This window comes from Cupriavidus pauculus, from assembly GCF_002858765.1.
In the GTDB taxonomy this organism is placed as follows: Bacteria; Pseudomonadota; Gammaproteobacteria; order Burkholderiales; family Burkholderiaceae; genus Cupriavidus; species Cupriavidus pauculus_B.
Genome location: NZ_PJRP01000018.1, coordinates 76,184 through 133,854, shown reverse-complemented (window position 1 = coordinate 133,854; position 57,671 = coordinate 76,184). Strand labels below are relative to the sequence as shown.

Below are 57,671 nucleotides of genomic sequence, written 5' to 3'. Positions count from 1 at the left end.
TCGCCCGGCATCGCCAGTTCGTCGCCGGTAAAGAACACGGCCACGCGCATGCGGCGAATCACATCGAGCCTGGCCTGCCCCACCGACGCGGCCAGCCCCAGGGCCTGCGGCGACAGTCGTGCGCCCACGGGCAGGATCTGGCTGCCGGCCTCGATGTCCTCGCCCGCGCGGCGAATCCACTCGCCCGACGCCGGCACATGGTTGACGATGACCGCATCGCCGTCGGCCTGGCATTGCTCCTGCATGACCACGGCATCGGCGCCCGGCGGAATCAGGCCGCCCGTGAAAATGCGTGCGGCCGTGCCCGGTGCCAGTTCGGACCCGACGTGACCGGCCGGAATGCGCTGCGACACCGGCAGGCGGGTGCCTTCGGCCGGCACGTCGGCCGCGCGCATCGCGTAGCCGTCCATCGACGTGTTGTCGGCGGGCGGCACACGCAGCGTACTGGTCACGGGCGCCGCCAGCACGCGGCCATTGGCATCGAGCGTATCGACGGATTCCGTTTCGGTGATGGGACGAACGCCGGCCATCAGGGCATCCAGCGCCTGGGCCATCGTCAGCATCGGGGGACGCGCTGCGGGTTGGGTCATGTGGGTCTTCGGGATCTGGGTTGGCCCCAGAAAGCAAAACAGCCCCCGGGAGAAACGCCCGGGGGCCGTGGCAGCGGGGCCCGGCAAACCCGATTGTAGCGAGTTGGCGCGGGATCCACAGGGCGCTGGGGCAATACCCCTTATTACAGACCCGTGTGCTGCACGATGTACGCCTTGACCTGGTCGGCGTTGGCCGGCATGACCTCGAAGCGCTGCGGCAGCTTCTCGATGCCGTCGAACGCGGCCGGACGCTCCGGCTCATGGCCCAGCGCCTCGCGGATCGTGTCGGCGAACTTGGCCGGCAGCGCGGTTTCCAGCACCACCATCGGCACGCCGGCCGACAGGTGCTCGCGCGCCACTTTCACGCCGTCGGCGGTATGGGTGTCGATCGTCACGTCGTAGCGTTGCTTGACGTCGCGGATCGTGGCCAGACGGTCGTCGTGCGTGCTGCGGCCCGAGACAAAGCCGAACTGGCGGATGCGATCGAATTCCGGCGTGCCGGACAGGTCGAACCCACCCTTGGTGTCCACGTCGCGGAACATCGCGGCCAGCTTGTCGCCATCCTGGCCCAGCAGGTCGAAGATGAAGCGCTCGAAGTTCGACGCCTTCGAGATATCCATGCTCGGGCTCGACGTGTGGTACGTCTGCGCCGACGTGCGCACGCGGTAGGTGCCGGTGCGGAAGAACTCGTCCAGCACGTCGTTCTCGTTGGTGGCCACCACCAGCTTGTCGATGGGCAGGCCCATCATGCGCGCGATATGGCCGGCGCAGACGTTGCCGAAGTTGCCCGACGGCACGCAGAACGACACCTTCTGGCCGGGGCCATCGGTGGCCAGCAGCCAGCCCTTGAAGTAGTACACCACCTGGGCCACCACACGCGCCCAGTTGATCGAGTTCACGGTGCCGATGCACTGGCGCGCCTTGAACGCGTGGTCGTTCGACACGGCCTTGACGATGTCCTGCGCGTCGTCGAACACCCCATCGATGGCGATATTGAAGATGTTCGGGTCCTGCAGGCTGAACATCTGCGCGGTCTGGAACGCGCTCATCTTGCGGTGCGGGCTCAGCATGAACACGCGGATGCCTTCCTTGCCGCGCATCGCATACTCGGCCGCGCTGCCGGTGTCGCCCGACGTGGCACCCAGGATGTTGAGCTTCAGCCCGGCACGCTTGAGCGCGTACTCGAACAGGTTGCCCAGCAGCTGCATCGCCATGTCCTTGAAGGCCAGCGTCGGGCCGTTGGACAGGCCCAGCAGTTGCAGCTTCGTGCCACCTTCCTCGCCCAGCGTGCGCAGCGGCGTGATGTCGGCCGTGTTGTAACCGGGGCGCGCGTTGCAGTACACCTCGGCCTTGTAGGTCTTGCGCGTCAGCGCGCGCAGGTCCTCGGACGGGATGTCGTCGCAGAAGCGTGACAGCACCTCGAACGCCAGGTCGGCGTACGGCAGCTTGCGCCATGCTTCGAGTTCATCGGCGGTAATTTGCGGATACTGCTTCGGCAGATACAGCCCGCCGTCCGGGGCCAGGCCTCCGAGCAGGATCTCTGAGAACGATTGCGGCATGTCATGGCCGCGCGTCGACTGGTATTTCATGGCAATTCGTCCAGTTTCGGCGTCTTAGTTCAATTCTTCCATGCGCAGGCGCGTGACCGGCGACAGCACGGTCTGCAGGCCTTCGATGCTGCGGATGGCGGCATTGACGTGCTTTTCGCGCGTCAGGTGCGTCAGGATGATGATGTCGGTCTGCGGCTCGCCCTCGCGCGATTCCTTCTGCAGCATCGCGTCGATGCTGATGCCGGCTTCGGCCAGGATGCGGGTGATTTCGGCCAGCACGCCGGTCTGGTCGGCCACGCGCATGCGCAGGTAGTACGAGCTGGTGACTTCGTCGATCGGCAGCACCGGCACGCTGGACAGTTCGTCCGGCTGGAACGCCAGGTGCGGCACGCGATGGTTCGGATCGGCCGTGTGCAGACGGGTCACGTCCACCAGGTCGGCGATCACGGCCGACGCGGTCGGCTCGGCGCCGGCGCCCTTGCCGTAGTACAGCGTGGCGCCCACGGCGTCGCCCTGCACCAGCACGGCGTTCATCGCGCCTTCCACATTGGCGATCAGGCGCGAGGCCGGCACCAGGGTCGGATGCACGCGCAGTTCCACGCCTTCGTCGCGGCGGCGCGTGATGCCCAGCAGCTTGATGCGGTAGCCCAGTTCCTCGGCGTACTTGATGTCGATGGCGGCCAGCTTGGTGATGCCTTCCACGTGAGCGCGGTCGAACTGCACCGGCATGCCGAACGCGATGGCGCTCATCAGCGTCACCTTGTGCGCGGCGTCGATGCCCTCGATGTCGAAGGTCGGATCAGCCTCGGCGTAGCCCAGCTGCTGCGCTTCCTTGAGCACGGTGTCGAAATCCAGGCCCTTGTCGCGCATCTCGGACAGGATGAAGTTCGTCGTGCCGTTGATGATGCCGGCAATCCACTGGATGCGGTTGGCCGTCAGGCCTTCGCGCAGCGCCTTGATGATCGGGATGCCGCCGGCCACCGCCGCCTCGAACGCCACGATCACGCCCTTCTTGCGGGCGGCCTCGAAGATTTCGTTGCCATGCACGGCCAGCAGCGCCTTGTTGGCGGTGACCACGTGCTTGCCGTTCTCGATGGCCTTCAGCACCAGCTCGCGCGCGATGCCGTAGCCGCCGATCAGTTCGACGACGATGTCGATGTCGGGGCGCGTCACGACGTCATTGGCGTCGCTGACCACGTCCACGGTACCCCCGGTCAGTTCGCGGGCGCGTTCGGTGTTGAGGTCGGCCACCACCGCAATCTCGATGCCGCGGCCTGCACGGCGACGAATTTCCTCCTGATTGCGCTTGAGCACGTTGAACGTGCCGCTACCGACGGTACCGATGCCGAGAAGGCCGACTTTGATGGGATTCATGGACGTCTGACTCTGGGTTGCTTGATACGGAAATGGGGGGCGCCCCGGCGGCTCAGGCCGTGCCGTGACGTTTGCGATAGTTCTCAAGGAAGCGCGCCACGCGGCTGATGGCCTCGCGCAGGTCTTCCTCGTGCGGCAGGAACACGATCCGGAAATGGTCCGGTGCGTCCCAGTTGAAGCCGGTGCCCTGCACCAGCAGCACCTTCGATTCCTGCAGCAGCTCGTAGATGAATTCCTGGTCGTCCTGGATCGGATACATCGACAGGTCGAGCTTCGGGAACAGGTACAGCGCCGCCTTGGGCTTGACGCAGGTAATGCCGGGGATCTGCGAGATCAGTTCGTGGGCCAGGTCGCGCTGCCGGCGCAGGCGGCCGCCTTCGGCCACCAGGTCGTTGATGCTCTGGTAGCCACCCAGCGCGGTCTGGATCGCCCACTGGCCCGGCACGTTGGCGCACAGGCGCATCGACGACAGCATGTTCAGGCCTTCGATATAGTCCTGCGCCGGGCGCTTGTCGCCCGACACCACCATCCAGCCGGCGCGGTAGCCGCACGAGCGGTAGTTCTTCGACAGGCCGTTGAAGGTCACGGTCAGCACGTCGGTGGACAGCGAGCCGATCGACGTATGCTCGTTGCCGTCGTACAGGACCTTGTCGTAGATCTCGTCCGCAAAGATGATCAGCCCGTGCTCGCGCGCGATGGTGACGATGGCCTGCAGCAGTTCGTCCGAATACAGCGCGCCGGTCGGGTTGTTCGGGTTGATGACGACGATGGCCCGCGTGTTGGGCGTGATCTTGCGGCGGATGTCGTCCAGGTCGGGCATCCACTCGTTGGCCTCGTCGCACACATAGTGCACTGGCGTGCCGCCCGAGAGGCTCACCGCGGCCGTCCAGAGCGGATAGTCGGGCGCCGGCACCAGCACTTCGTCACCGCTGTTGAGCAGTGCGTTCATCGACATCACGATCAGCTCGGACGCGCCGTTGCCCACGTAGATGTCGTCCAGCTCCACGCCCTGGATCTTCTTTTCCTGGGTGTAGTGCATGATCGCCTTGCGCGCGGCGAAGATGCCCTTGGAATCGGAATATCCTGCCGAATTCGGCAGGTTGCGCATCATGTCCTGCTGGATTTCCTCCGGCGCATCGAATCCGAACACGGCCAGATTGCCGATGTTCAGCTTGATGATCTTGTGCCCCTCTTCCTCCATCTGCTTGGCCTTTTCCAGCACCGGGCCGCGGATGTCATAGCAAACGTTCTGGAGCTTGTTCGATTTCTGGATGGGTTTCACGGCGGTTTCGGCGATGTCAGGGCAAGCTGCCGGTCTCTTGCGGCAGCGGTCTTGGGAATCTTCTGGATTGTCCTGGACGTCTGGTGGCGCGCGTCGCTGGGCAGCAAATCGAGCGTGGCAGACCGGGAGGGGAGGGTAGGAGAAAGGTCATTACTGACCCCCTCCCCCCTAAGAACCGTACGTGCGAGTTTCCCCGCATACGGCTCAAGCCTCTACAAAGTATATGGACGAATCATACACCGGCTTCACAGCAACTTGGCCGTGGAAATGGACTTGGACATGACAATCGGGGTGCACCAGAACGCGGCTCCCTAGAGCATCCGAGCCCCCGGATACCCGAGGTTCGATGTGATGGTCATCCCATCCTGTCTCTTTGGAAATCTTGCTCTGGCATACCGCACACAAGCCCCGCTGGGACATGAACAGCTTAACCCACTGCCTTCGGTACGACATGCTTTCTGCCATACGTTCCTGCCGCAGCGTCTCGCCATACATTTCCTGCGCTGGGTCGAAGGGATGGTAGTCCCCGCGAACCTTCTTGTGCCTCCGGATAGGCATACTCGGCATCGAATACAGTTCCATCCAGTAGCGTTCACCTGCCCTATTCCACATCGTGGCACCGAACACCCAGTTCCGGCTCCCAACTGAGGCGAAGTATGTCCTTCGCACCCACTCGGTATCCTTCCTTCGGTGTCGCCGCTTTGCCCACCTCCATAGAGACCTAAAGATCAGATGCTCCATGCGGGCAAACATCGCTTTCGCAACCACTGGGCTGTGATACTGCGCCCAGCCCCTCAACATCGGGTTCAACGTCCGAATTAGATCTGCCGTCCGTTTCCCCCTATGTGTCCCGATGACCTCCTTGACCTTGCGATAGAACGCTCGCGCGTTTTTCTTGCTCGGCTTGATGAGCAGCGTTCCCGAGTATTTCCGGAAATTCCACCCTAGAAAGTCAAAGCCGTCAGCGATGTTGACGATTCGTGTTTTCTCCGTGGAGAGCATCAATCCCCGTGTTGCAAGGAACTGTTCTACCCACGGCTTCACTTCGTGCTCCAAAACTTCCGGCGTGTTGCCGGTGATCACAAAGTCATCCGCGTACCGTACGACGTTCACTTTCAGCTTCTTCGTGTTGGCAACGCCCAGTCTCGCCCGCATGGACTCGATCAGTTGTTTCTCCAACCCGTTCAGTGCCACATTTGCCAAAGTCGGGGAAATGATGCCCCCCTGTGGTGTTCCAGCGTCGGTCGCCTGAAACTGGCCCTGAAATACCACGCCAGCTTTCAACCACTTCCGTAGGATTGCGTTATCCATTGGGACATTGCGCTCCAGCCAGTCGTGGCTGATATGGTCAAAGCACCCTTTGATGTCTGCTTCCAGCACCCATTGAGCCGAGGCTTTCTTGGATAGGGAAACAAACAGCTGGGACATGGCATCCGCAGTAGAACGATTGGTCCGAAACCCGTAGGAGTTCGGGTCGCTCGTTCCTTCGGACACCGGTTCCAGCGCCAGCAGATACAGCGCCTGCATGGCCCGGTCGTGCATGGTCGGAATGCCCAGGGGGCGCTCTTTCCCATTTGCCTTGGGGATGTACACCCGCCTTAACGGCAGCGGATGATACCCCCGGCGCTTCAACCTCCCAATGGCTGCCCATCGGGCTTCAGGTGAGTCCCACTCTACGCGGTCGACTCCCGCCGTCCGCGCTCCTTGGTTCATCGCCACTCGCCTTACCGCCGATGCCTTGGCGGAAAACGAGCGGGTCAGGGATCGTTGTAGGGCTTTCACCCTGCGCCAATCCCCTTCCTGTGTTGCCTTCGCAATTCGAATCTGCATTGCCCGAACATTCCGATCGACGCGGCGCCAACTAATGTCGCCCCATCGTTGCGGGATGCCGGAGGGCGCAGATTCATCCTCTCGGATCAATGCTTCCATGCTGCTCTCCTATCTTGAGGACTTCCCCCAAAAAGCAGAGACAACATGCCCCTTGAGGGGCATGTCACCCCTCAAGGGAAGAAAATTAAACAAGCGAGTTCAGTCAGCCGTCTTGCGACGAAAGACCAGTTGGAAGTCTGCCCGCTTTCGCGTGAGGTAATGTTTCAACCCCTATCCGGATCATTACAACCCGGCATTCGCTTTTTCCAACCTCCCCTACCCGCACAGCCAACAGCGTTCCTTGCGGTTCGCCTGCCAGAGCCATACAGCGCTCCGGCAGCCATACGGGCTTACCACGTTCCCTGCGCATTACACGACTGGCTTAGGGCCTGCCTCTTCGCCGGTGATCTATCTAGCGACGTACTCCGACTTTCGAGCGGAGCATCCGATCACGTACCGTTTGGTTAGTGCCTATCAGCAGCTTTGGCACCGCCTTATTTACGACGTTTATCAGCAGTTCATTTACATTACCCATACCAGTCAGCCTGGCTCCTCAACCCCATTGCTGCTCGGAGTCTCTGCGAACCTATCTCACGACAGGGACGCACCTTACAGGGGCTACGTTGTCAGGAGAGCTTCACACCCCACCGTTACCAGTGACGCATGTCTCCCTAGGCTACTGCTAGTCGCATAGCAGGTTCTCTATCGAGGCACCCTCGCGGGTGTACTCGACCGAACCATAACGCGCAGAGCTATCGCTCCGGGAACCTCACTTCATTACTTCAGTGCCTCCGTGCTGGCAGGCGCTTGACAACAGACGGGCTCTTGCGAGCGCCTGTGTCCCAAAGAAGTAGCGCCGACCCTATTGGGCCGGCGCAAATGCTGTGTAGCGAACACGCAGCGGAACTGCTGCTGCATGTCCACTCACCCCTCCGGGGGCGTGCATATTGCAAAGACACCTGCCCAAAGGCAAACGTCCCCGCCTTTGGGCAATGGCTGGATATCCATCCAGCAAATAGCAAGCTGCGAGTTAGCCGATACGCCGGCCCTCCCACAACACATGAACTCGCACCAGCCTTGCGGCCGGGCTTGTCGAAGCAACAAGTGGTTGAGATTGGACGGTTCGGGCCGAAGCCTTCTCCTTGTCTCAACTAAGGTCGATGCTCAGTTAAGAGCCTGCCCGCCTAACAGCGAGCTAACGGACACGAAGTACGTGTCGCACCAAAAGCTATAAGATATCGGATTATGACAGACTTCGGCATGGATTCTTGCATTGCAGCGAGCCTTTTGGCTTGCCGCGCGCACGATCCTGCCACCAACCCGCCGCCCGCCCCTCCCGTGGCCGGCCCGGCCGCCCGTCCCGCCCGTGGGAGCGGCCTCCGGACACCCCGGGCGGCATGAGGCCCCCTCCTTGAAACTCCACGCCGACCAACCCCAGAACCTGAATACCGTGACCGGCTACGGCCCCGGTTTTGTCGAAATCAACGCGGTGCGCCACGACCAGTCGGTGCTGGTCATGCCCGAGGGCGCCGTCGCGCCCTGGCCCGTCAGCCGGTTCGAGGACCTGGAGCCCGCCCACTTCGAGGCGCTGCTGGCCAAGAAGCCCGAAGTCGTGCTGCTGGGCACGGGCAACCGCCTGCGCTTTCCGCATCCGCGGCTGACCGCGGCGCTGGCCCGCCTGCATATCGGCGTCGACGCCATGGACCTTCAGGCTGCATGCCGCACCTACAATATCCTGATGGCCGAGGGCCGCAAGGTCGCGGCGGTGCTGCTGGTGGAGCCCGCTGCACAGGACTGACGCGGCCCGCCCGGTGGATGCGCACGGCTGGCGGGCCCCGCCATGCGCCACTTTTTTGCCGGGTTGAGCCGACGCCACGCTTGAAGTCCGGCCGACTGCCCCAATCTGCACCCGCCATGGCGCAGGTCCAGGCGCATACACCAATAATGGGCCACCGCCGTCACCGATGATGCATCGCCATCCAGGAGAGCCACCAGCATGACCGTCAGTCTGAACAAGGCCGTTCCCGACTTCCAGGCCCCCGCTACCGGCGGGGATTTCCGTCTCGCCGACCACCACGGCAAGACCCTGGTGCTGTACTTCTACCCGAAGGACAACACGCCGGGCTGCACCACCGAGGCCATGAATTTCCGCGACCAGCACGACGCCTTCGAGGCCGCCGGCGTGGCGGTCTTCGGCATTTCGCGCGACAGCCTGAAGTCGCACGAGAACTTCAAGGCCAAGCTGGAACTGCCCTTCGCGTTGATCTCCGACGCGGATGAAGCCATCTGCAACATCTTCGATGTCATCAAGATGAAAAAGATGTATGGCAAGGAAGTGCGCGGCATCGAGCGCAGCACCTTCATCCTCGACGCCAAGGGCGTGCTGCGCCACGAAATGCGTGGCATCAAGGTGCCGAACCACGTGGACGAGGTGCTGGACATCGTCAAGGGGATGTGAACCGGAACATCCTCGGCATGGCAACCCGCACGCCGCATGGCCCGATGACAGTTGCGCAACCGCGACGAGAATCTGACCGATTGCAAAAGCGAAAACCTTCGGGTAGATTGGGCCTCAATGCGTTCCGATCACAGTTGCCACGCTGCAGTAACGTCCCGGCCCGACAGGCACAGTCCCAGGGCTGGTAGCGGAACTGCCGCGTCGCGGGACCGCAGAGAAGCCGCCACCCCTGTATTCCAGGCCTGGCGGCTTTTTTGTTTCCTTTCTGGACGCCCTGCGTCCCGCCACTTCGGTTTTCCCGATTTCTGCCGTTTCACGGTTGTACGCCCGGCTGTACGCCAGCTTTTTCGCCCCCGTTTGCTCCCCTGAAAGGAAAGCCAAGCATGCCGCTGCCTACCATGCCCGCCAAGCCTGCCCAACTGCTGGACCCGAGCGAATTCGCTCCGGTGACACTGCCCAAGGCCAAAGCCGCGCAGGGTAAGAAACCCGTGCCGGTCCTCGAGCGTGTGGCACTGCTCGAGACCGGCGACACCCAGGCGCCCGCCACCCGTGCACGCGCCGGCAGCACAACCCGGGCCAAGACGACTGACGCCCCGGCGCCGGTCGTCACCCCGCCGGCATCGCCGTCCGTCAGCCTGGTGAAGCCGGCCGACGGGCCCACGCGCCGCACGCGCAAGACGGCAGGCCCGAGCAAGCTGTTCGTGCTCGACACCAACGTGCTGATGCACGACCCGAGCTCGCTGTTCCGCTTCGAGGAACACGACATCTATCTGCCGATGATGACGCTCGAGGAACTGGACAACCACAAGAAGGGCATGAGCGAAGTGGCGCGCAACGCGCGCATGGTCAGCCGCACGCTGGACCAGCTCGTGGCCGGCACGGACGGCGTGCTCGACGAAGGGCTGCCGCTGGCCACGCTTGGCAACCGCGATGCCGCCGGCAAGCTGTTCTTCCAGACCCGGCTGAACGACATCAAGCTGCCCGAAGGCCTGCCGCAGGGCAAGGCGGACAACCAGATCCTGGGCGTGGTCAGCGCGCTGCAGCAGCAGTATCCGGAGCGCCAGGTGGTGCTGGTGTCGAAAGACATCAACATGCGCATCAAGGCCCGTGCGCTGGGCCTGCCTGCCGAGGACTACTTCAACGACCAGGTCCTGGAAGACAAGGACCTGCTGTACTCGGGCGTGATGCAGTTGCCCAATGACTTCTGGGCCAAGCACGGCAAGGGCGTGGAAAGCTGGCAGGATCCGAAGTCGGGCACGATGTTCTATCGCCTGACCGGCCCGCTGGTGCCGTCGTTCCTGGTCAACCAGTTTGTCTACCTGGAGCCGATGGACGGCAGCCTGCCGCTGTACGCCCAGGTCAAGGAAATCAACGGCAAGACCGCCCTGCTGCAGACGCTCAGGGACTACGCCCACAACAAGAACAACGTGTGGAGCGTGGTGGCCCGTAACCGCGAGCAGAACTTCGCGCTGAACCTGCTGATGAGCCCCGACGTCGATTTCGTGACGCTGCTGGGCCAGGCCGGCACCGGCAAGACGCTGCTGGCACTGGCGTCGGGCCTGGAGCAGGTGCTGGACCAGAAGCTCTACAACGAGATCATCGTCACGCGCGCCACCGTGCCCGTGGGCGAAGATATCGGCTTCCTGCCGGGCACCGAGGAAGAGAAGATGCAGCCGTGGATGGGTGCGTTCGACGACAACCTCGAAGTCCTGCAGAAGAGCGACGACAGCGCCGGCGAATGGGGCCGCGCGGCCACGCAGGAGCTGATCCGCTCGCGCATCAAGGTCAAGAGCATGAACTTCATGCGCGGCCGTACCTTCGTCAACAAGTTCGTGATCATCGACGAAGCGCAGAATCTGACGCCGAAGCAGATGAAGACGCTGGTCACCCGGGCTGGCCCCGGCACCAAGATTGTCTGCCTGGGCAATATCGCGCAGATCGATACCCCGTACCTAACCGAAGGCTCGTCCGGCCTGACCTATGTGGTGGACCGCTTCAAGGGCTGGAGCCACAGCGGCCACGTGACGCTGGCACGCGGCGAACGCTCGCGCCTGGCCGACCACGCGGCGGACGTACTGTAACGCGGCAGTCACTGCAATCCCGGCAGTTCCACGGGCGGCCTGTTCCATGGCCGCCCGTGGCCGCATCGCGTAGTGTGGCGCAACCCACAGCGTCGGCGTTTGGCCGACAGCCAGCACCGCACGACCCGGCTATGATGGCCGGGTGTTCATGTCGATACGGAGGCGTCGATGAACAGGCAACAGTCTTTCAGCAGATACCTGTCCACCAGAAGGACCCTGTTTTCCCAGAACGCGCGCGCCACCCGGCGCAAGCGCATTGCCGTGGCCGCGCTGATTGGCGCCACGGTAATCGTGGCGGCCGCCCTGCAGCCGGCCAAGGCTGCGGACGCCAGCGCGCCCCCCGCAGGCAACGAGATGGTAATCCGCACCATGGGCCCCGTCAGCTATGTCTGCGGCGGCATTGCGGAGGACGAACGGGCCAGGCTGGCCGAGCAGGAAAAGAACTTCAACATGGGCATCCTGTTCACGCGGGGTGCCGACGGCGAATACCTGGCCGATGTTGATGTAAAACTGACACGCGACGGCCAGAATGTGGCCGATTTCCGCGCGGGTGGCCCGCGCTGCCTCATACGTGCGCCAGAAGGCAGCTACAATATCGAGGCCAGTTACAAGGGTCAGCCAAAGTCCATCAAGATCAGTACCGGTACGCGCAACGCGCAGTTGCGCTGGTAGTTTTATCCGGTCGTTTCACTGGCAGTCCCACCCTGTACGGTGGGGCGGACGCCTGACCCGGCAACCGAACGACAAGAAGGATGCCGCAGCGCCCGCTTTTATTGCCGCCCTCACCGCACCCACCGCGCCCGTCGCTTGTCACGCTGTGCCCGGCTCCGTCCTCGTGGCGTTCGTCCCGGCTCGCCCTGACAGCCTTGTGTGCAAGCGCCCTGCTGCTGGCCGCCTGCGCCGGTGCCCCCCCTGCCCGCCATACGTCTTCGCTGCCCCGCACGCCGGGCAAGCCCATGATCGACCCGAGCGCCGGCCTGGAAGAAATCTCGATCCAGGCGATGTCACTGGTCGGCACGCCCTACCGCTACGGCGGCAACACGCCCGATTCCGGTTTCGACTGCAGCGGCCTGGTCCGTTATGTGGTGCAGCGCGCCGCCAGCGTCAACCTGCCGCGCACCACCGAGCAGATGGGCCAGCGCGGCGTTTCGCTTGACCGTAGCGACGTGGCATCGGGCGACCTGGTGTTCTTCAATACCACCGGACGCGCCAACTCGCATGTCGGCATCTACGTCGGGCAGAACCGCTTCGTCCACGCGCCGGCCACCGGTGGCACGGTCCGGCTCGAAGACATGGGCAAGTCCTACTGGGCCTCGCGCTACAACGGCGCGCGGCGCGTCGTGGCGGCCAGCAACTTGCCGATGACCCCGGCGCCGTCACTGACACCGCCGCCTTCGATCACACCCGCCCCGCCCCAGCCGGTGCCCGCCGCGCCCATGGCGCCGCCGCCCGACGACGATCCCATCGCGGCATTCGCGAACCAATAAGCAAAAAAGCCAGGCGTGATGCCTGGCTTTTTTGTCTGCGATACGTCCGGTAAGGCTTACAGGATCTGCTTGCCGATCCACCAGGCGATCGCCGCCATGAACGCCGAGGCCGGAATCGTCAGGACCCACGCCCACACGATATTGCCCGCCACGCCCCAACGCACGGCCGACATCTTCTGCGCCGAACCGACGCCGACGATGGCGCCGGTAATGGTATGCGTGGTCGACACCGGCACGCCCATCGCCGAGGCAATGAACAGCGTGATCGCGCCGCCCGTTTCCGCGCAGAAGCCACCCACCGGCTTCAGCTTGGTGATCTTCTGGCCCATGGTCCGCACGATTCGCCAGCCGCCGAACAGCGTGCCCATGCCGATGGCCACGTAGCAGCTCACGATGACCCACATCGGCGGCTCCGCGCCGCCCACGGCCACATGACCGCTGGCGATCAGCAGCATCCAGATGATGCCGATGGTCTTCTGCGCGTCATTGCCGCCGTGGCCCAGGCTGTAGAGCGACGCCGATACCAGCTGCAGGCGGCGGAACCAGCGGTCCACGCGCGACGGCGGTGTGCGGAAGAACGTCCAGCCCACGATCACCATCATCAGCGAACCCAGGATGAAGCCCAGCAGCGGCGAGATCAGGATGAACGCCACGGTCTTCAGCAGGCCGTTGCCCACCAGCACGCCCGTGCCGCCCTTGGCCACTGCAGCGCCCACCAGGCCGCCGATCAGCGCGTGCGACGACGACGACGGAATGCCGTACAGCCAGGTAATCACGTTCCAGACGATGGCACCCACCAGCGCGCCAAATATCACGTAGTGATCCACTATATGCACGTCGACCGTGCCCGTGCCCACCGTGGCCGCCACCTTCAGGTGGAAGATGAAGATCGCCACCACGTTGCACATGGCCGCCATGGCCACGGCATGGTGCGGCTTCAGCACGCCCGTGGAGACAACCGTGGCAATCGAATTGGCCGCGTCGTGAAAGCCGTTCATGAAGTCGAACAGCAATGCCAATGCCACCAGCAAGCCGATGACCCACAAGCTCATTTGTACTGTTTGCATGCGAGTGCGAGCCTCAGGCGTTTTCCAGGACGATGCCTTCGATGATGTTCGCCACGTCCTCGCACTTGTCGGTGATGGACTCCAGCTGCTCGTAGATCGCCTTCAGCTTGATCAGGCGCTTGACGTCGGTCTCGTCGCGGAACAGCTTCGACATGGCCGAGCGCATCACGCGGTCGGCTTCCGATTCGAGCTGGTCGATCTGCTGGGCAGTCTTCAGGATGGTGCTGGCGTTGCCCATGTCCTCGAGCAGGCCCACGGCGATCTTGACGGCTTCGCAGCACTGTACGCAGATCGTGGCCAGGCGGCGGGCTTCGTCGGTCAGGTGCGTGACGTCGTACAGCGAGATCGTCTCGGCCACGTCCTCCATCAGGTCCAGGATATCGTCCATGGTCGTGATGAGCTTGTGGATCTCGTCACGGTCCAGCGGCGTGATGAAGGTCTTGTGCAGCAAATCGATTGTGTCGTGCGTGATACGGTCTGCCTTCTTTTCCGTGGCCTGCACGCGGCGGGCATGGCCTTCGGCGTTGGGCAGGTCATTGACCAACGCTTCCAGCTCGTGCGCGGCGGTGACGGCGCAGTCTGCGTGCTGGTTGAAGTACTCGAAGAACTTGCCCTCGGTGGGCATGAAACGGCCGAACATGAAATGTCCTTGTGGCGCGCCTCACGGCAGCGCTCGGTTGTATAGCAAAGGGGGAGACAGCCATTGCACGACAGCCGCCTCGTGGGCGGCTGTCATCAAAGCGCAATATTTTACAGGGTTGCACCGCCCAGCGGTGTAACCCCTGACAATCAGGTGTCGTTGTCGAAGAACGCCGGGCCGCCACTGAAGTTGTCGAACTTCGTGAATTGACCCAGGAACGTGAGCCTAACGGTGCCGATCGGGCCGTTACGCTGCTTGCCGATGATGATTTCGGACGTACCCTTGTCCTGCGAATCGGGGTTGTAGACTTCGTCGCGATAAATGAACAGGATCACGTCAGCATCCTGTTCGATGGCGCCTGACTCACGCAGGTCGGACATCACGGGGCGCTTGTTCGGACGCTGCTCCAGGCTTCGGTTCAGCTGCGACAGCGCGATGACCGGGCAATTGAGTTCCTTGGCCAGGCCTTTCAGCGACCGCGAGATCTCGGAAATTTCCGTGGCCCGGTTCTCACCACTGCCCGAACCCGACATCAGCTGCAGGTAATCGATGATGATCAGGCCCAACTGGCCGCACTGGCGCGCCAGGCGGCGCGAACGGGCCCGCAATTCCATCGGATTCAGCGCCGGCGTCTCGTCGATGAACAGCTGCGCGTCGTTCATGCGCTGGATCGAGTGCGTCAGGCGCGGCCAGTCCTCGTCCAGCAGGCGGCCGGTACGCAGCCGGTGCTGGTCCAGACGACCCACCGAACCCAGCATACGCATGGCCAACTGCACACCGGCCATTTCCATCGAGAACACGGCCACGGGCAGGCCCTGCTCCACGGCCACATGTTCGCCAATATTCAGCGAAAACGCGGTTTTACCCATCGAGGGGCGTCCGGCGACGATAATCAGGTCGCCCGGCTGCATACCGCTGGTCATGCGATCCAGGTCGATGAAGCCGGTCGGCACGCCGGTCACGTCCGTCGTCGAATCACGGTGATAAAGCTCGTCGATCCGCTCCACCACCTGCGTCAGCAGCGGCTGGATCTCCTGGAAGCCCTTCTGGCCACGCGAACCCTCTTCGGCAATCGCAAAAACCTTGGATTCGGCCTCATCGAGCAGTTCGCGCACCTCGCGCCCCTTCGGCGCAAAGGCTGCGGAAGCGATATCGTCGGCAACGGTCACGAGCTTGCGCAGCACCGAGCGTTCGCGAACAATTTCGGCGTAGCGACGGATATTGGCCGCACTCGGCGTGTTCTGCGCCAGCGAATTCAGGTAGGCCAGGCCGCCCACCTCCTCCGCCTTGCCGGCCACTTGAAGCATTTCAAAGACCGTGATCACGTCCGCCGGCTTGGTGGCGGAGATCAGGCGGGCGATGCTCTGGAAGATCACCCGGTGGTCGAATCGATAGAAATCGGCTTCCGACAGGAAGTCGGCAATGCGGTCCCAGGCGGCGTTATCCAGCAGCAACCCGCCAAGCACCGATTGTTCGGCCTCGATCGAGTGCGGAGGAACCTTGAGGTTGTCTAGTTGGGGATCTGCGGCGGGCGCGTTCATGGGGGGGAATTATAACGGCGCCGGGCGCCACGCAAAAAACAAAAAAGGCAGGAGCGTGGCCCCTGCCTTTTTGTGCATCCGACGCGCCGGTCGGACCGGCACATCGCGGACGCGTACCGCTTAGACGTGCTCGCCCAGCACCGAAACGGTGATGTCGACCAGCACGTCGGTGTGCAGCGACACGCCAACGGTGTAGTCGCCAACCAGCTTCAGCGGGCCGTTCGGCAGACGCACTTGCGACTTTTCGACCTTGAAACCTTGGCCTTCCAGCGCGGCAGCGATGTCGGCGTTGGTCACCGAACCGAACAGACGGCCGTCCACGCCCGACTTCTGCGTGATCTGGACGGTCAGGCCGTTCAGCTTCTCGCCTTCGGCTTGCGAAGCAGCCAGCTTCTCGGCGGCGGCCTTTTCCAGCTCGGCGCGCTTCACCTCGAATTCGGCGATGGCGGTTTGCGTGGCACGGCGAGCGCGCTTGGTCGGGATCAGGAAGTTACGTGCGTAACCGTCCTTCACGCGAACGATTTCGCCCAGGTTGCCCAGGTTGATGACTTTTTCCAGCAGAATGACTTGCATCGTGTATTTCTCCTTGCGGTCCCGGGACTATCAGTTCTTGTGCAGGTCGGTGTACGGCATCAGCGCCAGGAAGCGGGCGCGCTTGATAGCCGTATCCAGCTGACGCTGATAGTGCGCCTTGGTACCGGTCAGACGAGCCGGCGTGATCTTGCCGTTGTCGCCGATGAAGTCCTTCAGCGTGTCCAGATCCTTGTAGTCGATCTGTTCGACGCCAGCCACGGTGAAGCGGCAGAAGCGCTTGCGCTTGAACAGCGGGTTCTGTTGCTGGAAGCGCTTCTTGTTCTTGTTGTCACGTTTGACGAATGCCATGATTCAATCCTTTTCGAATGCTTTACATCGAGTGATGTGAAAGATCAGTGTCTTGCTGTTGCGGTGCTTGCGGGCCAGAAAGCCTTCGCAGTCGAGCAGCGTACCGAGCGGCATGCGCTCGAGCCGCTGGCCAATGGGACCAATGCCCATGGCCACCACTGCGAATTCCACCTGCCGGGGCGTTTCCGCCTCTGTCACCTCGCCGGCATGCTGCAAAATGCAGTTGACGACAGGGACACCGGCCGGCGTATAGCGCAGCGTATCTCGCTCGGCAAGCGTGGCGGTTAGCCGGAGCTGGTTCACCGCGACACAGCAGTCCGCACTTAGGCGGCCTGACCTTCCGTGGTCGTTTGCGCGGCCTTGCGGGCTTCTTCGCGCTGCACTTCCTTCATCATCGGCGACGGAGCCGTTTCAGCCTTCTTGGTCTGGACGATCAGGTGACGCAGCACGGCATCGTTGAACTTGAACGCGTGTTCCAGTTCAGCCAGCGTGTCTTTGCCGCATTCGATGTTCAGGCAAACGTAGTGAGCCTTGGCCAGCTTCTGGATCATGTAGGCCATTTGACGACGGCCCCAGTCTTCCACGCGGTGGATCTGGCCATTTTGCGACGTGACGAGCTGCTTGTAACGCTCGATCATCGCCGGCACTTGTTCGCTTTGGTCCGGGTGGACGATAAATACGATTTCGTAATGACGCATTGACGCTCCTTTTGGATGAGCCACCCGGGCGTCACGTCCGGTGCGGCAAGGTTGAATAGCCCGCGAGTATAGCCCGGAACCCCGTAGATCCGCAAGGCTCCGGCGCAGGAACGGATTCAGTACGCCGTGAACAGCGACTGCAGGCGTCCGCCATCCTGCCCCATCACTGGGTCACTTGCCAGCGCCAGCAGAAGCAGCAGCCGCGCCTTGTAGGGATTGTGATCGCCTGCCGACACGAACATCCCCGCCTGCGGCGAAGGCCGCGCCGGGATCGACACATGGCCAGCGCCGGTGCGTGAACTGCGCACCACGGCAACGCCAGCGCTCGCTGCATCGGCCAGTGCCGCCGCCAGGGTTTCATGGATCGAGCCATTTCCGGTGGCAGCCACGACCAATCCCTTCACCCCCGCCGATACCAGCGCATCGACGGCCACCCTGCCCGGCTGCGCGTGGCTGACCACGATTTCCACCATCGGCCAGGCCGATGGCACTGGCAGATACCCCGTCTCGCGGCTGGCCGGCGCACGCGTGAATCGAATATACGCGTCCTGAACGAAACCGAGCGGACCGGCGTTCGGCGAGACAAACGCGTCGACGGCCGACGTATGCGCCTTGGTCACGTCGCGCCCGGCATGAATCTGCTGATTCAGCACCACCAATACGCCCTGACCGCGCGCATCCGGACAGGCCGCGACGCGTACGGCATCCAGCAGATTCAGCGGGCCGTCTGCCGACAGCGAAGTCGCAGGGCGCATGGCAGCCGTGATGACCACCGGCACGGGACACGGCTGCGTCAGATGCAGAAACATCGCCGTTTCTTCAAGCGTATCGGTGCCATGGGTGATCACGATACCTGCCACGTCCGGCTGGACGGACCAATACGCCACGCGCTCCGCCAGTTGCTGCCAGAGCCCGAAGGTCATGTCCTTGCTGTCGATCTGCGCCACCTGCTCGGCGTGCACGCGCGCTACGTCGGCCAGCGCCGGAACGGCCTGCACCAGCTGCGACACCGGCACGGTGGCAGCCTGGTACTGGGCGCTGCTGGCAGGATCGCCGGACGATCCGGCAATGGTGCCGCCGGTGGCAAGCACGACGACACGGGGCAACGATGACGACGAGGACGCTGACATGAATGGAGGCTCGCTGAGGAACTGACCGGGCTGGCGCGACCCGGGGCTGGGCGACGATTGTAACTGCCGCGCCGCGCCGGCGTACCCCATGGCAAACCCGCCAAGTCATCGGTAGCGTCGTTGCCATGTCGTGCCCGCTGCGCAAATTGTGCTTGCACTTCACACGATACTGTATAAAATCACAGCATACTGTTTAAACATACAGTGCTTCGGCACGAAAGACCGGCGAACCATGGCGACCCTGACACCCCGGCAGCAGCAGATTTTCGATCTGATCCGCGACACGATCCGCAACACGGGCTTCCCGCCCACACGCGCCGAGATTGCCGCGGAATTCGGCTTTTCCTCGCCCAATTCGGCGGAGGAACATCTGCGGGCACTGGCGCGCAAGGGTGTGATCGAGCTGACCCCCGGCGCCTCGCGCGGCATCCGCCTGAAGGTGGCGCGCAGCGACTCGGAGCGCTCCGACCAGTTCACGCTGCCAATGGCTGGCGTACTGCAGTTGACGCTGCCGCTGGTCGGTCGCGTCGCGGCGGGTAGCCCGATTCTTGCCGCCGAGCATATCGACCGCCAATACCAGGTGGATGCATCGGTGTTCGATGAGCGCCCGGATTATCTGCTGCGTGTACGCGGCCTGAGCATGCGCGACGCCGGCATTCTGGACGGCGACCTGCTGGCCGTGAAGAAGGCCAGCGAAGCCGCCAACGGCAAGATCGTTGTGGCCCGCCTTGGTGAGGATGTCACCGTCAAACGCCTGAAGAAACGCGGCGACACGATCGAACTGATCGCCGAGAACCCGGATTTCCAAAACATCGTGGTCCAGTCTGGACGCGACGAGTTTTCCCTGGAAGGTATCGCTGTCGGCCTGATCCGATCATCAGGCTTCTAGCGTGATCGGGGGCGCCTGATTGCGCCCTCGACTCCTGAGACTTAGGCAGCACGGCCGTCTGCCCTGGTCACCCGCTTTGCTTTGCCCATGCCGCCCCGTCCTTGCTGGACGACGGGCGCGGACCACTGCTGTCGCAAATAACGAGGTGTTGCCATGCTGCAATCGAACCCCATCGCTTCCCGCCGCCCAGTCAAGCCGGTCCCGTTTCGGCAAATCAAGGGCGTCCGCGTCTACCAGGGCGCGCAACGCCGCACGATGGTTGGCAACATGGCGGCCATCTGCCGCATGCTCGAACTCGAAGAGCCGAGCACGAAACTGCTCGACTGAATCCGCGACACCGTCCTCACTGCCTGACGCGAACGTGCTTCACAGCCACCGGGAGTCCCGGCGTTGCAAAAAAGTGCAGTTGTGCACCCACAACGTGTAATTAAGGCTTCATTTAAAACTGACTGAAGCCTGATTAAACTCACTGACGCGCACTGAATCACTGGCGTATTCGCGTCATGCGCATGACCGGACCTTGTCGACCCCGCCAAGGTCCGGTTTTTTTTCGTCGATCAACCAGGCGTCGCCTGATCTTTCAGTCGGCGAGCGGTGCACCGAACCAGTCGGCATCGAGGTCCGCCTCGAAGGCAGCGGTCCAACCCAGGCCATTGGTTGTCTTGTATTTTTGGAACTGACCACCGACGACGCGCTCGACGGCAATGATCCGGCGCGCGCCATCCATCGCGAATTCGAAATCCTCTGGCACGAACCCGTGTTTCGCACACGCGGCCGCGACATCGTCCTGCTCTGACTGGGGGAGATCGAAAAAGCGCTGGACCATGGGAGGGTAAGTCGTGGTGGCGCTACGGTTAGTCTCCGATGTGCCACAAGATCACGTGATATACGGCGGTGATCGTCGTGTGAAAGAAGCCGCAAACGATGGCATACGCGATCGCAACCATGACGCCGTGCTGCAGCCTTGATGCGTGGCGCACTTCGTCGCTGCTGCGGATGTCGCGCCACAAACGTGGGACGCCACTGGCCGTCAGGAGCCACATCGTGACGAGAATGGCAAGATATGCCGCGTCGAGGTCAGATGTGGTGTAACCGACCACCTCCGGCGCCCTCGATGCCGCCGGTGAGGCGGGACTTGCCCCGTCTCGTCCAGCCCCACCCCCGTTGCTGCAACCCATCGGGAGAAACGCCCCGAGCGATGCACTGAGAATCGTGCGCAGCCTCATACCCACCCTTCCGATGCCGAGTCAGTGCGACCTTGTGGTTACGGCCGCTTCTTTGGATGATAGAAAAAGCGAGAGCCATTCGCATCATCGGAAAGGATGGGTTTAGAGAGAAGATATCCCCGTTCGGGAATCGGCCCGAAGAATCATCGCAATGCACTGGAGCATGCGGACCCGCATGCGATCATCCCCGTATTCCTGCGGTGGGGAATGCTGCAAGAACAAAGAGGGAAATGGGTATGCAGAAAGCAAAACAGCCGCTTAGGTAAGCGGCTGTTTCTTGAGAATTCTGGGGTGGCTGACGGGACTCGAACCCGCGACAACAGGAATCACAATCCTGGACTCTACCAACTGAGCTACAGCCACCGTAGAGATTTCTCGCTGACCGTTCGTCGATCAGCGAAGAACAAGACTATACAAGGATTCTCGGGCGATGGCTAGTATCCCGCACAAAAAATTTCGGGGTTGGGCTGCAGCGCGACTTCATCGCGGACCGACCCACTTTGCTTCCAGCAGCACCGCTTCCTTGATCGCGGCGATGGTATCCGCCTCGCTAGGAAAAAGTCCAAGCAAGCGCTTTGACTTGCCGTTCAGGACATCGCGCTGCAATGCCTTGCCGGCGTCGATGGATGTGCCTGGATGCCAGCAATAGCGTGCAGTCCATTTGCCGTCCTGCAGTTGCTCGGCTACCCAGATCACCCGGTAGTCCTCGAAGACTTCACCGAATGGTTCTTCCGCTTCCATTTCATTTCCTCTGGGCTTGCTTCCGCTTCCTTGGTCACGTCAATCCCCGTCGCGCCAATCGAACCGGCCAGCCCACCTACTTTCCCCCACTTGCGCCGCACCTGTCTGGGTGCGGCCCGCGCGTCCCACGCCGACTGTCGCGGCGTTCTATTTTGAGGCGCATCGTAACATGACCTACCCGCCGCTCGACACGAGCATGTCTTAACAATAGCCACAATTTCAGGTATCGGCCTATCCGCCAAAAAGCGGAGTCCTTGCCCCACCACGGCAGGGTTCTACCGTAAATAATGCTGTTGGATACTCTTCCCTGAGGGACATTGACCCCCTCGACATTCCCGACAGGCGATCACTCCCGACGAGCATCGCCTGCTTTTTTTTCTGGGATCTCAACGACTCCGGCCGGTGCCGGAGAAGTGTGAAAGTCAGACGCGCATAAAAAAAGAGCCCGCTCGCAAGCGGACTCTTAAATTAGCGATCTCAATGCCCTGAAGGCACATTCAATGTAGTCCCCGAACGCACCGTGCACCATCCGGGCAAACCCACGGTTGCTGTGGCACCAACGAGACGGGGCAGAAAAAAGCCCGCACACGGCGGGCTCAAAAATCAGTTGAAGAAAGCCCTGTATTCGAGGGCAGGCACAGTGTAAGAACATGCCCCAGCACTGGCGAATTAGGGGAATCCCTTTGCCCATGCGGGTTTCCAGTCACCCGAATGCCCGCAAACGCCGTCGGGGCATACATTTGCGGCATCCTGCATAGAACGATCGTTCGGAATTAGAGCTTTTATTCGAGCCCGACTCGGGTGCGATTGTCACGCAGAGGAGCCATCACGCCGCCTCGAGCAGGTCCGGGCGCAGGTGCGAACGCGCCTCTTCAAAAAGCGCATCCACCTCTGCCCGGGTACGCACTGCGTGCATGCGGCGTGCGTCTGACAGCACCCGACGCCAGCCGCGTCCACCATACACGCCGCGATGCAGACCTAGCATATGGCGGGTGGTAGCCCCCATGTAGCCGCCTTGCTCCACCAGTTGCCCGATATAGGCCTGCATCGACAGTTCGGCATCCTCGCGCGACGGAACCGGTGTTTCGGCGCCATAGAAACGGCTGTCCATTTCGGCCAGGATATACGGATCGTGGTAAGCCTGGCGGCCAATCATTACCCCATCCACGTGCCGCAAATGCTCTTCCATTTCGCCGTACGAAACAATGCCACCATTAATAAGGATTTCGAGCTGCGGAAATTCCTTCTTCAATTGATAGGCGACTTCATAACGCAACGGCGGGATTTCGCGATTTTCCTTCGGGCTCAGGCCTTTCAGAATGGCATTACGGGCGTGGACAATAAATGTCTCGCATCCGGCCTCGGCGATGACCCCGACAAAATCGCGCACAAAATCATAGTGTTCGATCGTATCGATGCCAATCCGATGCTTGACGGTCACCGGCACCGACACCACATCCCGCATCGCCTTGACGCAGTCCGCAACCAGCTGGGGCTCGGCCATCAGGCACGCACCGAACGCACCGCGCTGCACGCGCTCCGACGGGCAGCCGCAGTTCAGATTGATTTCCTTGTAGCCCCATTGCTCGCCCAGCTTTGCTGCCTGCGCAAGGTCGGCCGGCTCGCTACCGCCCAGTTGCAGCGCCACAGGCTGCTCGGCAGCGTCGAAGTCCAAGTGCCGTGCCACGTCACCATGCAGCAGCGCGCCCGTCGTCACCATCTCGGTGTAAAGCCAGGTGTGCTGGCTCAGCGAGCGGTGAAACGTGCGGCAGTGGCGATCGGTCCAGTCCATCATCGGGGCAACCGAGATGCGGCGCGGATTTGCAGTCATGGGTATGGCGTCGAGGGAGCGTCCGGTACGGTTTTGAGAACCGCGGACTGAGGAAGACCCGCAAGTATACGCGAGATGGCGACCTTGAGCAGGCCCCGGACAGGATAGCGGATATGGCACGTCCGCCAACGCGGAGCGGATGGCCAGCGAAAACGGCGCCCGAGGGCGCCGTTTATCAAGTTAGGCAGCACGCACTCAGTGCATGAACAGCCAGATCAGGATCAGAACGAAGGCCGGTACGCCGAGCAGCCAAGCGAGAATATACGGCATGATGTTTCCTCCTTGTCTATGTGTACGAACATGGGTTCACTATAGAAAGGAGGGATCGGCGCCGGTGTCGGGTCGTGCCCGCTTCGCCTTGTAGGACGGGGCTTACCGACGCTTGAACTGGCCTGCCGCTGTCAGCGGGCGGCGTTGCGGTCGATCCAGCTAGCGAAGGTCGTCAGGTACTTGCTCAGGAAGCCCCGCGTCGACTCGTTGGCGATGCCGCCCTGCTCGTCGAACAGCTTGTCCACCCCGCTGATATAGGCCTCCGGCTGTTGCAGCACCGGGATATTCAGGAACACCAGCGACTGGCGCAGATGATGGTTGGCGCCAAACCCGCCGATATTGCCCGGCGACGCGCTGATCACGCCGCCCGGCTTGCCATCCCACGCACTTTCACCGTACGGACGCGAGCCCACGTCGATGGCGTTTTTCAGCACGCCCGGCACCGAGCGGTTGTATTCGGGGGTGACGAACAGCACCGCGTCTGCCCGGCGGATACGATCGCGGAAGGCCACCCACTCCGACGGTGGATTGGCGTCGTCGTCCTGGTTGTAGTGAGACAGCTGGCCGATCTCGACAATATCAAGCTTGAGATTCGGCGGCGCCAGCGCAGCCAGCGCCTTGGCCAGCTTCAGGTTCAGGGATTCCTTGCGCAGGCTTCCCACCAGTACGGCGACATCACGAGGATTGCTCATTACGGTTCCTTTCACTGTTCACACATGTTCGCGGAATGAAGCGAAGGCCGGCCCCTGCTACGGCGCCAGCCCTGCCGACACTCTACTCGACTTGCATGACGGCTGCCCGCCACTCGCACCCCCGTTGAGAACGGCGATTTTTGGCGGAACGACTAGCCCATCGCGGCCAGCGGATGTGCCTCGCGCCGCCACTTGCTGTCGAAGAACGCGCGCACACGGCCTGGCGTCACTTCGTCAAGGCGGCCCGGATTCCATTTCGGCTGGTGGTCCTTGTCGACGAACAGTGCGCGGATGCCCTCGATGCCATCACCGTGACGGAACACGTCGTACATCATGTCGAGTTCCATGCGCAGTTCGTCCTCCAGCGACATCGTGCGTGCCCGGCGAATCTGCTCCAGCGTGACGCAAAGCATCAGCGGTGACCGGCTGCGCAGCGTGGCGGCGGTTTGCGCCGCCCAGTCGCCGGCCGTGTCGCTGACGGTGTCGAGAATCTCCTGCGCCGTCGCCTTGGCAAACAGCGCGTCGATCGTGCCGGCATGCTGCGCCAGATGGCTGGCCTGCGGCACGCAACCTGCCGTGTGCTGGTCCGTGAACGTGGCGATGTGGGCCAGCACCGCGTCTCCGCTGTCAAACGCACGCGCCTGCAGCGATGCCGCCAGCTCCGCCATGGCATTCGATGGCAGGTAGGTATCTGCCAGCTGTGCGTACAGCGCGTCGGCGGCGTGAATCACCACGCCGGTCAGCCCCAGGTACTCGCCGATATGGCCCGGCGTGCGCGCCAGGAACCAGCCGCCGCCCACATCGGGAAACAGGCCGATGTTCGTCTCCGGCATCGCCATCTTGGTACGGTCGGTAACGATGCGCAGCCGCGCACCTTGCGAGATGCCCATGCCGCCGCCCATCACCACGCCGTCCATCAGGGCGATGTAGGGCTTGCTGTAGCGGTGGATCAGATGGTTCAGCGCGTACTCCTCGACAAAGAACTGGTCGAGCAGCGGATCGTTGGCGTGGTACGCCTGGTGGAACCAGCGGATGTCGCCCCCCGCGCAGAACGCCTTGCCGCCCGCACCGGCGACCACCACGGCCTGCACGGCAGGATCGGCTTCCCACTGCTGCAGCGCCTGCGTCATCGCGCGAATCATCTCGAGCGACAGGGCGTTCAGGGCCTGCGGGCGGGTCAGCGTCAGATAGGCCACACCGCCCTGCACCGCCGTCGATACAAACTCCGTCATTTCTGTCTCCGTTCCAGTAGGCGGCAATTTTACGCCACCTACCTTGCCCGGATTCGATGACGACGCCGTTTCAGAATCGGCTCATCTTCTGTCGAACAAATCGCCAACCGCGGCGATCACGCCAGCCGGAAGGCCGACACCAGGCCCGTCAGGCGCTGCGCCTGGTCTTCGAGCGACCCGGCTGCGGCGGCGGCTTCCTCCACCAGCGCCGCGTTCTGCTGCGTCATGCCGTCCATATGCGAGACCGCCACGTTCACCTGCTCGATGCCGCGCGACTGCTCGTCTGACGCCGCGCTGATACCGCCGACGATATCGCTCACGCGGCGCACCGCGTTGACGATGTCCTGCATGGCACGCTCCGCATCGTCCACCAGCGACGTGCCTTCGCGCACATTCGCCACCGAGGCGCCGATCAGCCCGCGAATTTCCTTCGACGCCGCCGCGCAGCGCTGCGACAAATCGCGCACATCGCCGGCCACCACCGCGAAGCCGCGCCCGTGCTCGCCGGCCCGCGCGGCTTCCACGGCCGCATTCAGCGCCAGGATATTGGTCTGGAAGGCGATCTTCTCGATCACCCCGATGATGTCCACCACCTTGTTGGCGCCGGTGTCGATCTGCTGCATCGTGCTTTGCACGCGCGACACGGCCTCGCTGCCGGTTTCGGCCAGCCGGCGCGCGTCCACGGCCAGCGTGCTGGCTTCGCGGGCGCTATCCGCGTTATGGCGCACGGTGCTGGTCAGTTCCTCCATGCTCGAAGCGGTCTCCTCAAGCGAGGCGGCCTGCTGCTCGGTACGCTGCGACAGGTCGGCGTTGCCGCTGGCAATCTGCTGGCTGGCCGCCGCGATCGAGTCGGCGCCGCTGCGCACCTCGCCCACCATCCCTGCCAGGCGCCCCTGCATGCGGCCCAGCATGCCGAGCATGCGGCTGGTTTCGCTCCTTGCGTGCTCGTCGGCCACTGCATCGCCATCGCGCATCGCCGACATGCTCAGGTCGCCGTCGGCCATGCGCGCGAAGCGGGCAATGGCGTAGTCGAGCGGATTGACGATCGACGCACGCAGGCGCCAGGCCACCACGGTGCTGAACACCAGGCCAAGCACCAGCACGGCGATGGAAATGGTCAGCAGCCGGTCGTAGCGATGTTGCGAATTTTCGTAGACGGCCTTGGCGCTTTCCACCTGCAGGCGCCCCAGTTCCGTATTGACGGCGGTGAACTGGATATCGAGTTTAGGAATGGTCTCCATGACCGCCTTCATCATCGCGTCGCGATTGCCCGCGTTGAGGGCCGCGATCATCGGCGTCACGCCGTCCTGGAACAGCGCGCGGCGTTTTTCGGACACATCCTCGGTGGCGCGCGTCTGTTCGTCGGTTCGCGGAATGGCCAGATACGACTGCCATGCGGCGTCGGACTGTCGCGCGAAGTCCTGCGCCGTGGCAGCGCGGGCCCTGGCATCGGCGGCTTCGGTGGCAAAGGCGGCCTGGTCCAGCAGCACACGCACCAGCAACTGATTCGAGCGGGCTTCGGCCAGATGGGTGGCGGCCGACAATTGCTGCTGGTAGATCTGGCGCGTGGCGTCGTTACTACGCGACATGCCGATCCAACCAACGACACCGACAATCAACAGCAACAAGTTTGTGACAATCGTCAGAAGCCACAAGCGGGCTCCAATCGTAGTGTTGCGAAACATGGGGCAGGTCTCTCCGTGACGTGAAATCGGCCACTCCTCCATGGCCGTCGCCCCAATGACGGCATTGGCGTGGACCGACTTGATTGCGTCCCAGTGATAGTCAGTCCTTCATTTTTGTGATGCACGGCAAGACGTTAAGCGCGCGCCACTTGACGGGCGTATGGAGGAAATCCTCAGTGCGAATCTGGCGGAAATATGCACACTTGCGCCATGACATCCCCCATGACATCTGGCGCCCCCGCCGCTGAGGGTTTCGACCCCGGCCTGATCCTGATGGCCTTCGCACCCATCTTCGTGCTGACGATCGGGTGGGAGGCCTGGTACTGGTCGAAGCGCGACCGCTCGATCTACAGCTGGCGCGACACCTTGTCGAATGCCACGTTGGCGCTGATGCACCAGGCATCGGACGCCTTCTTTCTCTGGCTGATGATCCGCACGGTCTACACGTGGTGCTACGCGCACGGCCTGCGCGCCGTGCCGGAAACGTGGTGGTCGTTTGCGCTGCTGTTGCTGCTGCAAGACTTTCTGTATTACTGGTTCCACCGCGCCAGCCATCGGGTGCGATGGATGTGGGCGTCGCACGTGGCCCATCACTCGTCGGAGGGCATGAACTTCTCGACGGCGTTCCGGCAGAGCCTCACCTACCCGATCTCGGGCATGTGGGTCTTCTGGATTCCGCTGGCCTTTATCGGATTTTCGCCAGACTGGGTGATCCTGGCCGTCGGCCTGAACCTGGCGTTCCAGTTCTTCGTCCATACGCGGCTGGGGCGACGATGGCCGATCATTGAAAAGGTCGTCAATACGCCAAGCGTCCACCGCGTGCATCACGCCAGGAACCCGCAATACATCGACCGCAACTACGCCGGCGTGCTGACCATCTGGGACCGCATGTTCGGCACCTTCGTACCCGAGCAGGAGGCGCCGCAGTACGGCATCACGCGGCAGGTTCGCACCCACAATCCGCTGACGCTGACGTTCCACGAGTGGCGCGACATGTTTGCCGACGTATGGGGCGAACGCGATCTGCGCTACTTGTGGAAACCGCCGGAGTGGCGGGGTGAACTTGCAGCCGCGCCAGATCTGGACACGGCCGCCCTCTCCCCCGACCCCTCTTCCGCAAACGCAAGAGGGGAGCCAACCCGCAGCCCATAAAAAAAACCGCGCCACCAGGGCGCGGTTTTCGTTTCCGTCCAGCCAGCAGGCCGGATGCCGGAAATCAGCTCGCGTCGCGCGAAGCACGCTTGCGCTCGTGCTCCTTCAGGTGACGCTTGCGCAGACGGATGCTCTTCGGCGTGATTTCCACCAGTTCGTCGTCAGCGATGAATTCCACCGCGTATTCCAGCGACATCTGGATCGGCGGCACCAGGCGCACCGCTTCGTCGGTACCCGACGCGCGCACGTTGGTCAGCTGCTTGCCCTTGATCGGGTTCACGACCAGGTCGTTGTCGCGGCTGTGGATACCGATGATCATGCCTTCGTACAGCGCATCGCCCGGCTTCACGAACATGCGGCCGCGATCCTGCAGTTTCCACAGGGCGTAGGCCACGGCGTCGCCGTCGTCCTGCGAGATCAGCACGCCGTTGTGGCGCTCACCCAGGCCGCCTTCGCGCACCGGCGCGTAGTCGTCGAAGATGTGGCTGATCAGGCCCGTACCACGGGTCAGCGTCAGGAATTCGCCCTGGAAGCCGATCAGGCCACGCGCCGGAATGCGGTATTCCAGACGGGTACGGCCCTTGCCGTCCGATGCCATGTCGAGCAGTTCGCCCTTGCGGCGGCCCAGTTCTTCCATGACCGAACCCTGGTGGCCGTCTTCGACGTCCACGGTCAGCAGTTCGTACGGCTCGTTCCGAACGCCGTCGATGTCCTTGAACACCACGCGCGGACGCGACACGGCCAGCTCGTAGCCTTCGCGGCGCATGTTTTCCAGCAGAATCGTCAGGTGCAGTTCGCCACGGCCCGACACTTCAAAGATCGTGTCGTCGCCGGTTTCGGCCACGCGCAGCGCCACGTTCGACTTCAGTTCGCGGTCCAGGCGCTCGCGCAGCTGGCGGCTGGTGACGAACTTGCCTTCACGGCCGGCCAGCGGCGACGTGTTGACGCAGAAGTTCATCGTCAGCGTCGGCTCGTCCACCTTCAGCATCGGCAGCGCGTCCTGGGCTTCCGGGGCGCACACGGTGCAGCCGATGCCCAGTTCCTCGATACCGTTGATCAGCACGATGTCGCCGGCTTCCGCCTCGGCCACCATTTCGCGCTCCAGGCCGCTGAACTTCAGCACCTGGTTGATACGGCCCTTGATCGGGTTGCCTTCCGGACCGAACTTGACCACCACGTCCTGCAGCGGCTTGGCGCGGCCACGCGAGATACGGCCCACGCCGATCTTGCCGACGTAGCTCGAGTAGTCCAGCGAGATGATCTGCATCTGCAGCGGACCGTTCGGGTCGTCGTTACGCACCGGCACCTTGTTCAGCACGGTCTCGAACAGCGGCTTCATGTCGCCGTCGCGCACGTCTTCGGTCAGACCGGCATAGCCGTTCAGGCCCGAGGCGTAGATCACGGTGAAGTCCAGCTGATCGTCGTTGGCACCCAGCTTGTCGAACAGGTCGAACGTCTGGTTGATCACCCAGTCCGGACGGGCGCCCGGGCGGTCGACCTTGTTGATCACGACGATCGGCTTCAGGCCAAGGGCCAGTGCCTTGCGCGTCACGAAACGCGTTTGCGGCATCGGGCCTTCCACGGCGTCCACCAGCAGCAGCACGCCGTCGACCATCGACAGCACGCGCTCCACTTCACCGCCGAAGTCGGCGTGGCCCGGGGTATCAACAATGTTGATGTGCGTGCCGTTGTACTCGACGGCACAGTTTTTCGCGAGGATGGTAATCCCGCGTTCCTTTTCCAGGTCATTCGAGTCCATCACCCGTTCGGCGATTTGCTGGTTATCGCGGAAGGTGCCTGCCTGGCGCAGGAGTTGGTCGACCAGAGTGGTCTTGCCATGATCGACGTGAGCGATGATGGCGATATTACGGATGGCGCGGGTCATTCGGCGTCCCCTGAAGGCGGAGCTATCGGAAAAAATTAACCCGACATTCTAGCATGTTGCAGCGCAGAACACTCTATCGCTGTTCAGCATAGATCAAGACGCGCCATTGCGTTTTCCGCAATAACGAATTTCGGTACTTGAACATCACTTGGCACATGCTTATATTTGCCCAAGCAAAGATTGCAGTGACAAGAGATGACGTCTACAGCACCCCTCGATTTATCCGACCAAGACCCGTTCGATCCGGCCGATTATGAAATCGGCAAGAGCGTGGGTTACCTGCTCGCGCGCGCCAAGAATACGATGTCGCAAGGCGTGGAGCAGGAAGTCAGCGGCCTGGACATGACACACGCCCAGGCCAGTTGCCTGATGATGCTGGCCAAGGGCGAGGCCACCACGGTGACCGACCTGGCCCGCAACCTGAACACCGATGCCGGATCGGTCACACGCCTGCTGAGCCGCATGGAAAAGCGCGGCCTGATCGCGCGCACGCGCCGCGACGACGACCGCCGCGTGGTGGACCTGTCGATCACCCCGGCCGGCAACGCGATGGTCGAGAAGCTGCCGGCCGTGTTCTGCAACGTCATGCGCCGCTATTTCGAGGGCTTCAGCCATGACGAGATCGAGGTGCTGCGCGACATGCTGCTGCGGATCATCGCCAACAACCGCGGCCCCGACCCGGCGGGCTGCCCCTTCGAGCGCAACACAGGATAGGCGAGCCATCCACGATACCGAAGAAGAACTCCAAATCGTCAGATACGCCATTCCTGAAATCGCCAGACAGCGTCACAGTTCACACCCTATGACCACCGCTCACACTCTTTCCCACCGTGCCGGACGCGCGGGCCAGCTTCGCCGGACGGGCACGCTTGCGCTGACCGTGCTGGCGGCTGCCGTGCTGGCCGGATGCGCCGCGCTGGGCAATTCGCACAGCACGCAGGCCATGACCGATGCCAGCACGCTGGCGTCGCCGCAAACCTTCACCAGCGAACATGGCCAGTGGCCGTCGCAGGACTGGGTCGACCAGTTCCACGATCCGCAGCTGCGTGCGCTGGTCGACGAGGCCATCCAGGGCAACCCGAACCTGCAGGTGGCCTTTGGCCGCCTGGAAGCCTCGCGCGCCATGGCGGACGCCACGCGCGCCGCGCTCTACCCCGGCGTGGACTTTGAAGGCAGCCTGGTGCGCCAGCGTTTCTCGGAGACCGACCTGTTCACGGGCACGCCGCTGGCCGGATCGTGGCAGAACCAGTCGCGCCTGCAACTGGGCCTGTCCTGGGACCTCGATTTCTGGGGCAAGAACCGCGACGCGCTGGAAGCCGCGCTGTCCGACGATCGCGCGATGGAAGCCGAGACCCAGGCCGCGCGTCTGATGCTGACCACGTCGGTGGCCCGCGGCTACAACCGCCTGGCCGCGCTGTACGCGCAGCGCGACGTGGCCGAGCGCGCCATCGCCCAGCGCCGCGACCTGACAGACCTGTCGCGCCAGCGCCTGGCCGCCGGACTCGACACCCAGGTGGAAACCACCCAGGCGCGCGGCACCGTGGCCGCCGCCCAGACCGACCTGCAGCGCGTGGACGAGGAAATTGCCCTGGCGCGCAACCAGATCGCCGCGCTGCTGGGCAAGGGCCCCGACCGCGGCCTGCAGATCGCCAAGCCCACGCTGCTGGCCAACGCCACGCCGCAACTGCCCGACGACCTGACCATCGGCCTGATTGGCCGTCGTCCGGACATCGTGGCCGCGCGCTGGCGCGTGGAGGCTTCGTCCAAGGACATCACCGTGGCGAAGAAGGAATTCCTGCCCGATGTGAAGCTCACCGCCTTTGCCGGCGTGGCCTCGCTCGATCCGTCGAACCTGCTGATGAGCATGAGCCGCACGTTCGGCGTGGGGCCGTCGGTGACGCTGCCGATCTTCCAGGGCGGCCGCCTGCGCGCCAACCTGAAGGGCAAGTACGCGCAGTACGACATCGCGGCGGCCAGCTACAACCAGACGCTGGTCGACGCGCTGCGCGAGACCGCCGACACCGTGACCAGCATCCGCAGCGTCGACCAGCAGATCCAGACGCAGCGCGAGGCGCTGGACCTGGCCGAGCACGCCTACGCGCTGTCCACCACGCGCTACAAGGCAGGCCTGGGCACGCAGCTGACGGTGCTCAACGCCGAAAGCAACGTATTGCAGCAGCGCCGGCTGGCCACCGACCTGCAGGCGCGCCGGCTGGACCTGCAGATGAGCCTGATGAAGGCGCTGGGCGGCGGCTACCAGGAAGCCGAAGGCGCCAGCCATGGCGAATCCGGCAAGCCCGCAGGCACGGCCCAGGCAACGCAAGGCTGATGGCACTGGCTGACGGAAGCGGCCGGAACAAGACACGACGACACATCGCAGAGATTCGAGAGATCCAATCATGAGCACCAACCAGCAAGCAGCCCCCGCGGGCGACAACAACGGCAAGCGCAAGCGCCTGCTCGTTTCCCTGACCGCCGCGGTCGTGGTGGCCGGCATCGGCTACGGCCTGTACTGGGGCCTTTACGCCCGTCATTTCGAGAACACCGACGATGCCTATGTCGCCGGCAACGTCGTGCAGGTCACACCGCTGGTGGGTGGCACGGTGGTGTCGATTGCCGCCGACGATACGCAACTGGTGACCGCCGGCCAGCCGCTGATCCAGCTGGATCGCGCCGACACCCAGGTGGCGATGGAGCAGGCCGAAGCCCAGCTGGCCCAGGCCGTGCGCGAAGTGCGCACGCTGTACGTGAACAATGGCTCGCTGTCCGCCCAGGTGGCGCTGCGCGACGCCGATGTGGCCAAGGCCCGCGACGACCTGCGCCGCCGCCAGGCCATTGCCGGCTCGGGCGCCGTGTCGAGCGAGGAAATCGCCCACGCCCAGACCGCGCTGAAGGCCGCCGAATCGGCCCTGGTTGCCGCCCGCGAACAACTGGCATCGAACCAGGTGCTGACCGACCAGACGACGGTGGAAAAGCACCCGAACGTGCAGCGCGCCGCCGCCAACCTGCGCTCGGCCTATCTGGCGTTCGCACGCTCGACGATGCCGGCGCCCGTGACGGGCTACGTGGCCAAGCGCTCGGTCCAGGTGGGCCAGCGCGTGGCGGCCGGCACGCCGCTGATGGCCGTGGTGCCGCTGGATCAGGTCTGGGTCGACGCCAACTTCAAGGAAGTGCAGATCACGCATATGCGGATCGGCCAGCCGGTTGAGCTGGAAGCCGACCTTTATGGCTCGAAGGTCAAGTACACGGGCCATGTGGAAGGCTTCTCGGCCGGCACCGGCGCCGCGTTCTCGCTGCTGCCGGCGCAGAACGCCACCGGCAACTGGATCAAGGTGGTGCAGCGCCTGCCGGTGCGGATCGCCCTGGACCCGCAGCAACTGAAGGACCACCCGCTGCGCGTGGGCCTGTCGATGAACGTCACGGTCGACGTGCGCAAGGAAGAAGGCGCGTCGCTGGTCAACGCCAAGTCGGCCAAGCCGCTGCAGACCGATGTCTACGACAAGGTGGCGGAAGACGCCGATGCGCTGATCGCCCGCATCATCGCGGTCAACAACGGCGGCCGCGCGCCGGCTCCGGGTGCGGCGGGTGCTGCAAGCGCGGCCAGCGCGGCGGCTGCACGTGCGGCGGCCAAGCCCGCCCGTACCTGATCGATCCGATCCGACCTGTCTGACTGGCTGACTGGCTGACTGCCCATGGCAAATTCCACCACCGCAACGCCGGACGCCGGCGCGGCACCGGCCCCGAAGCCGGCGCCCGCCCGCCCCGCCGCGCATCCGCCGCTCACGGGCGGCAAGCTGATCCTGGGCACCATCGCGCTGTCGCTGGCCACGTTCATGAACGTGCTCGATTCGTCGATCGCCAACGTGTCGATCCCGGCCATCTCGGGCGACCTTGGTGTGTCGCCGAACCAGGGCACCTGGGTCATCACGTCGTTTGCCGTCGCCAACGCCATCTCGGTGCCGCTCACCGGCTGGCTGACCACGCGCTTTGGCGCGGTGCGGCTGTTCGTGCTGTCGATCCTGCTGTTCGTGGTGTCGTCGTGGCTGTGCGGCGTGGCGCCCAACCTGGAAACGCTGCTGGCCGCCCGCGTGCTGCAAGGGGCCGTGGCCGGCCCGATGATTCCGCTGTCGCAGGCGCTGCTGCTGGCCAGCTATCCACCCGCCAAGAGTTCGATGGCCCTGGCGCTATGGGGCATGACCACGCTGGTGGCGCCCATCATGGGGCCGCTGCTGGGCGGCTGGATCTCCGACAACATGACCTGGCCGTGGATCTTCTACATCAACGTGCCGATCGGGATCGTGACGGCCTGGGTCACCTGGTCGATCTACCGCGAGCGTGAAACGCCCACCAAGATGCTGCCGATCGACCGCATCGGGCTGGCACTGCTGGTGATCTGGGTCGGCTCGATGCAGCTGATGCTGGACAAGGGCAAGGAACTCGACTGGTTCCATTCGGGCGTGATCGTGGCGTTGGGCGTGACCGCCGTGGTCGGCTTCCTGTTTTTCCTGTGCTGGGAGCTTTACGAGAAGCATCCGATCGTCGACATCCACCTGTTCAAGGGCCGCAACTTCGCGGCTGGGGTGGTGGCGATCTCGGTAGCCTACGGCCTGTTCTTCGGCAACCTCGTGATCCTGCCGCTGTGGCTGCAGACCATCGTCGGCTACACCGCCACCGATGCCGGCCTGGTGACAGCGCCCGTGGGCATCTTCGCCATCATCCTGTCACCGATCATCGGCCGCGTGCTGCCGAAGGTCGACGCGCGCTGGGTGGCTACCACGGCGTTCATCACCTTTGGCGCGGTCAGCTTCATGCGGGCCGGGTTCACCACGGGCGTGGACACCCGCGCGCTGGTGATTCCCACGCTGATCCAGGGCGCGGCGATGGCGATGTTCTTCATCCCGCTGACGTCGATCATCCTGTCGGGCCAGCCGCCCGAGAAGATCCCTGCAGCCTCGGGCCTGTCGAACTTCGTGCGGATCACGTTCGGTGCGATCGGGGCGTCGATTTCGACCACGGTCTGGGAAAACCGCTCGGCGCTGCATCACGCGCAGCTGGTGGAGCAGATCAACCCGTACAACCCGGCGTACCAGGCGCAGCTCGACCACCTGATGAGCTTGGGCATGTCCAAGATGCAGGCCATCGGGCTGATCGAGCGGAACATCTCGTTGCAGGCGTCGATGCTGGGCGCCAACGACATCTTCTGGATCTCGGGCGTGCTGTTCATCGCGCTGATCGTCTTTGTCTGGCTGACCAAGCGCGCCAAAGGCGGCGGTGCCGCCGACGCGGCCGGCGCACACTGACCGTCCGGCACCCGGCATGAAAAAAGGGCATCGATTCAGATCGATGCCCTTTCTCTTTGGCCCCTGCCGCTGGGGAGGTGGCTTGAGCGCCGCCCAAAAACTCAGAGTTTTACGAGCCGCTCCGGCCGCAAGGCCCCTTCCCTCATTCGCGCCACGCCAAGCAGCCGGCCATCGTCGCCATAGACGCGGCCCAGGGCGCCCTCTTCCGGTACCTGGCCCTCGGACAGATCGCGGCGCGCAATACGCTGGCCCTGCACGAAGCGGGCGGCCGAAGCCGCATCCAGATGCACGGGCGTGCAGCGCTGCAACAACGCGTCCACCGGCGCCAGCAGCGCGGGCCGGACGTCGTCGGCATGCGCGTCGATCTGCTCCAGCGTCACGGCCCCGTCCAACGTCAGGTCGCCCACGCCAGTGCGCCGCAGCCCCGTCAGATGGGCGCCGCAGCCCAGCGCCTCGCCGATATCTTCGGCCAGCGTACGGATATACGTGCCCTTGCTGCACGTCACACGCATCGTAAAACGGCTATTTTCCAGATCGACATCGAGCAGCGTGATCGCGTGGATGGTCACCTGGCGCGCCGCGCGCTCCACGGTCTGCCCCGCCCGCGCATATTCGTAGAGCGGCTTGCCGTCCTTCTTCAGCGCCGAGTACATCGGCGGCACCTGTTCGATATCGCCCGTGAAACGCACGATCGCCGCATCCAGTGCCGCACGGTCGCAGGTTACCGGACGTTCGCTGACGATTTCGCCCTCCGCATCCCCGGTGGTCGTGGTGGCGCCCAGGCGCACCACGGCTTCGTAGGTCTTGTCGGCTTCGAGCAGATCCTGCGAGAACTTGGTGGCCTCGCCAAAGCACAGCGGCAACAGGCCGGTGGCCAGCGGATCGAGCGTACCGGTATGGCCGGCCTTGTTCGCGCGCAGCAGGCGCTTGGCGCGCACCAGCGCATCGTTGGACGACAGGCCCAGCGGCTTGTCTAGCAGCAGCACGCCATGCACGTCACGGCGCGGCAGCCGGGGCGGACGGTTGGCTTGGGAATCGGTCATTGCGGGGGAAGAGGTTTGCGGCGCCGGCCCGGAGGCCGGCTCGCGAGAAAACGGCAAGACGCCGATGCCTTATTCGTCGCCCTTGGCGCGCGTCGAATTGGCTTCGTTGATCAGCTTCGACATCTCGATCGCATGCTCCACCGACGTATCGTGGTGGAAGTGCAGCGTCGGCACGGTATGGATGTGCAGGCGCTTGAACAGCAGCGAATGCAGGTAGCCCGCCTTTTCCTTGAGGATGCCGGCCGCCACCTCGGGCTCGGCGCCGAGCACCGTGAAATAGACCTTGGCGTGCGCGTAGTCGGGCGTCAGCGACACCGACTGCAGCGTAACCAGCCCCAGGCGCGGATCGCGGAGCTCGCGCTGGATCATCTCGGCCAGTTCCTTCTGGATCTGGTCGGACAGGCGCAAATTACGGGAAGAGATATTGCCTTTCTTGGCCATGCAAAACTTTTTGCTTTACCGATGATGTGAAAACGGCAGGCCGGAGCCTGCCGTTCTTGCGTATCGCCTTACAGCGTACGCGCCACCTCGGTGATTTCGTACACCTCGAGCTGGTCGCCTTCTTGAACATCGTTGAAGTTCTTGATCGACAGACCGCACTCGAAGCCCTGCTTCACTTCCTTGACGTCGTCCTTGAAACGCTTGAGCGAGTCGAGTTCGCCAGAGTGGATGACCACGTTGTTGCGCAGCACGCGCACCATCGAGTTCCGCTTGACGAGGCCGTCGGTGACCATACAGCCAGCCACCGCACCCACCTTCGGCACGCGGAAGACCTGGCGGACTTCCACCTGACCGATCGTGGTCTCGCGCTTCTCCGGCGCCAGCATGCCCGACATGGCCGCCTTGATCTCGTCCACAGCATCGTAAATGATGTTGTAGTAGCGGATGTCGATGCCGTTGTGCTCGGCCAGCTTGCGCGCACCGGAGTCGGCACGCACGTTGAAGCCGATGATCACAGCCTTCGAGGCCGTGGCCAGGTTGACGTCCGACTCGGAGATGCCACCCACGCCACCGTGCACGATCTGCACGCGCACTTCGGCGGTCGACAGCTTCTGCAGCGACTGCACCAGTGCTTCCTGCGAACCTTGCACGTCGGCCTTCACGATCAGCGGCAGCGTCTGGACTTCGCCCTCGGTCATCTGCTCGAGCATCGTTTCCAGCTTGGCCGCCTGCTGCTTGGCCAGCTTCACGTCGCGGAACTTGCCCTGACGGAACAGTGCGATTTCACGCGCCTTGCGCTCGTCCGGCAGCACCAGCACTTCTTCACCAGCGGCGGGCACTTCCGACAGACCCTGGATTTCCACCGGGATCGACGGACCAGCTTCCTTGGCCGGCTTGCCATTTTCGTCCAGCATGGCGCGCACGCGGCCATAGGCACTGCCTGCCAGCACGACATCGCCGCGCTTGAGCGTACCGCTGCTCACCAGGATGGTCGCGATCGGGCCCTTGCCCTTGTCGAGCTGGGCTTCCACGACCAGGCCCTTGGCCGGCGCGTCCACCGGAGCACGCAGCTCCAGCACTTCAGCCTGCAGCAGCACGTTCTCGAGCAGATCGTCGATGCCCTGACCGCTCTTGGCCGACACCGGCACGAACGGCGATTCGCCACCGTACTCTTCCGGCAAGACCTGCTCGGCCACCAGTTCCTGCTTGACGCGGTCCGGGTTGGCTTCGGGCTTGTCCACCTTGGTAATGGCCACCACGATCGGCACACCGGCAGCCTTGGCGTGCGCAATCGCTTCCTTGGTCTGCGGCATCACGCCGTCGTCGGCCGCCACCACCAGGATGACGATGTCGGTAGCCTTGGCACCACGGGCACGCATGGCCGTGAAGGCCTCGTGACCCGGGGTATCCAGGAACGTGATCACGCCACGGTCGGTTTCGACGTGGTACGCGCCAATGTGCTGCGTAATGCCACCGGCTTCGCCCGCGGCAACCTTCGTGCGGCGGATGTAATCCAGCAGCGAGGTCTTGCCGTGGTCGACGTGACCCATCACGGTCACCACCGGCGGACGCGGCAGCTGTTCGGCATCGGTGTGCTCTTCGCCTTCCGTCACCAGCAGCAGCGCTTCCGGATCGTCCAGCTTGGCGGCGTACGCCTTGTGGCCCATTTCTTCCACCACGATCATGGCGGTTTCCTGGTCCAGCACCTGGTTGATCGTCACCATCTGGCCGAGCTTCATCATCTGCTTGATGACCTCGGATGCCTTGACAGCCATCTTGTGAGCCAGATCGGCCACGGAGACGGTCTCGGGCACGTGCACTTCGCGCACCACCGGTTCGGTCGGCGCCTGGAAGTTGCTGCGGCCGTCGTCACCATGCTGCTTGCCGCCACGGCCACGCGAGCCACTGCGCCAGCCGCCGGTACCGCCCGACGAATCGCCGCGCGTCTTCAGGCCACCGCCCTTGCCCTTGCCACGGCTATCGTCCTGCCAGTTGCCGGTCTTGCCCTTGCCACCCTTCTTGTCAGCGGTGGCAGTGGTCGTCGTGGCAGCCGGCGCGGCGGCCGTCTTCTTCTCGTCCTTCTTGACTTCGGTGCCAGCCGGCTTCACCGGCTTGTGCAGCGTGCCGGTCTGCTCGGCCTTCTTTTCCTCGGCCTTGCGCTCCGACGGCGCCTTCAGCACGCGGGGCGGCGCATTCAGCATCTGCTGGATGGCACGAGCCTCGGCTTCGGCGGCTTCCCGGCGGCGGCGGGCGGCGGCGTCCTGCTCGGCACGAGCCTTGTCGGCAGCAGCCTTGGCGCTGTCCTGCTCGGCGCGGGCCTTGTCGGCGGCAGCCTTGGCGTCGTCGGCGTTCTTCTGCGCCTGGGCGCGTTCGGTAGCCAGACGTGCCTTGTCTTCTTCAGCCTTCTTGCGCGCGGTTTCCTCGGCGGCGTCGGAGGCTGCCAGGGCGGCAGCGGCTTCCTCGGCAGCCTTCTGGGCCAGCAGTTCGGCCTGGCGGCGCTGCTCGGCCTCCAGGGCTTCCTGCTTGGCGCGGCGCTCGGATTCCTCGCGCTCGGCCGCCTCGCGGGCTGCCTGGGCCTCGGCTTCCTGACGTGCCAGCGCCTCGGTCTGCTCGCGGCGTTGTTCCTCGTCGCGACGCGCCTGCTCGGCTGCCGCTTCGGCTGCCTGGTCGTCGGCACCGTCGTCGTGCGATTCGGCTTCGTCGCGCTTGATCAGCACGCGCTTCTTGCGCACCTCGACCTGCACCGTGCGGGTCTTGCCGGTGGAGTCGGATTGACGGATTTCGGACGTTTCGCGCTTGGTCAACGTAATTTTCTTGCGTGCGCTGTCATCAGCCTGACCGTGCGACCGCTTCAGGTAATCCAGCAGTCGGGTCTTGTCCGATTCGTTAACGATGTCTTCAGGCGTCGCCTTGCCCACCCCAGCTGCCTGCAATTGTTCCAGCAGTGCAGCAGGGCTGCGGCTCAGTTCTGCGGCCAGTTGGGCAACTGTTGTGCTTGCCATTCAAACCCTTTCAATGCTCGGTTTCTACGTCGGGACAATTCGTGTGCGGAAAGCGCGTCCGGGCGTCAAACCCGGACGTGTCCCTCAGTTAAACCAATGTTCCCGTGCTTTCATGATCAGCGCCTTGGCTTCATCCTCGCCAACGCCGGCCATTTCGACCAGCTCGTCCACGGCCAGTTCGGCCAGGTCGTCACGCGTGTGGATGTTGCCTTCGGCCAATTTGCCGATCAGCTCGGGGGTCAGGCCGTCGAGCGAACGCAGATCCTGCGACACCTCTTCCACCTTTTCTTCCCGGGCCAGTTCCATCGTCAGCAGCGCATCGCGGGCGCGGTTGCGCAGCTCGTTGACGGTGTCCTCGTCGAAGGCCTCGATTTCCATCATTTCACTGATGGGCACGTAGGCCACTTCTTCCAGCGTGGAGAAGCCTTCCTCGATCAGGATGTCCGCCACTTCCTCGTCCACGTCCAGCTTGGCCATGAACAACTTGCGCACCACTTCGCTTTCCTCGGCCTGCTTCTGCGCCGATTCTTCCTGCGTCATGATGTTGATCTGCCAGCCGGTCAGTTCCGACGCCAGGCGCACATTCTGACCACTACGGCCGATGGAGACAGCGAGGTTTTCCTCGTCGACCACCACGTCCATGCTGTGTTTCTCTTCGTCGACCACGATCGACTGCACCTGTGCCGGTGCCAGCGCGCCAATCACGAACTGCGCCGGGTCTTCCGACCACAGTACGATGTCTACGGCCTCGCCGCCAATCTCGTTACGCACTGCCGTGACGCGCGTGCCACGCACGCCCACGCAGGTGCCGATCGGATCGATGCGCTTGTCATGCGCCACCACGGCGATCTTGGCGCGCACGCCCGGATCGCGGGCGGCCGCCTTGATTTCCAGCAGCCCCTCTTCCATCTCGGGCACTTCGTTCTCGAAGAGCTTGATCAGGAACTCGGGCGCGGTACGCGACAGTTCGATCTGCGGGCCACGCGCGGCGCGGTCCACATTCAGGATGTACGCGCGCACACGGTCGCCGGTGCGCAGGTTTTCCTTCGGAATGATCTGGTCGCGGGCCAGCAGCGCTTCCACCCGGCCCGATTCAACGATCAGGCCCTTCTTGTCGGCGCGCTTGACCGTACCGGTCATGATCTTCTCACCGCGATCCAGATAGTCGTTCAGGATCTGCTCGCGCTCGGCGTCACGGATACGCTGCAGGATCACCTGCTTGGCGGCCTGCGCGCCGATGCGGCCGAACTCCACCGATTCGATCTGCTCTTCGATGAAATCATCCAGCTGGATATCGGCGCTCTGCTCGCGGGCCTCGAACAGCAGAATTTCCTTGTCCGGTTCCTGCAGGCCCTGTTCGTCGGGGACGACAAGCCAGCGGCGGAACGTTTCGTGCTCTCCGGATTCACGGTCGATATGAACGCGGATATCCACGTCTTCCTCGAAACGCTTCTTGGTCGCGGAGGCCAGCGCGGCCTCCAGCGCACCGTAGACCACATCCTTGTCGACGTTCTTCTCGCGCGCTAGCGCATCGACGAGCAACAGAACTTCGCGGCTCATTGCTTGTTCCCTTTTCTTTGATTTCCCTTGAAGTCGATCACAGGCACCAGACGGGCCTTGTCGACATCGGATATGGCGAATTCCAGCAGTGCCGGGCCATCCTTGCCCTCGAATTCCAGGCCGACCTTCTCGGCTCCGGCCTCGCCTGCGGGTTCACGCAGGATGCCGACGAAATTCTTCTGGCCGTTGACCGGCAGGCGCAGCGTGACTCTGGCTTCCTCACCGGCGAAGCGGGCAAAGTCGGCCAACTTCTTGAGCGGACGGTCCAGGCCGGGCGACGACACTTCGAGGCGCTCGTAGTCGACGTTCTCGACCATCAGCACGTGCGTAAGCTGTCGGCTGACCTTCTCGCAATCCTCAATGACGATGCCGGTTTCAGGCTGATCGATATAGACACGCAGAAGTCCGGCCGGGGCACGCTCAAGCTCAACCAACTCGTAGCCCATGCCGTTAAGGGTGGTTTCGATCAAATCTGCCAGATGCACTGTATTCCCAAGTAGTGACTCTCAATACCTTGGCAGACATCGGACAACACAACGTTCTGAAATCGAGGTTCCGAAACGGCCTGTAAGCCCTGCCTGCCTATCATCCTCATGAAACCGGGTGCGCCGTGTGACGCAATCCGGCCGCAAGCACAAATGGGCGAACCAAAAAAAAATGGGCGCAATGCCCATCATTCGCCCATCCTCGCGAGGATGATACTTTTGAATAGACTTTGATTATACGCGGATAATGTCTAAAAGGCAAAAGCCAACTGGACTCCGCGCCAGAACAGGCCGATCACCGGACTTTTCCGGCTTCGGCCCCTTCCGTATCAGCGTTGGCCGCCCCGACCACCGCCGCGTGGCCGGCGATTGCCGCCGCCACCGCCAGCACCGCCACCCGCGCCGCCCTTGGCGGCCTTCGGCATCACATTGCCGTTGACATCGCCGCCACCACCGCGACGCTGGCGATTACCGCCGGCGTTTCCAGCAATCCCGGCATTGCCGAGATTGCCACCCGCGCCACCACGACCACCACGGCCGCCACCGGCACCCTTGCCGCCAGCCGCGCCACGCATGCCGCCTGCGCCGCGCATACCGCCGGCACCGCCCATGCCACCGCCGAATTTCGTCGTATGCGATGTCAGCGGTGCTGGGCCTGACGGGATGTAACCCATCGACGTCTGCATCGGGTCGGGCTGACCGCGGCCGGCGTTGTTGCCACCGCCACCGCGAACGCCACTGGCTTTTTCAAAGCGCGGCAGACCGTCCATGCCCGTGTGCATCGGCATGCCCGCAATGGCGGCTTCGGTGCGCGCCTTGCGGCCGCCCACCTTGGTCACGCCCTTGCCGCCGCCCTGTTCGCTTTTGGCCGGCGCCTTCAGGCCGATATTGGCCATCAGGTTGCGCACGTCCGCGCCTTCCAGCTCTTGCCAGCGACCGCGCTTGAGACCACGCGGCAGCAGGAACTGGCCGTAGCGAGTACGGATCAGGCGCGACACGGTCAGCCCGACGGCCTCGAACATCCGTCGCACTTCGCGGTTCCGGCCTTCTGTCAGCGCCACGTGATACCACTGGTTCACACCCTCGCCACCGCCATCGGCGATGCGCAGGAAGTTGGCCTCGCCATCGTCAAGCTGGATGCCGTGCAACAGGGCCTGGCGATCGGCTTCCGCCAGTTCGCCCAGCGTACGCACCGCATACTCACGCTCCACGCCATAGCGCGGGTGCATGAAACGGTTGGCGATATCACCAGACGTGGTGAAGATCAGCAGGCCTTCGGTGTTGAAGTCCAGGCGACCCACCGCCACCCACTTCCCGTTCTTGATGCGCGGCAGGCTGTCGAACACGGTCGGACGGCCTTCCGGATCCGACTGGCTGACGATCTCGCCGGACGGCTTGTGATACAGCAGCACGCGCGGCGGCTTGGTCGATACCTTGCGGTGGATCAGCTTGCCGTTCACGCGGACCTGGTCGGTCGGCAGGATACGCTGGCCAATGTGCGCAGGCAGGCCGTTGACGGACACCCGGCCCTGCAGGATCAGCTCTTCCATCTCGCGGCGCGAGCCCAGACCACCTTCGGCCAGCACCTTGTGCAGCTTCGGCGCATCGTCATCCGATGTCAGTTCGCGCACCGGCTTGGCCTTGGTGCGCGGCACGATCGTGTCTTCCTCATCGAACTGCTCGGAGATCACGAAGCGGAACAGGTCCTCGGCACCGCCGGCGGCCTTGGGCGCGGCACTCTTGCCGCCCTGCCGCCCTGACGCTGTTCGCCACGGACGCCCTGCTGCTGTTCGCCGCGGGCGCCCTGCTTGCCAGCACCCGCCTGATTCTTGCGCTGTCCATTGCGATTGCGCTTGCCCACCTGCTCAGCCGCCGGCTTGTTGTCGCCGTCGACCAGCGCCGCCTTGCGCTGCGGTTGCTGGCGGCGCTTGCGCTGGCCGGGCTGGGCCTGGGCGTCTCCGCCCTCGGCCTGCCGTGCCTCGGGAGCGCCCGCATCAGCGGCAGGCGCCGGCTTGCGGCGGCCACGGCCACGCGGTGCGGCCGGCTGGGCGCTATCGCCAGCCTCGGCCTGCGCCGGGGCATCGCCATCCGCACGGCCTCCATCCCGATCCTGCGCGGACTGGCGGCGCGAAGCCACCAGATTGCGCAAACCGCGGCGGAGCCCCTTGCGGCGCGGCGCGCCGTCGGCGTCATTTCCCGTATCGGGGGCGCCGGTGTCACCCGGCACGTCCGGCTGGCGGACGTCTTGCTCAGCGGAATCAGACAAAGTACTCACTATCGATGTTGCATGTTGTTCAGTTGGACACCCGCTCGTCGTCATCCTCGGTCGGGAACGGCGTATCGCCATCCCGGGCCGCAGGCTCGGCGGGCGCTGCTTCGAGCGCCCCGGTGTCCATGTGGAAGCCGTTGGCATAAGCCACCGGCGCGTCGTCCAGCCCGTCATCTTCAGGCGTCCGGGCGGCGCTGATATCGTCTTCGGAGGCGTCGCCGTCGGCGACTTCCTCGCTCAGGGCGACATGCCCTGCGTCATGCGGCACAGATTCGGCATCAGCGCGCTCTTCTGGCTCTGCACCTGCCGCTACACCTTCGCCGGCCTCGGCCGGCTCGGGCATATCTGCCGCTTCGCTGGCCACGACAAACTCTGCTGGCTCGGCAGACTCAACCGGGCCGGTTGCCTGCGCAGGCTCGGCAACCTCGCCCTGTCCGACAGCCTCGGCTGTAACGCCCGCAGCCGATTCGGCAAACGCCTCTTCATCGCCAGCCGGCGGGTTGGCCGTAGCTATTTCTTCAAAATCGATGGCCTGCTGCTCCAGCAGCGCCGCCTGCGCCTGCGCCTGGGCATCTTCCAGCGGCGGAAGTTCGTCCAGCGAACGCAGGCCAAGATCATCCAGGAACGCCTTGGTCGTCGCATACAACGCCGGGCGCCCCGGCACATCGCGATGGCCAATAACTTCGATCCAGCTGCGATCCTCGAGTTTCTTCACCACCTCCGTGCTGACCGTCACGCCCCGGATTTCCTCGATATCGCCACGGGTGACAGGCTGGCGATACGCGATGATCGCCAGGGTTTCCATGACGGCACGCGAGTACTTGGGCGGCTTTTCGGGATTCAGCCGATCGAGGAATTCCCGCATCTCGGGGCGGCTCTGGAAGCGCCAGCCACTGGCCAGCGCCACGAGTTCAACCCCGCGCGGCTGCCAGTCCTGCCGCAGTTCCTCGAGCAGCACCCGGATCGTGTCGGCACCGACGTCGTCGGCAAACAACCGTCGCAGATCGCCAACGCGCAGCGGTTCCTGCGCACAGATCAGCGCGGTCTCGAGGACGATCTTCGCCTCTTGGGTATTCATGTGATTGCGTGCAGCCTGTCTTTGCACCTGTTCCCGGACGAATCCCGGAGCACTGGAGATTGCAGATACAGCGAGGCCGAAGCCACCGCCATTTCATCGCGCAGCCAGCTCGCCTGCCAATTGCAGCGCAGCCGTGCGCACCTCGTTCTTTTGCATCGAATTGCCGGGTCGATCCGGCAGGAGATCGTCCGGCGCTGGCCAGTATCACCAGTCAACGGACCTCTTGCGTCGCGCCTTCTCCCTTCGGGGCGGACATTCGCCTGGGCCACCAGATGGCCAAGACGGCAAGAAACAAAACGGTATCGGCTCAGGCAACCCCGCCCTGACCGGCGCCATCTTCCCAACCGCAGCCGGTCTTTTAACCAGATCTTTTGAACCGGATGGACTGTGGAGACGTTTTCGACGCACCAGGGTGGCCGAAAACCCTGGGCACGCTCCCCAGATCAGGGATGCGGCCCCAGCGACGCCCCGAGCATGGTGCGGCGCGATACCGTGGTTCTGGCGATTGTATGGCATTCCCGGCCCCGCCCGCAACCCGCCGCTGTGGCCGATTCAGAACACCACGCAAAACCCGTGGTGGGCCAAGGTATCCGGAAGCCATATCGACCGCGCCACGCCCAACACACCAAAACCGATTACCACGAGCCCCGACACGACGCGCACCGCCGGCTTGCGGGAAAGTTGCCGCAGATATCCGGAAAGCCCCGATATCACCAGCAGGTTGGGCAGCGTACCCAGGCCAAACGCACCCATGACCAGCGCGCCCGACGCGGCATTGCCCGCCAGCAGCGCCAGAGCGAGTGCGCCATAGACCATCCCGCACGGCACCAGCCCCCAGGCCAGACCCATGCCATAGCGGCGCAGCAACGGCGTCGCGCGCGACTTGCCGCGCAGCGGCATCGGCAGTCGCTCGGTCATGGCACGCGCACGCTGTACCACATGCACCGCGGCCATCGACGCCACGCGTTCGATCCAGTCGGAACGCATGGCGCGTCCACGCAACAGCCACACGCCGGTGGCCACAAGCATGATGCTGCCCGCTGCATAAAGCCATCGCTGCAATGGCAGATAGTCCTGCCGCCAAACCGTCGCGCCCACCGCGCCCATCACTGCACCAAGCAGCATGTACGTCGTGATGCGGCCCGCGTGCATGACGCACAGCGCGGTCCACCATTGCCGTGCGGAACGGTGTATGACAATTGCCACATCCTTGGGCTGTTTCTGCTCCGCAGCAATAGCAATTCCTCCACACATGGCAGCGCAATGCATACCACCGAGCAAGGCCATCAGAAAAACGCTTAAAAGCACACCAAATGGCAACTGTTCCTCGCTTCTGCGTCACATGACGCTGTAAAATGCCTGCATCGCGCCCTCGCTGCAAGCGCATTCATAACGAGCACTTCAATTGTTGACTTCCATTCCCGTCACCGAGATGTCGCCCCGTTGTTCCACGTGTTCCATGGGCCAGCTTTGCCTGCCCGTGGGCATGTCGCAACAAGACCTGGCGAAGATGGACACGCTCGTGCAGGAACGCGTGCGTGTTCACAAGGGCGAAACGCTTTACCGCATGGGCGAACCGCTCAACGCGGTCTACGCCATTCGCTTCGGCACACTGAAGACGCACGTCACAATGGAAGACGGGCGCACCCAGATCACCGGCTTTCATCTGCCCGGCGAAGTCATCGGCCTCGATGGCCTCAGCGAGATGCAGCACGCGTCCGACGCGACCGCGCTGGAAGACGCTGAAGTTTGCGTCGTACGCTACGACGACCTGCAATCGTTGTCGAGCACGCTGCCCTCCCTGCAAGGCCAGTTCCTGCGCCTGATGAGCAAGGAAATCTCGCAGGACCAGGTCATGCTGATCACGCTCGGATCGATGCGCGCCGAAGAGCGCCTGGCTGCGTTCCTCGTCAACATGTCCGAGCGTCTGTCCGCACGCGGCTACTCGTCCACCGAGTTCGTGCTGCGCATGAGCCGCGAGGAAATCGGCAGCTACCTGGGCCTGAAACTCGAGACCGTCAGCCGCCTGTTCTCGCGCTTTGCCGAAGCAGGCCTGATCCAGATTCGTCAGCGACATGTGAAGCTCGTCGATATGGCAGGTATCAAGCAGGTGTACAGCCGGTCCTGCTGAAGCAGGATCGCACCGAACCTCACGACAAAGGCCGCGCCGGAGTATTCCGGCGCGGCCTTTTTGTTTGCATGGCCCGCTCTGCATTGCCTATTCAAGTTCATCGGTGTCGCTGAGCTTCACCGGCATCGTGTACAGCGTAAGCCCGCTGGACAGCGCGCAAAACAGCCACGCCACCAGGAAGCCAACGGTGTAGATCGCCTGCCGCGACGCCTCTACCGGATGTCCGAAGAAGTTCAGGTCTCCCGGATCCACCACCGAGAACACCACCGCCGTAGCCGCACCGCCCATCAGAAACGCCGGCCATAGCACCCACATCAGCCAGCGCAGTCTCATGGGCGCCTCGCGGTCGGTTCAGCGCGATCGGCGCCGGTCTTCTCGACCACCAATCCGTGGCGCGTGGCATCGCTTACCGGCACATCGGCATGGGTGTTCGCCAGCCAGATCGTGATACCGCAACCGATCATCGCCAGCAGCGGACCACTCATCAAAATCCAGGGCCATGGTTCCCTGTACCAGGGCTTTGCGGGGTGTTGGGTCATTGCGCTCTCCTATTGGCATCCGTCCCGATTCACCATCCGTGACAGCATCACAGATTGCGAGGAACGATGAAACTCGTGCTTTGCCGGATATCCACCTTGCGCTCGGATTCAGTCTCGGCGGTAACCGTCACCTCGATCTTGTGCGTACCCTGCTTCGCGTCGTCGATCGGCACGCGAATCCGGATGGGTAGCAGGCGGTTCGACGTAGGCGACAGCGATTCAGCGCCGTGGTCGTATTCCACGACCAGCCCCTTCAACTCGTCGCTCTGTGCCTGCACGTGGAATTTCATCGGCGCCTCGGTCGCGTTGATCAGTTGCAGGCGGTACACGTTCTCGATCCAGCGGCCTTCCACTTCGCGCCCCAGCGCACCTCGGTCACGAATGATGTCGACCTTCAGCGGCGTGCGCATGGCCAGCGATGCGACAAAGCCCACCGTCAACGCCAGCCAGATTGCCGTGTAGACGATCGTACGCGGGCGCAGCAGCCGCTTGCGGGCATCGGTAGCTGACAGCTTCTTGCGCATCGCGTTTTCCGATGTGTATCGGATCAGCCCGCGCGGGTACTCCATTTTGTCCATGACCTGGTCGCAGGCATCGATGCACGCGCCGCAGCCGATGCACTCGTACTGCAGGCCGTCACGGATATCGATACCGGTCGGACAGACCTGCACGCAGATGCTGCAGTTCACGCAATCGCCCAGCCCAGCCGCATGGTGATCGGCCTTGCGCGACCGGCTGCCGCGCGGCTCGCCACGGCCCACGTCATAGGTGACGACGTAGGTATCGCGGTCCACCATCACGCTCTGGAAGCGCGCGTACGGACACATGTACTTGCACACCTGCTCGCGCATGAACCCGGCGTTGCCCCAGGTGGCGAACGCATAGAACAGCATCCAGAACGCCTGCCATGGACCCAGCGTCCAGTGCAGGACCTCGCCGCCCAGTTCGCGAATCGGGGCGAAATAGCCGATGAACGTGAAACCCGTCCACAGCGCGATCAGGATCCACAGCGAGTGCTTGGTCGCCTTGAGACGAATCTTGCGCAGACTCCACGGGTCGCCGTCCAGCCGGATGCGGGCGATGCGGTCGCCCTCCACCCGTCGCTCGATCCACATGAATATCTCGGTATAAACCGTCTGTGGGCACGCGTACCCGCAGAACAGGCGCCCGGCGATGGCCGTGAACAGGAAGAGTGCCAGCGCCGAGATGACCAGCAGCACGGCCAGGTAAATCACATCCTGCGGCCACAGCACAAGTCCAAAGATGTAGAACTTGCGGGCGCCAAGGTCGAACAGCACCGCCTGGCGGTCGTTCCACTGCAACCACGGCATGCCGTAGTAGACCAGTTGCGTGAGAATGACCAGCCAGACCCGCCAGTTGGAAAAGGCGCCCGTGACCGAACGCGGATAGATCTTGCGCCGGACTTCGTACAGCGCCTCTTCAGTGGCGTCGGCCGCCGGCTTGGGCGGCGGTGCGGGCCGCCAGGCGGCCTCGCTTGATTCGCGGGTAGTGGGGGGAGATTCCAGGGGCGCGCTCATTATTCAGCCCTCATGCCCCCGGGCCGGACGGCAGACCATCCAGACCGGGGGACGGTTTGTCATTGCCCTGCGGATGCGGCGTTCGTGTTCGTGTTGGACAGGCCCCAGACGTATGCCGTCAGCATGCGAATGCGCTCAGGCGTCAGGATTTCCTCGTGGGCCGGCATATGGCCGTTGTGCCCCTTCAGGATGGCCTCGACGATCACGCGTTCCGAACTGCCGTACAGCCATACGTTGTCGGACAGGTTCGGTGCGCCCAGCGCCTGGTTACCCTTGCCGCTCGCGCCATGGCATGCCGCGCAGGTGGACTTGAACGTGCTTTCGCCGCGCGACGCCCGGATCGGATCGTAGGTCAGCCCAGACAGCGACCGCACATACTGCGCCGTATCACCGGCAAGCTTGGCATCGATCGTGCCGGCAAACGGCGGCATCACGCCATTACGACCCTTCGTGATCGTCTGCTGGATCGTTTCGGGATCGCCGCCATAGAGCCAGTCGTTGTCGGTCAGGTTCGGAAAACCGCGGCTGCCGCGGGCGTCCGATCCATGGCACTGCGCGCAATAGTTCAGGAACAGGCGCTGACCGATTTCACGCGCATCGGGGTCCGCCGCCACCTGCTTGACATCCATCTTCAGGTACTTGGCGTAGATCTCGTGCTGCGTCTTCTCGGCAGCTTCCCGATGCGCGGCAAGTTCACCCTGTGTCGAGAACTTGAGCACGCCGGCGTAGGTGCCGAGGCCCGGATAGAGCACCAGGTAAGCCACGCTGAACACGCAGGCCAGCAGGAACATCCACATCCACCAACGCGGCAGCGGGTTGTTCAGTTCGCGCAGGTCGCCGTCCCAGACGTGACCGGTGTCATCGGTAGTGCTGACGCCCTTCGGCATCTTCCGTTGCGAAAACAGCAGCCATACGCACCAGACAATGCCAATGAGCGCGATGGCCGTGATGTAGTAGCCCCAGAAATCGGAAATGAAATCGCTCATGGTTACTAATTCCGGCTTGGATTGTTATGTTCGTCCGGCAAGGCAAACGGCAGCATCGCCGATTCCTCGTTGGCCGCCTTGCGGCCCGCCGACCAGGCCCACCAGCAGATGGCCAGGAACGTCAGCAGCGACAGGACGGTGGCGATAGAGGTCACGATCACCATGGCGTTACTCCTTCGCCGGTGTGGCCGTCTCGGCCGCCGGCGCTGCCGGGGCAGCTGCGGGGGCCGTGTCCAGACGGACGTTGCGACGGTTCAGGCCCAGACCCTGCAGATACGCGACCATGGCGTCTTCCTCGGTCTTGCCCACCAGCTCTTCCGGTGCGCCTGCGATTTCGGCGTCGGTATAGGGCACACCCAGGCGTTGCAGCGCGCGCATGCGGGCCTGCACCGAATCGGTCGGCAGCGGCGTCTTTTCGAGCCACGGATACGACGGCATCACCGATTCGGGCACCACGTCGCGCGGATTGCGCAGGTGGATGCGCTGCCAGTCATCGGAGTAGCGGCCGCCAACGCGGGCCAGGTCGGGGCCCGTACGCTTGGAACCCCACAGGAACGGATGGTCGTACACCGACTCGCCCGCCGTGGAGAAATGGCCATACCGCTCGGTCTCGGCCTGCAGCGTGCGCACCTGTTGCGAATGGCACCCCACGCAACCTTCACGGATATAGATGTCACGCCCCATCAGCCGCAGCGGCGAGTACGGCGTGATGCCCGGGTCCGGCTGGGTGGTCGAATGCTGGAAGAACAGCGGCACGATCTGCACCAGACCGGCAATGCTGACCACGATGATTGTCGCGATGATCAGCCAGCCGACGTTCTTCTCCAGCGTCTCGTGCCTGAAAAATCCTTGATTCTGAGACATTGTTTGCGTCCTCGGCTTGTCAGTGGGCGGAAGCCGGCAGGCTGGCCGGAATCGGTGCATCCACAGTGGGCTTGCCAGCGATGGTGCGGAACACGTTGTAGGCCATGATGAACATGCCGCCCAGGAAGCACAGGCCGCCCGCGAGGCGGATCAGGTAGAACGGATACTTGGCCTTGACCGCTTCCACGAACGCGTAGGTCAGCGTGCCGTCCGGCTGCGTGGCGCGCCACATCAGGCCTTCCATCACACCGGCGATCCACATCGAGGCGATGTAGAGCACCACGCCGATCGTGGCCACCCAGAAGTGCAGCTCGATCAGGCGCGTGCTGTACATCTGCTTTTCACCGAACAGGCGCGGAATCAGGTAGTACAGCGAGCCGATCGAGATCATTGCGACCCAGCCGAGCGCGCCCGAATGGACGTGGCCGATTGTCCAGTCCGTGTAGTGCGACAGCGCATTCACGGTCTTGATCGACATCATCGAGCCCTCGAACGTAGCCATGCCGTAGAACGACAGCGCCACCACCAGGAACTTGAGGATCGGATCGGTACGCAGCTTGTGCCAGGCACCGGACATGGTCATGATGCCGTTGATCATGCCGCCCCACGACGGCGCGAGCAGGATCAGCGAGAACACCATGCCCAGCGACTGCGCCCAGTCGGGCAGCGCGGTGTACTGCAGATGGTGCGGGCCGGCCCACATATAGGTGAAGTTGAGCGCCCAGAAGTGGACGATCGACAGACGATAGGAATAGATCGGACGTTCGGCCTGCTTCGGGATGAAGTAGTACATCATCCCCAGGAAGCTGGTGGTCAGGAAGAAACCCACCGCGTTATGGCCGTACCACCACTGGATCATGGCGTCCTGCACACCCGCATAGGCGGAATACGACTTCCACATCGACGCCGGCATCTCGATGTTGTTGACGATATGCAGGATGGCGATGGTCAGGATGTAGGCGCCGAAGAACCAGTTGGCCACGTAGATGTGCCGGGTCTTGCGCTTGACAATCGTGCCAAAAAAGACGATGGCGTAGGCCACCCAGACCAGCGTGATCAGGATGTCGATCGGCCATTCAAGCTCGGCATACTCCTTCGAGCTTGTGATGCCCATCGGCAGCGTGATCGCGGCGGCCACGATGACAACCTGCCAGCCCCAGAACGTAAACGCCGCGAGCGGCCCGCAGAACAGGCGCGCCTGGCAGGTGCGCTGTACCACGTAGTACGACGTGGCGAACAGCGCGCTGCCGCCAAATGCGAAGATCACCGCATTGGTGTGCAATGGACGCAGCCGGCCGAACGACAGCCATGGCGTGTTGAAATTCAGATCCGGCCAGATCAATTGCGCCGCAAGCAGAACGCCTACGGCCATGCCGACGATGCCCCAGACAACGGTCATGACGGCAAATTGCCGCACTACACCGTAGTTGAAGGTGTCGACGCGTGGAGACGCGGTGGTGACAGCCATTCAGACCCCCAAGCTAAGTAAGAATAAACCTATTGACTGTGTGACTTTAGAAAAACAGCACGGTCGTCGCGTTGACTTCGATCAATCCTTGCGCACCACACACGAACTGTTTTCGCCGGGTCATGTCTTTTGCACCGGTTCTGCTCGGGACCCATCGCCCTACCGGGCGCGTTCCGGCCCCTGCGGCTTGTCGTTGTCGAGCAGGATGGCTTCAGCCGGCCGGTCCAGGTCGTCGTACTGACCGGCATGCAGCGCCCACCACAAGACTCCCGCGATCAACGCCACCAGCACCAGGCTCATCGGCACCAGCAGATAAAGCGTTTCCATTTACAACTCCCCTTCGCGCCCTTGTGGCAGCGATTCGGGCGCAGACAGCGGCGCCCCTTCCCGTGCCGTGGCCCTGATGCGCAGCAGCCGCCACGCATTGGCCACCACCAGCAGCGATGACACGGACATGCCGATGCCTGCCATCCATGCCGTGACATGCCCCGTCGCGGCCAGCGGGATGGCGACCACGTTGTACGCAAAGGCCCAGCCCAGGTTCTGCCGCACCACGCGGCGGGCGCGGCGCGCGGCCTTGATGGCGGTGGCGATCTCCGCGACGCCGCCGTGGGTCAGCACGGCGTCGGCCCCGGCCTGCGCCAGCGGCGCCCCGCTGCCAATGGCGATCGACACCTGGGCCTGCGCCAGCACCGGGGCGTCGTTGATACCGTCGCCCACCGCCAGCACCACCGCGCCGCGCTGCTGCAAGGCGGCCACATACTCGCGCTTGCCTTCCGGCGTCACGGCGCCGAAGGCCGTGCGCATGCCAAAGCGGTCTGCCCACCAGCGAACGGCCGCCACACCATCGCCGGACACCAGGTGGCAGCGCACACCAAGCGCCCCCAGCGCGCGCAGCAGTGCGCGGGTCTGGTCGCGCTCGACGTCGGCCAACTGGAAACAGGCAAGCAAGCCTCTGGCGTCGCCCAGCCACACCTCCGTGGCGCCCGGGAGGCTCTCGTGCCCACACTCATCGGTATTCGCGCTCGATGACAGGGCAGCCGCGTACTCGCGGCGTCCCAGGCGAAGCCGGCAACCGTCGACCGAGGCATCGAGCCCCTGCCCCGGCACATTGCGCAGATCGCTCACCGTGGGATGGTCCGTATCCGCGCCTGCCAGGTCGCAGGATTCCGCGAGCGCCCGGGCAATCGGATGCTCGCCGCCGCGCTCCATGGCGGCCGCGAGGCGCCGGCAAGCCTGCGCGTCGAGCGCCCCGAACGTCTGTGTGGAGACCAGTGCGAATCGCCCTTCCGTCAGCGTGCCGGTCTTGTCGAGCACCACGTCGGTCACCCGTGCCAACGCTTCGAGCGCATGCGCGCGGGTCAGCAGCAACCCGCGCCGCGACAATGCAGCCCCTGCCGCCGCCAGCGCGGCCGGCGTGGCCAGCGACAACGCACAGGGGCAACTCACAACCAGTACCGCCACCGTCACCAGCAGTGCGCGCGACGGATCGATCCACAGCGCCCAGACCGCGCCAGTCACCACGGCCATGATCAACAGGGTGCCGACGAACCATCCGGCCACGCGATCGGCCACTTGCGCCAGCCTTGGCTTGTCCGCCAGCGCACGATCCAGCACGGCCACGATCTCCGCCAGCCGCGTTTGCGCGCCGATGCGCTCGATATGGATTTCCAGCGGGCTGGCGGCGTTGAAGCAGCCCGCCAGCACGGTGTCCCCCGCCACGCGCCTCACCGGCCGCGCTTCGCCGGTCAGCATCGATTCATCAAGTTCGCTCGCGCCGGCCAGCACCACCCCGTCGGCCGGCACGATCTCGCCAGCCTTGACGCGGATGCGGTCGCCCGGCTGCAACCTGGCCACGGGGACGCGCTCGCCCGCGCCTCCGGCCTGCGCCAGCCGCTCGCAGGTGGCCGGCAGCTGCCGGGCCAGCATTTCCGCGCCGCTGCGCGAAGCCTGGCGCACGCGCAACTCCAGATAGCGCGCCAGCAACAGGAACGCGACGAACATCGTCACAGAGTCGAAGTAGACTTCGCCCACGCCACGGGCCGTGGCAACGGCGCTGGCCAGGAATCCTGCCGCCACGCCGATGGCCACCGGCACGTCCATGCCCATGTGGCGATGCCGCAGGGACCGCCAGGCGCCCGCAAAGATCGGCCAGGCGGAATAGAAAACAACGGGGATGGTCAGTGCGAAGCTGGCCCAGCGCATCAGCTGCAGCTGGCCGGGATCGATCGTGGCTTCGTGGGTGTAGAGGGGCCACGCATACATCATCGCCTGCATCATGCCGAGCATGGCCACGGCCATCCGCATCAGCAGGCCGCGGCGTTCGCGGCGGTCCTGCTGGTCGGAGCGCGACACCTCGAACGGCCAGGCCGCATAGCCGATGTCGGCCAGGCTGGACAGCAGGTCGGCAACGCCCTGCGAGGCATCGCGCCAGCGGACGACGACGCGGCGTGTTGCCACATTGGCCACCACCGATTCCACCCCGTCGAGCTGTCCCAGGTGCTGCTCGATCAGCCATGCGCAGGCAGCGCAACGGATGTTTTCCGGCGCCAGCGTGACCTCGGAGCGGCCGTCGCCCGCCTGGCGCACGAACTGGCTGCGCAATTCGGGGGTGTCATAGGCCGCCCAGACCGGCTCGGCTTCGCGCCTTGCATCGGCGTCGATCGGACGCGCAAAGCGCGTGATATCGCCGTAGAGATGACCGAACCCGGCGGCGTGCAGCGTCTGCGCCAGGGTCTGGCAGCCGCCACAGCAAAAGGTGCGTGCCTGACCTTCAATCTGGGCGACAAACGGTGCGCCGGCCTTCAGGGGCTGGCCGCAATGGAAGCAATCGGTGGAATCTGTGGGGATCGACGAAGAAGACGCCAATGCCCGCCCGGCAGAACGGGCGTCGGAGGGGTCCGCAAATGCGGCGGCAGATGCCAGATTTGGCGCGAGGGGGGCGGTAGTTGGAGACGACATGGCGCGCTTTTATTACCCAGTGGATACTAGGTACCTTGCGCGCGCCCTACCTTGATAAAAATCAAACTTGGGGGAACGACTTCAGAATCGCCCCCGCAGGTGTTCGGCAAACAACGCTGCTTGCCGAAATGCCTTGACGCCAGGCCGATCAGGTCAGCGAAGTGTCCATCACCCGGCGTTCCGACTCCAGGTATTCGCGTGACTGCATCTCGATAATCCGCGACACGGTCCGGTGGAACTCGTTGGCCATCTGCCCTTCCGTGTAAAGCTCGTCGGCTGGCACTTCGGCCGAAATCAGCAGCTTGACCTTGTGGTCGTAGAACACGTCGATCAGCCAGGTGAACCGGCGCGCCTCCGACGACATCCGCGGCGTCATCTTTGGCACGTCCGACAGAATCACGGTATGGAATTGCGAGGCAATTTCCAGATAGTCGTTCTGCGAGCGCGGTCCGCCGCACAGCGTGGCGAAATCGAACCAGACCACGCCGTTGGCCTTGCGTAGCGCCTTGATCTCGCGATGCTCGATATGGAGAATCGGCGATTCGTCCGCCGTTCCCGCGATCGACACGAACGCGTCACGCAGCGCGGCACTGGCCTCGCGGCCCAGCGGTGTGTGATAGGCCTGTACCTGCTCCAGCGCGCGTTTGCGGTAGTCGATGCCGGCGTCGACGTTCAGCACGTCGAGCTTCGTCTGCAGGAGCTGGATGGCGGGCAGCACGCGGTCGCGATGCAGGCCATCGGGGTACAGCAGGTCCGGGCGATAGTTCGACGTCATCACGAACTGCACGCCGTTGTCGAACAACTGCTGCAACAGCCGGTGCAGGATCATGGCATCCGCCACGTCGCTGACGTGGAATTCGTCGAAGCAGATCAGCCGGAAGCGGCGCGCGATGCGCTTGGCCAGCTCGTCGAGCGGGTCGGGGCGACCCCGCAGCTCCTCGAGCTCGCGGTGCACCTCGCGCATGAATTCGTGGAAATGCAGCCGGGTCTTGCGCACCACGGGCACGCAGGAAAAGAAGCTGTCCATCAGGAACGACTTGCCGCGCCCCACCCCACCCCACAGGTACACGCCCTTGGGCACGTCGGGGTGAACCAGCAGCTTCTTCAGCGCATTGTTGCGGCGGCTCTTGTACGCCACCCACTCGTCGTAGCACTGCTGCAGCCGCGCCACGGCGCGCAATTGCGCCTCGTCGGACTGGTAGCCGCGCTGCTTGAGTTCGTGTTCGTAAAACTCGGTGACGTTCATGTCGGGGCCTGGGAAATACCGGGGTGCTGCAAGTGAAAACGGCGCGCCGCTGGAATTGCGGCGCGCCGGTGCTCACCCGAAGGTGAACGGGTATTACATGTTCAGCTGACGCTTGTCGACGGCCAGCGCGGCTTCACGCATGACTTCCGACATCGACGGGTGCGGGTGGCAGACGCGACCGATGTCTTCGCTTGCCGCCTTGAACTCCATGGCGACCACGGCTTCGGCGATCAGGTCCGAAGCGTTGGCTGCCACGATGTGCACGCCCAGGATCTCATCGGTCTTGGCGTCGGCCAGCATCTTCACGAAGCCGTCGGCTGCGCCCATGCCCAGCGCACGGCCGTTGGCCATGAACGGGAACTGGCCCGACTTGTACTCGCGGCCTTCAGCCTTGAGCTGCTGCTCGGTCTTGCCGACCCATGCGATTTCCGGGAACGTGTAGATCACCCAGGGAACCGTGTTGAAGTCGACGTGCGGCTTCTGGCCGACGATGCGCTCGGCCACGGCC

52 protein-coding genes, 1 tRNA gene and 1 pseudogene (2 of these 54 running past the window's edge) are annotated in these 57,671 nt (G+C 63.7%); 13 read left to right on the top strand and 41 right to left on the bottom strand.

The window, feature by feature from the left end:
* The 5 genes from CYJ10_RS27900 to ltrA form a co-directional block, all read right to left on the bottom strand.
* On the bottom strand, positions 1 to 590 hold the start of the coding sequence (locus tag CYJ10_RS27900) for a molybdopterin molybdotransferase MoeA (protein ID WP_101684675.1). Its footprint begins 646 nt before the window's first position; only the first 590 of its 1,236 coding nucleotides appear in the window; the start codon lies at positions 588 to 590; its stop codon lies beyond the left edge, outside the window.
* Positions 591 to 733: 143 nt separating this feature from the next.
* Positions 734 to 2,179, bottom strand: a complete 1,446-nt coding sequence (gene thrC / locus CYJ10_RS27895; protein WP_101684674.1) for a threonine synthase — start codon at positions 2,177 to 2,179, stop codon at positions 734 to 736.
* 24 nt (positions 2,180 to 2,203) lie between these two features.
* Positions 2,204 to 3,514 carry a homoserine dehydrogenase gene (locus tag CYJ10_RS27890; protein ID WP_101684673.1) on the bottom strand — a complete coding sequence of 437 codons (1,311 nt, stop codon included), beginning with the start codon at positions 3,512 to 3,514 and terminating at the stop codon, positions 2,204 to 2,206.
* 52 nt (positions 3,515 to 3,566) lie between these two features.
* Positions 3,567 to 4,796: a pyridoxal phosphate-dependent aminotransferase gene (locus CYJ10_RS27885; protein ID WP_101684672.1), complete on the bottom strand. Its 1,230-nt coding sequence runs from the start codon at positions 4,794 to 4,796 to the stop codon at positions 3,567 to 3,569.
* Between the two features lie 204 nt (positions 4,797 to 5,000).
* Positions 5,001 to 6,725, bottom strand: a complete 1,725-nt coding sequence (gene ltrA / locus CYJ10_RS27880; protein ID WP_101684671.1) for a group II intron reverse transcriptase/maturase — start codon at positions 6,723 to 6,725, stop codon at positions 5,001 to 5,003.
* Between the two features lie 1,351 nt (positions 6,726 to 8,076).
* Between ltrA and CYJ10_RS27875 the strand changes: the two genes are divergently transcribed.
* From CYJ10_RS27875 to CYJ10_RS27855, 5 genes are all read left to right on the top strand, one after another.
* Positions 8,077 to 8,463, top strand: coding sequence for an Mth938-like domain-containing protein (locus tag CYJ10_RS27875; protein WP_101684670.1), 387 nt, complete (start codon positions 8,077 to 8,079; stop codon positions 8,461 to 8,463).
* Positions 8,464 to 8,661: 198 nt separating this feature from the next.
* Positions 8,662 to 9,123, top strand: coding sequence for a peroxiredoxin (locus CYJ10_RS27870; RefSeq protein WP_101684669.1), 462 nt, complete (start codon positions 8,662 to 8,664; stop codon positions 9,121 to 9,123).
* Between the two features lie 383 nt (positions 9,124 to 9,506).
* Complete coding sequence (locus CYJ10_RS27865; protein WP_101684668.1) at positions 9,507 to 11,204, top strand: PhoH family protein; 1,698 nt, start codon at positions 9,507 to 9,509, stop codon at positions 11,202 to 11,204.
* Between the two features lie 168 nt (positions 11,205 to 11,372).
* Positions 11,373 to 11,876, top strand: coding sequence for a hypothetical protein (locus tag CYJ10_RS27860; RefSeq protein WP_257993567.1), 504 nt, complete (start codon positions 11,373 to 11,375; stop codon positions 11,874 to 11,876).
* Positions 11,877 to 11,956: 80 nt separating this feature from the next.
* Positions 11,957 to 12,691: a C40 family peptidase gene (locus CYJ10_RS27855; protein WP_101684667.1), complete on the top strand. Its 735-nt coding sequence runs from the start codon at positions 11,957 to 11,959 to the stop codon at positions 12,689 to 12,691.
* Positions 12,692 to 12,747: 56 nt separating this feature from the next.
* Here the strand turns inward: CYJ10_RS27855 and CYJ10_RS27850 are convergent, their stop codons facing one another.
* The 8 genes from CYJ10_RS27850 to CYJ10_RS27815 all read right to left on the bottom strand — a co-directional run bounded on the left by CYJ10_RS27850 (position 12,748) and on the right by CYJ10_RS27815 (position 18,649).
* Positions 12,748 to 13,758, bottom strand: coding sequence for an inorganic phosphate transporter (locus CYJ10_RS27850; RefSeq protein ID WP_101684666.1), 1,011 nt, complete (start codon positions 13,756 to 13,758; stop codon positions 12,748 to 12,750).
* A gap of 13 nt (positions 13,759 to 13,771) precedes the next feature.
* Positions 13,772 to 14,398: a DUF47 domain-containing protein gene (locus CYJ10_RS27845; protein ID WP_029051063.1), complete on the bottom strand. Its 627-nt coding sequence runs from the start codon at positions 14,396 to 14,398 to the stop codon at positions 13,772 to 13,774.
* 149 nt (positions 14,399 to 14,547) lie between these two features.
* A complete protein-coding gene (locus tag CYJ10_RS27840; RefSeq protein WP_101684665.1) occupies positions 14,548 to 15,939 on the bottom strand; it encodes a replicative DNA helicase in 1,392 nt (463 codons plus the stop codon).
* A 120-nt stretch (positions 15,940 to 16,059) separates the two neighbouring features.
* Positions 16,060 to 16,512 (bottom strand): 50S ribosomal protein L9, encoded by a 453-nt coding sequence (gene rplI, locus CYJ10_RS27835; protein WP_101684664.1) that lies wholly within the window; start codon positions 16,510 to 16,512, stop codon positions 16,060 to 16,062.
* A gap of 30 nt (positions 16,513 to 16,542) precedes the next feature.
* On the bottom strand, positions 16,543 to 16,821 hold the full coding sequence (gene rpsR, locus CYJ10_RS27830; RefSeq protein ID WP_006163606.1) for a 30S ribosomal protein S18: 279 nt from the start codon (positions 16,819 to 16,821) through the stop codon (positions 16,543 to 16,545).
* Positions 16,822 to 16,824: 3 nt separating this feature from the next.
* The gene (gene priB, locus CYJ10_RS27825) at positions 16,825 to 17,124 is read right to left on the bottom strand and encodes a primosomal replication protein N (protein ID WP_101684663.1); all 300 of its coding nucleotides are present in this window, start codon (positions 17,122 to 17,124) and stop codon (positions 16,825 to 16,827) included.
* 20 nt (positions 17,125 to 17,144) lie between these two features.
* A complete protein-coding gene (gene rpsF, locus CYJ10_RS27820) occupies positions 17,145 to 17,519 on the bottom strand; it encodes a 30S ribosomal protein S6 (protein ID WP_029051059.1) in 375 nt (124 codons plus the stop codon).
* Positions 17,520 to 17,635: 116 nt separating this feature from the next.
* The gene (locus CYJ10_RS27815; RefSeq protein WP_101684688.1) at positions 17,636 to 18,649 is read right to left on the bottom strand and encodes an asparaginase; all 1,014 of its coding nucleotides are present in this window, start codon (positions 18,647 to 18,649) and stop codon (positions 17,636 to 17,638) included.
* Between the two features lie 232 nt (positions 18,650 to 18,881).
* On the opposite strand from CYJ10_RS27815, the gene lexA reads away from it, so the two are divergent.
* Both lexA and CYJ10_RS34285 read left to right on the top strand, forming a co-directional pair.
* Positions 18,882 to 19,538, top strand: coding sequence for a transcriptional repressor LexA (lexA, locus tag CYJ10_RS27810; RefSeq protein WP_101684662.1), 657 nt, complete (start codon positions 18,882 to 18,884; stop codon positions 19,536 to 19,538).
* 153 nt (positions 19,539 to 19,691) lie between these two features.
* Positions 19,692 to 19,865, top strand: coding sequence for a hypothetical protein (locus CYJ10_RS34285; RefSeq protein WP_180863082.1), 174 nt, complete (start codon positions 19,692 to 19,694; stop codon positions 19,863 to 19,865).
* Positions 19,866 to 20,118: 253 nt separating this feature from the next.
* Here the strand turns inward: CYJ10_RS34285 and CYJ10_RS27805 are convergent, their stop codons facing one another.
* The 8 genes from CYJ10_RS27805 to CYJ10_RS27770 all read right to left on the bottom strand — a co-directional run bounded on the left by CYJ10_RS27805 (position 20,119) and on the right by CYJ10_RS27770 (position 27,215).
* A complete protein-coding gene (locus tag CYJ10_RS27805; RefSeq protein WP_101684661.1) occupies positions 20,119 to 20,364 on the bottom strand; it encodes a hypothetical protein in 246 nt (81 codons plus the stop codon).
* Between the two features lie 28 nt (positions 20,365 to 20,392).
* Complete coding sequence (locus CYJ10_RS27800) at positions 20,393 to 20,638, bottom strand: hypothetical protein (protein WP_146002135.1); 246 nt, start codon at positions 20,636 to 20,638, stop codon at positions 20,393 to 20,395.
* A gap of 413 nt (positions 20,639 to 21,051) precedes the next feature.
* Positions 21,052 to 21,127: transfer RNA gene (locus CYJ10_RS27795), tRNA-His, on the bottom strand.
* Between the two features lie 117 nt (positions 21,128 to 21,244).
* Positions 21,245 to 21,505, bottom strand: coding sequence for a hypothetical protein (locus tag CYJ10_RS27790; RefSeq protein ID WP_066733608.1), 261 nt, complete (start codon positions 21,503 to 21,505; stop codon positions 21,245 to 21,247).
* 826 nt (positions 21,506 to 22,331) lie between these two features.
* Positions 22,332 to 23,336: a tRNA dihydrouridine(20/20a) synthase DusA gene (gene dusA, locus CYJ10_RS27785; protein ID WP_101684659.1), complete on the bottom strand. Its 1,005-nt coding sequence runs from the start codon at positions 23,334 to 23,336 to the stop codon at positions 22,332 to 22,334.
* 401 nt (positions 23,337 to 23,737) lie between these two features.
* Positions 23,738 to 24,298, bottom strand: a complete 561-nt coding sequence (locus CYJ10_RS27780; protein ID WP_101684658.1) for an NADPH-dependent FMN reductase — start codon at positions 24,296 to 24,298, stop codon at positions 23,738 to 23,740.
* A gap of 152 nt (positions 24,299 to 24,450) precedes the next feature.
* On the bottom strand, positions 24,451 to 25,530 hold the full coding sequence (locus tag CYJ10_RS27775) for an enoyl-CoA hydratase/isomerase family protein (RefSeq protein ID WP_101684657.1): 1,080 nt from the start codon (positions 25,528 to 25,530) through the stop codon (positions 24,451 to 24,453).
* A 116-nt stretch (positions 25,531 to 25,646) separates the two neighbouring features.
* Complete coding sequence (locus CYJ10_RS27770) at positions 25,647 to 27,215, bottom strand: methyl-accepting chemotaxis protein (RefSeq protein ID WP_101684656.1); 1,569 nt, start codon at positions 27,213 to 27,215, stop codon at positions 25,647 to 25,649.
* Between the two features lie 222 nt (positions 27,216 to 27,437).
* Here CYJ10_RS27770 and CYJ10_RS27765 point away from each other — a divergent pair, with 222 nt between their 5' ends.
* Positions 27,438 to 28,367 (top strand): sterol desaturase family protein, encoded by a 930-nt coding sequence (locus CYJ10_RS27765; RefSeq protein ID WP_101684655.1) that lies wholly within the window; start codon positions 27,438 to 27,440, stop codon positions 28,365 to 28,367.
* A 64-nt stretch (positions 28,368 to 28,431) separates the two neighbouring features.
* On the opposite strand, the gene typA is transcribed toward CYJ10_RS27765, so the two are convergent.
* Positions 28,432 to 30,252: a translational GTPase TypA gene (gene typA / locus CYJ10_RS27760; protein ID WP_101684654.1), complete on the bottom strand. Its 1,821-nt coding sequence runs from the start codon at positions 30,250 to 30,252 to the stop codon at positions 28,432 to 28,434.
* Between the two features lie 195 nt (positions 30,253 to 30,447).
* On the opposite strand from typA, the gene CYJ10_RS27755 reads away from it, so the two are divergent.
* From CYJ10_RS27755 to CYJ10_RS27740, 4 genes are all read left to right on the top strand, one after another.
* The gene (locus tag CYJ10_RS27755) at positions 30,448 to 30,966 is read left to right on the top strand and encodes a MarR family winged helix-turn-helix transcriptional regulator (RefSeq protein ID WP_101684653.1); all 519 of its coding nucleotides are present in this window, start codon (positions 30,448 to 30,450) and stop codon (positions 30,964 to 30,966) included.
* An 88-nt stretch (positions 30,967 to 31,054) separates the two neighbouring features.
* On the top strand, positions 31,055 to 32,581 hold the full coding sequence (locus CYJ10_RS27750; protein WP_101684652.1) for an AdeC/AdeK/OprM family multidrug efflux complex outer membrane factor: 1,527 nt from the start codon (positions 31,055 to 31,057) through the stop codon (positions 32,579 to 32,581).
* 70 nt (positions 32,582 to 32,651) lie between these two features.
* Entirely contained in the window at positions 32,652 to 33,899 is a 1,248-nt protein-coding gene (locus CYJ10_RS27745) for an HlyD family secretion protein (protein ID WP_101684651.1), read from the top strand.
* 45 nt (positions 33,900 to 33,944) lie between these two features.
* Entirely contained in the window at positions 33,945 to 35,552 is a 1,608-nt protein-coding gene (locus CYJ10_RS27740; RefSeq protein ID WP_101684650.1) for a DHA2 family efflux MFS transporter permease subunit, read from the top strand.
* A 101-nt stretch (positions 35,553 to 35,653) separates the two neighbouring features.
* Here the strand turns inward: CYJ10_RS27740 and truB are convergent, their stop codons facing one another.
* From truB to CYJ10_RS27700, 8 genes and pseudogenes are all read right to left on the bottom strand, one after another.
* Positions 35,654 to 36,595 carry a tRNA pseudouridine(55) synthase TruB gene (gene truB / locus CYJ10_RS27735; RefSeq protein WP_101684649.1) on the bottom strand — a complete coding sequence of 314 codons (942 nt, stop codon included), beginning with the start codon at positions 36,593 to 36,595 and terminating at the stop codon, positions 35,654 to 35,656.
* Between the two features lie 69 nt (positions 36,596 to 36,664).
* Complete coding sequence (gene rbfA / locus CYJ10_RS27730) at positions 36,665 to 37,036, bottom strand: 30S ribosome-binding factor RbfA (protein ID WP_101684648.1); 372 nt, start codon at positions 37,034 to 37,036, stop codon at positions 36,665 to 36,667.
* 68 nt (positions 37,037 to 37,104) lie between these two features.
* Positions 37,105 to 40,038 carry a translation initiation factor IF-2 gene (gene infB, locus CYJ10_RS27725; RefSeq protein ID WP_101684647.1) on the bottom strand — a complete coding sequence of 978 codons (2,934 nt, stop codon included), beginning with the start codon at positions 40,036 to 40,038 and terminating at the stop codon, positions 37,105 to 37,107.
* Positions 40,039 to 40,122: 84 nt separating this feature from the next.
* The gene (nusA, locus tag CYJ10_RS27720) at positions 40,123 to 41,598 is read right to left on the bottom strand and encodes a transcription termination factor NusA (protein ID WP_101684646.1); all 1,476 of its coding nucleotides are present in this window, start codon (positions 41,596 to 41,598) and stop codon (positions 40,123 to 40,125) included.
* A complete protein-coding gene (gene rimP, locus CYJ10_RS27715; RefSeq protein ID WP_101684645.1) occupies positions 41,595 to 42,083 on the bottom strand; it encodes a ribosome maturation factor RimP in 489 nt (162 codons plus the stop codon). The genes nusA and rimP overlap by 4 nt, the downstream gene beginning before the upstream one ends.
* Positions 42,084 to 42,412: 329 nt before the next feature.
* Positions 42,413 to 44,403: pseudogene (gene rluB, locus CYJ10_RS27710) on the bottom strand (23S rRNA pseudouridine(2605) synthase RluB).
* A complete protein-coding gene (gene scpB / locus CYJ10_RS27705) occupies positions 44,378 to 45,430 on the bottom strand; it encodes an SMC-Scp complex subunit ScpB (RefSeq protein ID WP_101684644.1) in 1,053 nt (350 codons plus the stop codon). The pseudogene rluB and the gene scpB overlap by 26 nt, the downstream one beginning before the upstream one ends.
* 552 nt (positions 45,431 to 45,982) lie before the next feature.
* Positions 45,983 to 46,750, bottom strand: a complete 768-nt coding sequence (locus tag CYJ10_RS27700) for a sulfite exporter TauE/SafE family protein (protein WP_101684643.1) — start codon at positions 46,748 to 46,750, stop codon at positions 45,983 to 45,985.
* Between the two features lie 85 nt (positions 46,751 to 46,835).
* Between CYJ10_RS27700 and fnr the strand changes: the two genes are divergently transcribed.
* Positions 46,836 to 47,561 carry a fumarate/nitrate reduction transcriptional regulator Fnr gene (fnr, locus tag CYJ10_RS27695; protein ID WP_101684642.1) on the top strand — a complete coding sequence of 242 codons (726 nt, stop codon included), beginning with the start codon at positions 46,836 to 46,838 and terminating at the stop codon, positions 47,559 to 47,561.
* 87 nt (positions 47,562 to 47,648) lie between these two features.
* Here the strand turns inward: fnr and CYJ10_RS27690 are convergent, their stop codons facing one another.
* The 11 genes from CYJ10_RS27690 to lpdA all read right to left on the bottom strand — a co-directional run.
* Positions 47,649 to 47,894, bottom strand: a complete 246-nt coding sequence (locus CYJ10_RS27690) for a hypothetical protein (protein WP_066733653.1) — start codon at positions 47,892 to 47,894, stop codon at positions 47,649 to 47,651.
* Positions 47,891 to 48,100, bottom strand: a complete 210-nt coding sequence (locus CYJ10_RS27685) for a hypothetical protein (protein ID WP_101684641.1) — start codon at positions 48,098 to 48,100, stop codon at positions 47,891 to 47,893. Before CYJ10_RS27685 ends, CYJ10_RS27690 begins: the two co-directional genes overlap by 4 nt.
* A gap of 47 nt (positions 48,101 to 48,147) precedes the next feature.
* On the bottom strand, positions 48,148 to 49,638 hold the full coding sequence (ccoG, locus tag CYJ10_RS27680) for a cytochrome c oxidase accessory protein CcoG (RefSeq protein WP_101684640.1): 1,491 nt from the start codon (positions 49,636 to 49,638) through the stop codon (positions 48,148 to 48,150).
* 59 nt (positions 49,639 to 49,697) lie between these two features.
* A complete protein-coding gene (gene ccoP / locus CYJ10_RS27675; protein ID WP_101684639.1) occupies positions 49,698 to 50,624 on the bottom strand; it encodes a cytochrome-c oxidase, cbb3-type subunit III in 927 nt (308 codons plus the stop codon).
* A gap of 5 nt (positions 50,625 to 50,629) precedes the next feature.
* Positions 50,630 to 50,788 (bottom strand): cbb3-type cytochrome oxidase subunit 3, encoded by a 159-nt coding sequence (locus tag CYJ10_RS27670; protein WP_066733664.1) that lies wholly within the window; start codon positions 50,786 to 50,788, stop codon positions 50,630 to 50,632.
* A gap of 4 nt (positions 50,789 to 50,792) precedes the next feature.
* Positions 50,793 to 51,488: a cytochrome-c oxidase, cbb3-type subunit II gene (gene ccoO / locus CYJ10_RS27665; protein WP_101684638.1), complete on the bottom strand. Its 696-nt coding sequence runs from the start codon at positions 51,486 to 51,488 to the stop codon at positions 50,793 to 50,795.
* A 19-nt stretch (positions 51,489 to 51,507) separates the two neighbouring features.
* Positions 51,508 to 52,956 carry a cytochrome-c oxidase, cbb3-type subunit I gene (gene ccoN / locus CYJ10_RS27660; protein WP_101684637.1) on the bottom strand — a complete coding sequence of 483 codons (1,449 nt, stop codon included), beginning with the start codon at positions 52,954 to 52,956 and terminating at the stop codon, positions 51,508 to 51,510.
* A gap of 159 nt (positions 52,957 to 53,115) precedes the next feature.
* A complete protein-coding gene (gene ccoS, locus CYJ10_RS27655) occupies positions 53,116 to 53,283 on the bottom strand; it encodes a cbb3-type cytochrome oxidase assembly protein CcoS (protein WP_101684636.1) in 168 nt (55 codons plus the stop codon).
* Positions 53,284 to 55,917 (bottom strand): heavy metal translocating P-type ATPase, encoded by a 2,634-nt coding sequence (locus CYJ10_RS27650; protein ID WP_101684635.1) that lies wholly within the window; start codon positions 55,915 to 55,917, stop codon positions 53,284 to 53,286. It abuts the gene before it with no gap.
* A gap of 148 nt (positions 55,918 to 56,065) precedes the next feature.
* Positions 56,066 to 57,163 carry a cell division protein ZapE gene (zapE, locus tag CYJ10_RS27645; RefSeq protein WP_101684634.1) on the bottom strand — a complete coding sequence of 366 codons (1,098 nt, stop codon included), beginning with the start codon at positions 57,161 to 57,163 and terminating at the stop codon, positions 56,066 to 56,068.
* Positions 57,164 to 57,256: 93 nt separating this feature from the next.
* Positions 57,257 to 57,671, bottom strand: partial view of a dihydrolipoyl dehydrogenase gene (gene lpdA / locus CYJ10_RS27640; protein ID WP_101684633.1) — the 3' end only. 1,010 nt of this gene lie beyond the right edge of the window; 415 of the gene's 1,425 nt are visible here — the last part of the coding sequence; the start codon falls outside the window, past its right edge; it ends in the stop codon at positions 57,257 to 57,259.

Coding starts and splice junctions, on each gene's coding strand:
- dusA (WP_101684659.1), bottom strand. CDS start 23,336: ATGACTGCAAATCCGCGCCGCATCTCGGTTGCCCCGATGATGGACTGG.
- nusA (WP_101684646.1), bottom strand. CDS start 41,598: ATGAGCCGCGAAGTTCTGTTGCTCGTCGATGCGCTAGCGCGCGAGAAG.
- rpsF (WP_029051059.1), bottom strand. CDS start 17,519: ATGCGTCATTACGAAATCGTATTTATCGTCCACCCGGACCAAAGCGAA.
- typA (WP_101684654.1), bottom strand. CDS start 30,252: ATGACCCGCGCCATCCGTAATATCGCCATCATCGCTCACGTCGATCAT.
- ccoP (WP_101684639.1), bottom strand. CDS start 50,624: ATGAGCGATTTCATTTCCGATTTCTGGGGCTACTACATCACGGCCATC.
- thrC (WP_101684674.1), bottom strand. CDS start 2,179: ATGAAATACCAGTCGACGCGCGGCCATGACATGCCGCAATCGTTCTCA.
- CYJ10_RS27805 (WP_101684661.1), bottom strand. CDS start 20,364: ATGGTCCAGCGCTTTTTCGATCTCCCCCAGTCAGAGCAGGACGATGTC.
- CYJ10_RS27815 (WP_101684688.1), bottom strand. CDS start 18,649: ATGTCAGCGTCCTCGTCGTCATCGTTGCCCCGTGTCGTCGTGCTTGCC.
- ltrA (WP_101684671.1), bottom strand. CDS start 6,725: ATGGAAGCATTGATCCGAGAGGATGAATCTGCGCCCTCCGGCATCCCG.
- rplI (WP_101684664.1), bottom strand. CDS start 16,512: ATGCAAGTCATTCTGCTGGAAAAAGTCATCAACCTGGGCAACCTGGGC.
- zapE (WP_101684634.1), bottom strand. CDS start 57,163: ATGAACGTCACCGAGTTTTACGAACACGAACTCAAGCAGCGCGGCTAC.
- rpsR (WP_006163606.1), bottom strand. CDS start 16,821: ATGGCATTCGTCAAACGTGACAACAAGAACAAGAAGCGCTTCCAGCAA.
- CYJ10_RS27780 (WP_101684658.1), bottom strand. CDS start 24,298: ATGAGCAATCCTCGTGATGTCGCCGTACTGGTGGGAAGCCTGCGCAAG.
- CYJ10_RS27775 (WP_101684657.1), bottom strand. CDS start 25,530: ATGACGGAGTTTGTATCGACGGCGGTGCAGGGCGGTGTGGCCTATCTG.
- CYJ10_RS27685 (WP_101684641.1), bottom strand. CDS start 48,100: ATGACCCAACACCCCGCAAAGCCCTGGTACAGGGAACCATGGCCCTGG.
- ccoN (WP_101684637.1), bottom strand. CDS start 52,956: ATGGCTGTCACCACCGCGTCTCCACGCGTCGACACCTTCAACTACGGT.
- CYJ10_RS27850 (WP_101684666.1), bottom strand. CDS start 13,758: ATGCAAACAGTACAAATGAGCTTGTGGGTCATCGGCTTGCTGGTGGCA.
- CYJ10_RS27765 (WP_101684655.1), top strand. CDS start 27,438: ATGACATCTGGCGCCCCCGCCGCTGAGGGTTTCGACCCCGGCCTGATC.
- CYJ10_RS27770 (WP_101684656.1), bottom strand. CDS start 27,215: ATGTTTCGCAACACTACGATTGGAGCCCGCTTGTGGCTTCTGACGATT.
- CYJ10_RS27755 (WP_101684653.1), top strand. CDS start 30,448: ATGACGTCTACAGCACCCCTCGATTTATCCGACCAAGACCCGTTCGAT.
- ccoO (WP_101684638.1), bottom strand. CDS start 51,488: ATGTCTCAGAATCAAGGATTTTTCAGGCACGAGACGCTGGAGAAGAAC.
- CYJ10_RS27790 (WP_066733608.1), bottom strand. CDS start 21,505: ATGGAAGCGGAAGAACCATTCGGTGAAGTCTTCGAGGACTACCGGGTG.
- scpB (WP_101684644.1), bottom strand. CDS start 45,430: ATGAATACCCAAGAGGCGAAGATCGTCCTCGAGACCGCGCTGATCTGT.
- CYJ10_RS27845 (WP_029051063.1), bottom strand. CDS start 14,398: ATGTTCGGCCGTTTCATGCCCACCGAGGGCAAGTTCTTCGAGTACTTC.
- ccoS (WP_101684636.1), bottom strand. CDS start 53,283: ATGGAAACGCTTTATCTGCTGGTGCCGATGAGCCTGGTGCTGGTGGCG.
- CYJ10_RS27740 (WP_101684650.1), top strand. CDS start 33,945: ATGGCAAATTCCACCACCGCAACGCCGGACGCCGGCGCGGCACCGGCC.
- CYJ10_RS27650 (WP_101684635.1), bottom strand. CDS start 55,917: ATGTCGTCTCCAACTACCGCCCCCCTCGCGCCAAATCTGGCATCTGCC.
- lexA (WP_101684662.1), top strand. CDS start 18,882: ATGGCGACCCTGACACCCCGGCAGCAGCAGATTTTCGATCTGATCCGC.
- CYJ10_RS27670 (WP_066733664.1), bottom strand. CDS start 50,788: ATGGTGATCGTGACCTCTATCGCCACCGTCCTGTCGCTGCTGACGTTC.
- CYJ10_RS27890 (WP_101684673.1), bottom strand. CDS start 3,514: ATGAATCCCATCAAAGTCGGCCTTCTCGGCATCGGTACCGTCGGTAGC.
- CYJ10_RS27750 (WP_101684652.1), top strand. CDS start 31,055: ATGACCACCGCTCACACTCTTTCCCACCGTGCCGGACGCGCGGGCCAG.
- infB (WP_101684647.1), bottom strand. CDS start 40,038: ATGGCAAGCACAACAGTTGCCCAACTGGCCGCAGAACTGAGCCGCAGC.
- CYJ10_RS27870 (WP_101684669.1), top strand. CDS start 8,662: ATGACCGTCAGTCTGAACAAGGCCGTTCCCGACTTCCAGGCCCCCGCT.
- CYJ10_RS34285 (WP_180863082.1), top strand. CDS start 19,692: ATGCTGCAATCGAACCCCATCGCTTCCCGCCGCCCAGTCAAGCCGGTC.
- CYJ10_RS27745 (WP_101684651.1), top strand. CDS start 32,652: ATGAGCACCAACCAGCAAGCAGCCCCCGCGGGCGACAACAACGGCAAG.
- ccoG (WP_101684640.1), bottom strand. CDS start 49,638: ATGAGCGCGCCCCTGGAATCTCCCCCCACTACCCGCGAATCAAGCGAG.
- CYJ10_RS27865 (WP_101684668.1), top strand. CDS start 9,507: ATGCCGCTGCCTACCATGCCCGCCAAGCCTGCCCAACTGCTGGACCCG.
- rbfA (WP_101684648.1), bottom strand. CDS start 37,036: ATGGCCAAGAAAGGCAATATCTCTTCCCGTAATTTGCGCCTGTCCGAC.
- CYJ10_RS27860 (WP_257993567.1), top strand. CDS start 11,373: ATGAACAGGCAACAGTCTTTCAGCAGATACCTGTCCACCAGAAGGACC.
- truB (WP_101684649.1), bottom strand. CDS start 36,595: ATGACCGATTCCCAAGCCAACCGTCCGCCCCGGCTGCCGCGCCGTGAC.
- CYJ10_RS27840 (WP_101684665.1), bottom strand. CDS start 15,939: ATGAACGCGCCCGCCGCAGATCCCCAACTAGACAACCTCAAGGTTCCT.
- CYJ10_RS27855 (WP_101684667.1), top strand. CDS start 11,957: ATGCCGCAGCGCCCGCTTTTATTGCCGCCCTCACCGCACCCACCGCGC.
- CYJ10_RS27690 (WP_066733653.1), bottom strand. CDS start 47,894: ATGAGACTGCGCTGGCTGATGTGGGTGCTATGGCCGGCGTTTCTGATG.